Annotated in this window: 48 protein-coding genes and 1 tRNA gene (2 of these 49 running past the window's edge); 38 read left to right on the top strand and 11 right to left on the bottom strand. The window is 72.5% G+C overall.

The window, feature by feature from the left end; translation table 11 throughout:
- On the top strand, window positions 1-313 hold the 3' portion of the coding sequence (locus DEI82_RS04855) for a siderophore-interacting protein (protein WP_111035934.1). The gene continues 608 nt to the left of window position 1, outside the view; 313 of the gene's 921 nt are visible here — the last part of the coding sequence; the start codon falls outside the window, past its left edge; the stop codon is at window positions 311-313.
- Window positions 310-1,221 carry an ABC transporter ATP-binding protein gene (locus DEI82_RS04850; RefSeq protein WP_375334611.1) on the top strand — a complete coding sequence of 304 codons (912 nt, stop codon included), beginning with the start codon at window positions 310-312 and terminating at the stop codon, window positions 1,219-1,221. Before DEI82_RS04855 ends, DEI82_RS04850 begins: the two co-directional genes overlap by 4 nt.
- 6 nt (window positions 1,222-1,227) lie before the next feature.
- On the opposite strand, the gene DEI82_RS04845 is transcribed toward DEI82_RS04850, so the two are convergent.
- The 5 genes from DEI82_RS04845 to DEI82_RS04825 all read right to left on the bottom strand — a co-directional run bounded on the left by DEI82_RS04845 (window position 1,228) and on the right by DEI82_RS04825 (window position 7,167).
- Entirely contained in the window at window positions 1,228-2,055 is an 828-nt protein-coding gene (locus DEI82_RS04845) for an SDR family NAD(P)-dependent oxidoreductase (RefSeq protein ID WP_111035932.1), read from the bottom strand.
- 19 nt (window positions 2,056-2,074) lie between these two features.
- Window positions 2,075-3,475 (bottom strand): NAD(P)/FAD-dependent oxidoreductase, encoded by a 1,401-nt coding sequence (locus DEI82_RS04840; RefSeq protein WP_111035931.1) that lies wholly within the window; start codon window positions 3,473-3,475, stop codon window positions 2,075-2,077.
- A gap of 64 nt (window positions 3,476-3,539) precedes the next feature.
- Window positions 3,540-4,361 carry an arginase family protein gene (locus DEI82_RS04835; protein WP_111035930.1) on the bottom strand — a complete coding sequence of 274 codons (822 nt, stop codon included), beginning with the start codon at window positions 4,359-4,361 and terminating at the stop codon, window positions 3,540-3,542.
- Between the two features lie 53 nt (window positions 4,362-4,414).
- Window positions 4,415-5,128 (bottom strand): PspA/IM30 family protein, encoded by a 714-nt coding sequence (locus tag DEI82_RS04830; protein ID WP_111013768.1) that lies wholly within the window; start codon window positions 5,126-5,128, stop codon window positions 4,415-4,417.
- A 65-nt stretch (window positions 5,129-5,193) separates the two neighbouring features.
- Window positions 5,194-7,167, bottom strand: a complete 1,974-nt coding sequence (locus DEI82_RS04825; RefSeq protein ID WP_111035929.1) for a YgcG family protein — start codon at window positions 7,165-7,167, stop codon at window positions 5,194-5,196.
- Between the two features lie 245 nt (window positions 7,168-7,412).
- Here DEI82_RS04825 and DEI82_RS04820 point away from each other — a divergent pair, with 245 nt between their 5' ends.
- Window positions 7,413-7,616: a hypothetical protein gene (locus tag DEI82_RS04820; protein ID WP_111013770.1), complete on the top strand. Its 204-nt coding sequence runs from the start codon at window positions 7,413-7,415 to the stop codon at window positions 7,614-7,616.
- A gap of 292 nt (window positions 7,617-7,908) precedes the next feature.
- On the opposite strand, the gene DEI82_RS04815 is transcribed toward DEI82_RS04820, so the two are convergent.
- Together DEI82_RS04815 and DEI82_RS04810 are read right to left on the bottom strand one after the other, a co-directional pair.
- Complete coding sequence (locus tag DEI82_RS04815) at window positions 7,909-8,931, bottom strand: Gfo/Idh/MocA family protein (RefSeq protein ID WP_111035928.1); 1,023 nt, start codon at window positions 8,929-8,931, stop codon at window positions 7,909-7,911.
- Window positions 8,932-8,940: 9 nt separating this feature from the next.
- Window positions 8,941-9,411, bottom strand: a complete 471-nt coding sequence (locus tag DEI82_RS04810; RefSeq protein ID WP_111035927.1) for a MarR family winged helix-turn-helix transcriptional regulator — start codon at window positions 9,409-9,411, stop codon at window positions 8,941-8,943.
- An 86-nt stretch (window positions 9,412-9,497) separates the two neighbouring features.
- Between DEI82_RS04810 and DEI82_RS04805 the strand changes: the two genes are divergently transcribed.
- Complete coding sequence (locus tag DEI82_RS04805; RefSeq protein WP_220037232.1) at window positions 9,498-10,460, top strand: zinc-binding alcohol dehydrogenase family protein; 963 nt, start codon at window positions 9,498-9,500, stop codon at window positions 10,458-10,460.
- A gap of 57 nt (window positions 10,461-10,517) precedes the next feature.
- On the opposite strand, the gene DEI82_RS04800 is transcribed toward DEI82_RS04805, so the two are convergent.
- Together DEI82_RS04800 and DEI82_RS04795 are read right to left on the bottom strand one after the other, a co-directional pair.
- A tRNA-Arg gene (locus tag DEI82_RS04800) sits at window positions 10,518-10,592 on the bottom strand.
- A 219-nt stretch (window positions 10,593-10,811) separates the two neighbouring features.
- A complete protein-coding gene (locus tag DEI82_RS04795; protein WP_111035926.1) occupies window positions 10,812-11,414 on the bottom strand; it encodes a hypothetical protein in 603 nt (200 codons plus the stop codon).
- Between the two features lie 115 nt (window positions 11,415-11,529).
- On the opposite strand from DEI82_RS04795, the gene argS reads away from it, so the two are divergent.
- From argS to prmC, 9 genes are all read left to right on the top strand, one after another.
- Window positions 11,530-13,194, top strand: a complete 1,665-nt coding sequence (gene argS / locus DEI82_RS04790) for an arginine--tRNA ligase (protein WP_111035925.1) — start codon at window positions 11,530-11,532, stop codon at window positions 13,192-13,194.
- A 3-nt stretch (window positions 13,195-13,197) separates the two neighbouring features.
- Window positions 13,198-13,965 (top strand): LmeA family phospholipid-binding protein, encoded by a 768-nt coding sequence (locus DEI82_RS04785; RefSeq protein WP_111035924.1) that lies wholly within the window; start codon window positions 13,198-13,200, stop codon window positions 13,963-13,965.
- A gap of 117 nt (window positions 13,966-14,082) precedes the next feature.
- Complete coding sequence (locus DEI82_RS04780; protein WP_111035923.1) at window positions 14,083-15,633, top strand: alanine racemase; 1,551 nt, start codon at window positions 14,083-14,085, stop codon at window positions 15,631-15,633.
- A 41-nt stretch (window positions 15,634-15,674) separates the two neighbouring features.
- A complete protein-coding gene (locus DEI82_RS04775) occupies window positions 15,675-17,006 on the top strand; it encodes a homoserine dehydrogenase (RefSeq protein WP_111009205.1) in 1,332 nt (443 codons plus the stop codon).
- Entirely contained in the window at window positions 17,006-18,088 is a 1,083-nt protein-coding gene (thrC, locus tag DEI82_RS04770) for a threonine synthase (protein ID WP_111035922.1), read from the top strand. Before DEI82_RS04775 ends, thrC begins: the two co-directional genes overlap by 1 nt.
- On the top strand, window positions 18,085-19,113 hold the full coding sequence (gene thrB, locus DEI82_RS04765) for a homoserine kinase (RefSeq protein WP_111035921.1): 1,029 nt from the start codon (window positions 18,085-18,087) through the stop codon (window positions 19,111-19,113). The genes thrC and thrB overlap by 4 nt, the downstream gene beginning before the upstream one ends.
- Window positions 19,114-19,289: 176 nt before the next feature.
- The gene (gene rho / locus DEI82_RS04760; RefSeq protein WP_111035920.1) at window positions 19,290-21,614 is read left to right on the top strand and encodes a transcription termination factor Rho; all 2,325 of its coding nucleotides are present in this window, start codon (window positions 19,290-19,292) and stop codon (window positions 21,612-21,614) included.
- Between the two features lie 3 nt (window positions 21,615-21,617).
- A complete protein-coding gene (prfA, locus tag DEI82_RS04755) occupies window positions 21,618-22,700 on the top strand; it encodes a peptide chain release factor 1 (RefSeq protein WP_111009201.1) in 1,083 nt (360 codons plus the stop codon).
- A 77-nt stretch (window positions 22,701-22,777) separates the two neighbouring features.
- Window positions 22,778-23,611, top strand: a complete 834-nt coding sequence (gene prmC / locus DEI82_RS04750; RefSeq protein ID WP_181435107.1) for a peptide chain release factor N(5)-glutamine methyltransferase — start codon at window positions 22,778-22,780, stop codon at window positions 23,609-23,611.
- Here the strand turns inward: prmC and DEI82_RS04745 are convergent.
- Complete coding sequence (locus tag DEI82_RS04745) at window positions 23,608-24,303, bottom strand: HAD family phosphatase (RefSeq protein ID WP_258370144.1); 696 nt, start codon at window positions 24,301-24,303, stop codon at window positions 23,608-23,610. The two genes, prmC and DEI82_RS04745, sit on opposite strands and share 4 nt — an antisense overlap.
- Before the next feature lie 36 nt (window positions 24,304-24,339).
- Between DEI82_RS04745 and DEI82_RS04740 the strand changes: the two genes are divergently transcribed.
- From DEI82_RS04740 to DEI82_RS16445, 20 genes are all read left to right on the top strand, one after another.
- Window positions 24,340-25,014, top strand: a complete 675-nt coding sequence (locus DEI82_RS04740; protein ID WP_111009198.1) for an L-threonylcarbamoyladenylate synthase — start codon at window positions 24,340-24,342, stop codon at window positions 25,012-25,014.
- Window positions 25,011-26,282 (top strand): MraY family glycosyltransferase, encoded by a 1,272-nt coding sequence (locus DEI82_RS04735; protein WP_111013227.1) that lies wholly within the window; start codon window positions 25,011-25,013, stop codon window positions 26,280-26,282. Before DEI82_RS04740 ends, DEI82_RS04735 begins: the two co-directional genes overlap by 4 nt.
- Window positions 26,282-26,761, top strand: coding sequence for a hypothetical protein (locus DEI82_RS04730; protein WP_111013228.1), 480 nt, complete (start codon window positions 26,282-26,284; stop codon window positions 26,759-26,761). The genes DEI82_RS04735 and DEI82_RS04730 overlap by 1 nt, the downstream gene beginning before the upstream one ends.
- A gap of 104 nt (window positions 26,762-26,865) precedes the next feature.
- Window positions 26,866-27,726 carry a F0F1 ATP synthase subunit A gene (gene atpB, locus DEI82_RS04725; protein WP_111013381.1) on the top strand — a complete coding sequence of 287 codons (861 nt, stop codon included), beginning with the start codon at window positions 26,866-26,868 and terminating at the stop codon, window positions 27,724-27,726.
- Window positions 27,727-27,782: 56 nt separating this feature from the next.
- Window positions 27,783-28,016 (top strand): ATP synthase F0 subunit C, encoded by a 234-nt coding sequence (gene atpE / locus DEI82_RS04720; RefSeq protein WP_092096151.1) that lies wholly within the window; start codon window positions 27,783-27,785, stop codon window positions 28,014-28,016.
- 8 nt (window positions 28,017-28,024) lie between these two features.
- On the top strand, window positions 28,025-28,585 hold the full coding sequence (locus tag DEI82_RS04715) for a F0F1 ATP synthase subunit B (protein ID WP_111009195.1): 561 nt from the start codon (window positions 28,025-28,027) through the stop codon (window positions 28,583-28,585).
- 2 nt (window positions 28,586-28,587) lie between these two features.
- Window positions 28,588-29,382 (top strand): F0F1 ATP synthase subunit delta, encoded by a 795-nt coding sequence (locus tag DEI82_RS04710; protein ID WP_111013229.1) that lies wholly within the window; start codon window positions 28,588-28,590, stop codon window positions 29,380-29,382.
- A 151-nt stretch (window positions 29,383-29,533) separates the two neighbouring features.
- Window positions 29,534-31,171, top strand: a complete 1,638-nt coding sequence (gene atpA, locus DEI82_RS04705; RefSeq protein ID WP_111009193.1) for a F0F1 ATP synthase subunit alpha — start codon at window positions 29,534-29,536, stop codon at window positions 31,169-31,171.
- A 55-nt stretch (window positions 31,172-31,226) separates the two neighbouring features.
- Window positions 31,227-32,129: a F0F1 ATP synthase subunit gamma gene (locus DEI82_RS04700; RefSeq protein WP_111013230.1), complete on the top strand. Its 903-nt coding sequence runs from the start codon at window positions 31,227-31,229 to the stop codon at window positions 32,127-32,129.
- Window positions 32,130-32,170: 41 nt separating this feature from the next.
- Window positions 32,171-33,631: a F0F1 ATP synthase subunit beta gene (atpD, locus tag DEI82_RS04695; RefSeq protein ID WP_111009191.1), complete on the top strand. Its 1,461-nt coding sequence runs from the start codon at window positions 32,171-32,173 to the stop codon at window positions 33,629-33,631.
- A gap of 2 nt (window positions 33,632-33,633) precedes the next feature.
- Window positions 33,634-33,912, top strand: coding sequence for a F0F1 ATP synthase subunit epsilon (locus DEI82_RS04690; protein WP_111009190.1), 279 nt, complete (start codon window positions 33,634-33,636; stop codon window positions 33,910-33,912).
- On the top strand, window positions 33,909-34,682 hold the full coding sequence (locus DEI82_RS04685) for a YaaA family protein (protein WP_111013382.1): 774 nt from the start codon (window positions 33,909-33,911) through the stop codon (window positions 34,680-34,682). The genes DEI82_RS04690 and DEI82_RS04685 overlap by 4 nt, the downstream gene beginning before the upstream one ends.
- Before the next feature lie 70 nt (window positions 34,683-34,752).
- Complete coding sequence (locus tag DEI82_RS04680) at window positions 34,753-35,334, top strand: FHA domain-containing protein (protein WP_111025662.1); 582 nt, start codon at window positions 34,753-34,755, stop codon at window positions 35,332-35,334.
- A gap of 13 nt (window positions 35,335-35,347) precedes the next feature.
- Window positions 35,348-36,175, top strand: coding sequence for a PP2C family serine/threonine-protein phosphatase (locus tag DEI82_RS04675; RefSeq protein WP_111009188.1), 828 nt, complete (start codon window positions 35,348-35,350; stop codon window positions 36,173-36,175).
- A 145-nt stretch (window positions 36,176-36,320) separates the two neighbouring features.
- The gene (locus DEI82_RS04670; protein WP_111013231.1) at window positions 36,321-37,727 is read left to right on the top strand and encodes a serine/threonine-protein kinase; all 1,407 of its coding nucleotides are present in this window, start codon (window positions 36,321-36,323) and stop codon (window positions 37,725-37,727) included.
- Window positions 37,728-43,571 carry an Ig-like domain-containing protein gene (locus DEI82_RS04665; RefSeq protein ID WP_111035918.1) on the top strand — a complete coding sequence of 1,948 codons (5,844 nt, stop codon included), beginning with the start codon at window positions 37,728-37,730 and terminating at the stop codon, window positions 43,569-43,571.
- Window positions 43,572-43,618: 47 nt separating this feature from the next.
- A complete protein-coding gene (locus tag DEI82_RS04660) occupies window positions 43,619-44,590 on the top strand; it encodes a MoxR family ATPase (RefSeq protein WP_111013233.1) in 972 nt (323 codons plus the stop codon).
- The gene (locus DEI82_RS04655; RefSeq protein WP_111013234.1) at window positions 44,587-46,005 is read left to right on the top strand and encodes a DUF58 domain-containing protein; all 1,419 of its coding nucleotides are present in this window, start codon (window positions 44,587-44,589) and stop codon (window positions 46,003-46,005) included. Before DEI82_RS04660 ends, DEI82_RS04655 begins: the two co-directional genes overlap by 4 nt.
- Window positions 46,002-48,386 carry a transglutaminase domain-containing protein gene (locus tag DEI82_RS04650; protein WP_111013235.1) on the top strand — a complete coding sequence of 795 codons (2,385 nt, stop codon included), beginning with the start codon at window positions 46,002-46,004 and terminating at the stop codon, window positions 48,384-48,386. The genes DEI82_RS04655 and DEI82_RS04650 overlap by 4 nt, the downstream gene beginning before the upstream one ends.
- Window positions 48,387-48,493: 107 nt before the next feature.
- Window positions 48,494-50,482 (top strand): FHA domain-containing protein, encoded by a 1,989-nt coding sequence (locus DEI82_RS16445; protein WP_220037482.1) that lies wholly within the window; start codon window positions 48,494-48,496, stop codon window positions 50,480-50,482.
- A 1,374-nt stretch (window positions 50,483-51,856) separates the two neighbouring features.
- Here DEI82_RS16445 and DEI82_RS04640 read toward each other — a convergent pair.
- The gene (locus DEI82_RS04640; protein WP_111035917.1) at window positions 51,857-52,852 is read right to left on the bottom strand and encodes an asparaginase; all 996 of its coding nucleotides are present in this window, start codon (window positions 52,850-52,852) and stop codon (window positions 51,857-51,859) included.
- Between the two features lie 47 nt (window positions 52,853-52,899).
- Between DEI82_RS04640 and DEI82_RS04635 the strand changes: the two genes are divergently transcribed.
- From DEI82_RS04635 to ispG, 5 genes are all read left to right on the top strand, one after another.
- Entirely contained in the window at window positions 52,900-53,367 is a 468-nt protein-coding gene (locus DEI82_RS04635; protein WP_111009180.1) for an OsmC family protein, read from the top strand.
- Window positions 53,368-53,455: 88 nt separating this feature from the next.
- Entirely contained in the window at window positions 53,456-54,412 is a 957-nt protein-coding gene (locus DEI82_RS04630; RefSeq protein WP_146242826.1) for an FKBP-type peptidyl-prolyl cis-trans isomerase, read from the top strand.
- Window positions 54,413-54,414: 2 nt separating this feature from the next.
- Entirely contained in the window at window positions 54,415-55,527 is a 1,113-nt protein-coding gene (locus DEI82_RS04625) for a 1-deoxy-D-xylulose-5-phosphate reductoisomerase (RefSeq protein ID WP_111035916.1), read from the top strand.
- A gap of 140 nt (window positions 55,528-55,667) precedes the next feature.
- Window positions 55,668-56,996, top strand: coding sequence for an RIP metalloprotease (locus DEI82_RS04620; protein WP_258371956.1), 1,329 nt, complete (start codon window positions 55,668-55,670; stop codon window positions 56,994-56,996).
- Window positions 56,997-57,116: 120 nt separating this feature from the next.
- Window positions 57,117-57,671 carry the 5' end (the start) of a flavodoxin-dependent (E)-4-hydroxy-3-methylbut-2-enyl-diphosphate synthase gene (ispG, locus tag DEI82_RS04615; RefSeq protein ID WP_181434785.1) on the top strand. The gene runs 594 nt beyond the window's last position, so the window shows 555 of its 1,149 coding nt (coding positions 1-555); the start codon lies at window positions 57,117-57,119; its stop codon lies off the right edge, out of view.

Raw genomic sequence — 57,671 nt, 5'->3', positions numbered from 1 at the left:
CACCTGGCTCCCGCGGAACGGCGCGGACCACGGCCTCCACATGACGGAGCAGGTGCGGTCGTGGGCGCTCGCACACCGGGCCTCTCGGGCTGCCGCGACCGCGGCACCGGTCCTGGCGGACGTCGACGTCGACAACGGGATCCTCTGGGAGGTCCCGGACGACGACCGTGCCGACGACAGCGTCTACGCGTGGATCGCGGGCGAGGCCGGATGTGTCAAGGAGATCCGCCGCCACCTCGTCCGTGGTGCCGGCATGGACCGGCGCTCCGTGGCCTTCATGGGGTACTGGCGCCGCGGGCGCGCCGAGTGCTGAGCGGGACCACGACCGGCACACCGAGCCCGGTGCTCGCGGCGCGGGGGCTCACCCTCGCGTACGACGACCGCGTCGTCGTCGAGTCGCTCGACATCGACGTCCCGGACCGGGAGCTCACCGTCATCGTCGGGCCGAACGCCTGCGGCAAGTCGACGCTGCTCAAGGCGCTCGCGCGCACGCTCACCCCGACCGCGGGCACGGTGTCCCTCGACGGCCGGCCGATCCGCTCGTACCGGTCGAAGGCCGTGGCCCGACGCGTGGCGATGCTCCCGCAGACCCCCGTCGCGCCGGCCGGCATCACGGTGCGCGACCTCGTCTCGCGCGGTCGTTACCCGCACCAGGACCTCTGGCACCCGATGTCCGCGGACGACCGCGCGGCCGTGGACGCGGCGCTCGAGCAGACGAGCACCGCGGCGCTCGCCGACCGGAGCGTGGACGAGCTCTCGGGTGGCCAGCGCCAGCGGGTGTGGATCGCGATGGTCCTCGCCCAGCAGACCGACGTCGTGCTCCTCGACGAACCGACGACGTTCCTCGACATCGCACACCAGTACGACGTCCTCGAGCTCGCGGCCTCGCTGCACGCGGCGGGGCGCACCGTCGTCGCCGTGCTGCACGACCTCAACCAGGCCGCCCGGTACGCGACGCACCTCGTGGCCATGGACCGCGGGCGGATCGTCGCGCAGGGGCCGCCCGCCGAGGTGCTCACGGCCGACCTCGTCGAACGGGTCTTCGGTCTGCCGTGCGTCGTCGTCCCGGACCCGGAGACCGGCACGCCGCTCGTCGTCCCGCGCGCGGGCGCCGCCGCGGCCGCGCGCTCGGCCGCACGGGGCACTGACGGCACCGGCGGGCGCGCCGCCTCGACCGTCCGTGGGGACGCCGAGTCGGCGACGGTCCGCGAGGCGGACTGACCCGCCTCAGTTCCAGCCCGGTACCACGGCCGCGAGTCGCTCCCAGAGCGCGGCACCCACGCGGTCGTCCCGGGCCTCGCGGGACAGCGTCCCGGCGTTGAGCCCGTCGAGGTACGTGCCGGGCCGCTCCTCGACCACGTCGTCGCCAGCGAGCCGGACGAGTCCGACCGCACCCGCCTCCGGCGAGAGACCGTAGTTCCCACCCGTCGCGAACGACATGAGCCGCATCGAGGGGGAGTCGGCCCCGAAGCCCGTCGCGACGAGCCCCGGGTGGTACGAGTACGCCGGGACGCCGGTGCGCTGGGTCCACTGCCGGGTCAGGAGGACGGCTGCGAGCTTGGCGGTGCCGTACGCGCGCCAGCCGCCGAACCAGGGTCGCCGCGCGCCGTCGAGGTCGTCGAGCACCACGTGCCCGAAGCGGTGCGCGAGGCTCGCGGTGACCACCATCCGACCGTCCTGTGCCGCGGTGAGCACGTCCGCGAGTGCGTTCGCGAGCACGAACGGCGCGATCAGGTTGCGCTGCAGCGTCGTCTCGAACCCGTCGACGGTCCGCGAGCGGTGGGACACGAGGCCACCGGCGTTGTTGACGAGGGTGTCGAGGTCCGGGACCTCCCGCCGCAGGTCCGCCGCGAGGCCGTGCACGGCCTCCAGGCGGTCGAGGTCCGCGACGAACCGCGGCATCCCGAGTTCGTCCGCGATCCGGGCCGTGCGATCCGGGTCGCGCCCGATGACGACGACGCGATGGCCGTCGGCGACGAGGGCGCGCGCCGCGGCGGCACCGATGCCGGAGCTGGCGCCGGTGAGGGCGATGGTACGGGGGTGGTCGGTCCGCATGGCGTCGTCTCCGTTCCGACTACGGTCGGCCGAGGGTCTCGAGCAGTCGGAGCCAGATCTCGCTCATCGTCGGGTACGCCGGGACCGCGTGCCAGAGCCGGTCGATCGGGACCTCCCCGACCACGGCGACCGTCGCCGCCTGCAGCATCTCGGCGACGTCCTGCCCCACGAACGTGACGCCGACGAGCACATGGCGGTCCTCGTCGACGACGGCCTTCGCCCGTCCGGTGTAGCCGTCCGCCTGCAGCGCCGAGCCGGCGACGGCACCGAGGTCGTACTCGACCGCGCGGACGTTCAGGCCCTGCTGCCGGGCGGCCGCCTCGGTCAGTCCGACGCTCGCGACCTCCGGGTCGGTGAACGTGACCTGGGGGACCGCGGCGTGGTCGGCGGTCGCGACGTGCGCGCCCCACGGAGCGGTCTGGAGGGTCGTCCCCTGGAATCGGGCGGCGATCGCCTCGCCCGCGGCCCGGGCCTGGTACTTGCCCTGGTGCGTGAGGAGCGCGCGGTGGTTGACGTCACCGACGCCGTACAGCCAGTCGGTCCCGTGCACGAGCATCGTGTCGTCGACGTCGAGCCACGCGCCGGGGGTCAGGCCCACCGTCTCGAGGCCGAGCTCCGCGGTGTGCGCGGTCCGTCCGGTCGCCACGAGGACCTCGCTCGTGACGAGCGTCGAGCCGTCCTCGAACGTGGCGGTGACCAGTCCGTGCTCGTCGCGATCCACCCGGATGGGCGTCGCGCCGATGCGGACGTCGACTCCGAGCTCGCGGAGTGCGTCGGTGACCATCTCGCCCGCGAAGGGCTCCATCGCACCGAGGAGGCCGCCGCGGGCCACGAGGGTCACGGTGGTGCCGAACGACGCGTACGCGGTGGCGAGTTCGCAGCCGGCGACCCCGCCGCCGATGACGAGCAAGCTGTCCGGCGCTGACTGGGCGCTCGTGGCCTCGCGGGTGCCCCACGGCGCCGCGTCGGCGAGCCCCGGGATGTCGGGGAGCTGCGGGAGGGAGCCCGTGGCGACGGCGACGGCGGCACGTGCCCGGTGCTCGACGCCGTCGACCTCGATGGTGCGCGGTCCGGTGATGCGGGCGTGGCCGCGGATGAGGGCGATGTCGGCCGAGTCGAGCCACGACACCTGGCTGTCGTCCTGCCAGTTGCTCGTGAACCCGTTGCGGCGCGCGAACGTGGCCGCGGGGTCGACCGTCCCGGTGACGGCCTCCGCCGCGCCGCCGAGCCGCTGGGCGGCGCGGACCGCGTGCCCGCTGCGGAGGAGTGCCTTGGACGGCATGCAGGCCCAGTACGAGCACTCACCCCCGACGAGTTCCGCTTCGACGATGGCGGTGGACAGGCCACGCTTGTGGGCGTAGTCCGCCACGTTCTCGCCGACCGCTCCGGCACCGATCACGATGAGGTCGTAGTCCGTCATGCCGCTGAGCGTACGCGAGACGGGGCGCTCCGCTCCGGGCGGGCTCCCGGCTGGTGCGGACGGGTCAGGAGATGCGTGCGGCGGCGGACAACGCCCCGACGACCCGGAGGATCACACCGAGGTCGTCGACGGCCCGGTCGGGATCCACCGGCGCGAAGCCGGTCAGCGCGGCGCCCACGAGGCGTCGGCCGTCCGTCGCGGCGGCGATGAGGTCGACGAGCGTCCCCCCGCCCAGACCGAACGGCACGGGTTCGAGCAGGCCGTCCACCTCGGACGGGTCGAGGACGTCGAGGTCGACGTGCACGAAGACGCTGTCGGCCCCGGTGGCCGCGACAGCCGCGCGGAGGGAGGCTGTGTCGGTGTCGTCCGCGTCGAGGGCGCGCACGTCGGCACGAGCGAGCGCCGCACGTTCGACGTCGTCGAGGCCGCGGGTGCCCGCGATGACGACCATCGGCGCGGCGAACGTCACCGCCTCCGGGAACAGGTCGTCGGGGCGGTCGACCAGCAGGCGGACCGCGGCGGTCTCGGCGGCGACGGGCTGCGCGCGGTTCAGGGGCCGGAACCCGCTCGACCCGGACAGGCGGACCAGGGCGGTGGTCGGCGTGCACACGGCGGTCGCGCCGAGCACCACGGCACCGTCCCCACCGATCGCGAGGACCGGCTCGGTGGCCACCCGGACCTCTTCGCTCACCGCCTCGGCGACGGAGCGGACCGCGGTGTAGCGGGCGACGGCCGTCTCGAGCCGGTCGCCGGCGCCCGCCGGGATCGGAACGGTCGTGGTGGCCGACCGTGGGAGGTCCGCGGCGATCGCGCTCGCGCCGTCGGCGAGTCGCATCGCGCGGGACGACGCCGAACCCTGCCACTGACCGACCACGAGGAACTGCACGTCCCCATCCTGTCAGTTCGGTCCGGCGTCGTCGCCGAGCGGGGCGGTGCGGCTCAGTGTCCGTTCTTCAGGGCCGCCAGTCGCGCCTCGACCTCGGCGTCCTTGCCGAGGTCGTCGAGGCTCTGGAACTGCGCGTCGAGGCTCGAGGCCTGGAGTTCCTGCTGCCCGAGCACCCGGGCCTCCTCGCGGCGGATCTTGTCCTCGAACCGGGCGAGATCGCTCGTCGGGTCCATGACGTCGATGCTGCCGATGGCCTCGTTGACGCGCGACTGCGCCTCGGCGGTCTTCTGCCGCGCGACGAGCTGGTCGCGCTTCGCCTTGAGGTCGACCAGCTTCTGCTTGAGCTGCTCGAGTCCGGACTTGAGCCGATCGACGACCTCCGTCTGCGCGGCGATCTGCGGTTCGGCGTCCTTCGCCTCCTGCTCGCTCCTGATCTGCCGACCGAGCGCGATCTTGGCCAGGTCGTCGAACTTGTCGGCGTCCGCGGTCTTGCCCTCGGCGCGGTAGCGGTCCGCTGCGGCACTCGCGCTCGCTGCCTTCTGGCCCCAGTCGGCGGCGGCGGCGACGTCCTCCGCGTGGTCCTGCTCGAGGAGACGGAGGTTCCCGATCGTCTGGGCGATCGCACTCTCGGCGTCGGCGATGTTGTTCGTGAAGTCGCGGACGAGCTGGTCGAGCGCCAGCTTGGGGTCCTCCGCGTTGTCGATGATCGCGTTGATGTTCGCCTTCGCGAGCTGCGCGATCCGTCCGAAGATGGTCTGCTTCGCCATGGTCGTGTCCTTTCTGGTGGTGGTGTCGTCACTGGTCCCGGAACGCCCGTGCGTCCGGTTGGTCATCAGAACCGGCCGCCGCCGGAGAAGCCGCCGCCGAAGCCGCCGCCGCCGAAGCCGCCGTCTCCGAAGCCGCCGCCGCCGAAGCCGCCGCCGCCGTACCCGCCGCCGAAGCCCCCGCCGCGTCCGCCGAACATGCCGCCGAGCACGAGACCGGTCACGAGCCCGCCGAGCTGCGCGCCGTTCGAGCCGCCGCCGCCCGGCCAACCGCCCATGTCCTGGTCGGCCTCGTCCATCGCCGCGGCGGCGTACTGCTCGGCGGCGCGCGCTGCGCGGATCGCCGTGTCGGGGTCGGAGGTGGCGCCGCGCACGGCGTCGTCGAAGGCGCGCTCGGCCTCGGACAGGCGGGTCCGGGCGCGGGGACCGATGCCGCCACGCCGCACCGAGATGAAGTCCCGTGCCTGGTCGATCCGGGTCCGGGCGTCACGGAGTGCGGCGTCGAGCGCGGCCGCGGCCCGCTGGCGGCGTTCCTCGCGCGACCGGGCGGCAGCGAGTGCGGTGTCGATGGCGGCGTTGACCTGCGTGAGGCGGTCGAGCGCACTGATCGGATCGCGGGGGTCGAGGTCTTGGCGGAGCACGGTCGCGGCGCGCGCGACGGCGGTCGTGACGTCCGGACCGGGGTCGCGGAGCGATCGACCGGCTGCGACGTCGGCCTCGACATCGGCACGGAGAGCCTCGACACGACCGGCGGTCTCGTCGAAGGTCCGAGGTGCGCTCGCGACGGCCCCGGCGAGCTGGGCGACCTGGGCGAGGGCGTGCTGCGCGTCGCGGACGGCGATCACCGCCTGACCACGGTCGCCGCTCGCGATGGCGTCCGTCGCGGCGCGTGCACGCTCGTCGGCGTACGCGAGGACGTCGCGTGCTTGGTCGACGTTGCCGTCGACCGTCGCGATGGTGCGTCCGGTCCACCGGCCGCGCAGCGTGGTGAGCGTCGCGTCCGCGTCGGCGACCTGCCGTCTCGCCGCGGGCAGCGCCGCGGTCACCTGGGCCGCGTTCGCCTCGACGCCGTCCTCCAGTGCGCGCAGCGCGTCGAACGCCGCCGTCTGCTCGGCGAGCTCCCCGTGCACGCGGGAGCAGATCTCGACGATGCGCCGCGACCACGCGGCACGGTCGGTGGGGGAGTCCGGGACCTCGTCGTCGAGCTGCTGGCGGAGCGTGAAGGCCTCGCGCACCGCGCGTCGGGCGCGGTCGAGTGCTGCGGTGAACGGTGCGGCGGCGTCGGTGCCGAACTGTGCGACGGCGAACCCGACCTCTTGGTCGGCGCTGCGGATCTCGTCGTCGATGGTGACGAGGGCCACACCGGCACGACGCTCGAGGGCGGCGAGGTCCGCGGCCTCGGCAGCGGCGGCACGGGCAGCGCGGCGGTGGTTCCGGGCCCGGATGACGAGCACGAGGACGACGAGACCGACCACGACCACCGCGAGCACGACCCAGAGCCACGTCAGGTCGGGCGGTGCCTGGGTGGCCGCCAGTCCCTGCGCGAACGCGGTCGCGGCGCCGTCCCAGTCGTCGGCGCGCAGTCTCGGGACGAGGTCGTCGTCGGTGGCCGTCCGGACGTCGTCCTTCGAGAGGGTCGTGGACGTGTCCGACTGCGTGACGTTGTACACGCGATCGTCGACCGCGACGGAGAGCAGCACGCTGTCGGTGTCGAGCTGGTTCCGTTCGAGCGTCGCGCGTCCCCACGCCGCCTGGTCGGACGGGTCCGTGAACCGCGGCACGTAGACCACGAACAGCCGGGTGTGGGTCTGGTCGTAGAGGTCGTCGAGCGCTTTCCGGACCCGGTGCTCCTGGGCGGTGCTCAGGGCGTTCGCGTCGTCGACGACGTAGGCGCCGTCGAGGTCGACCGGTGCGGTGGCCGATGCGCCGGCGGCCGGCCCGAGGACGGTGAGCGCCGCGAGCAGCACGGTGACGAGCCCGGCGGCCCGACGAGCGTACGGGTGTCGTCCTCGTCGTGTGCTGCCGTCGCGGGTTCCGCGCATCCGTCCTCCTCGTGCCGCGGGCGGTGGGCCGCAGGACCCTGGGACCCCGGAGTCTAGCGAGCCGCACCGCGGGGTGGCCGTGTCGCCGGGCGGTCGGTGGACCGCGTCCGCGCGGGGTGGCGTTCGTACCCCGTCGGGGCGCGTCGCTCCTCCCGCGGGTCCCGGGCATGACCTCCGGGTCCGGCGTCCATGTCCCCCGAGTTGGGAGTAGCATGGATCGGCATCGGCGACGAAGGGAGCGGGCAATGGAGCGAGCGACCAGGACAGAAGTCGTCCCCCTCGAGGACGGGTTCCACCGGGTGTCGACACCGGCGAGCGGTGTCATCGGGTTCGTGCGCGAGCGCGACGGGCGGTACGAGGTCCTCCGAGGACGGGTGCGTCAGGCGACGCGGTCCGAGGGGATGTACTCCACCATGAACGTCGCGCTCATCGCCCTGACGCACGCCTGATCGGGCTGACGCACGCCTGATCGGGCTGACGCACGCCTGATCGGGCTGACCCACGCCTGATCGGGCTGGCCCACGCCTGATCGGGCTGGCCCACGCCTGATCGGGCTGACCCACGCCTGATCGGGCTGACCCACGCCTGATCGGGCTGACCCACGCCTGATCGGGCTGACCCACGCCTGATCAGCGGCCCCGTCGTCGTCGGCCCGCCCCGCTTCGTGCGGTGGTGGGCCGACGCCGTCCGGGCCCGTCGTCAGGGGCATCGGCGCGGGCGACGGTGTGGCGCGCGGCGGGATCACGTGCGCGCGAGCGCGACCTGTCGTCGGACCTCGTCGAGTGTGCGCATGAGCGTGATCGAGTCGTCGAGTGAGTGGACGGGGGAGTCCGTGCGGCCCTCGGTGGCCCACGCCGCCAGGGCGACGGCCTGCCAGACGAGTCCCTGCCGGCCGCGGAGGCCCGAGCGGTCGCGCCAGGCGTGCACGGTGTCCCCGAGGCGAAGCGTGAACGCGGCCGGGAACACGAAGTGCTCGGTGAACCGGACCGTGCCCTCGGTGCCCGCGATGGTCGGGAGCCCGTCGGTCGAGGCGAGCATGGTGGTCGTCACCGACGCTTGAGCGCCGGTCGCGCCGGTCAGCACGGCGACGGACTGGAGGTCCACCCCGCTTTGGCTGGTCCGTCCCGTCGCGTCGATGCGCACCGGTGCCCCCGTCGCGAACTGTGCGAACCACAGGCCGTACACGCCCGCGTCGAGCAGCGCGCCGCCGCCGAGCGCCGGGTCCGTGATGCGGTCGAGGCCGCCGAGGTCGTGCGGCCAGCCGACGTCGACGAGCGCGAGGTGGACCTCGCCGAGGTCGCCACGGTCGATGCAGGCCCGGAGGACGGCCGACTGCGGCAGGTACCGCGTCCACATCGCCTCCATCGCGAGCACCCCTGCCGCTCGTGCGGCGTCCGCGACCCGGACGGCGTCGGCGGCGGAGGTCGTGAACGGCTTCTCGACGAGCACGTGCTTGCCGGCGCGGATCGCGAGGAGTGCCTGTTCGGCGTGGTGCACGTGCGGGGTCGCCACGTAGACGACGTCGACCTCGGGGTCGCCGACGAGGTCCTCGTACGAGGTGTGGGCCCGGGGCACGCCGTGCCGGTCGGCGAAGGCCGCAGCCCGGTCACGCGATCGTGATCCGACGGCGACGACGCGCTGGTCGGTGGCCGCGTGCAGGGCGGCGGTGAAGTCGTTCGCGATCTCCCCGGGCCCGATCACGCCCCACCGGAGGGCGGGGCCACCGCGGAGCGGAGGGACGTCGGGCTCGGGGAACGTGAACACGTGCCGAGCCTAGGGACGCGGTGCGGTCGGCACCAGCTCGACGCCGGTCGTCTCGGCCCGAGCGGCGAGCACCCGGGTGGCGAGCGTTCGGAGTGCGTCGCGGTCGTCCCGTCCGAGCGGAGCGACGATGTCCTCGACCTCCCGACCGAAGGCGGCCGTGACGCGGTCGACGACGTCGCGTCCGGCGGTGGTGAGTCGCACGTGGGCCATGCGTCGGTCCTCCCGGGACGGCACGCGCTGGACCAGGCCGCGCCGCTCCGCTCGGTCGACGAGTCCGGTCACGCTCGACTTGTCGAGGTCGAGCAGGGTCGCGAGTTCTCGCATGCCCGGTTCCCGGTCGCGGAGCACGCCGAGCAGGCGGGTCTGCACGAGGGACAGGTCGTCGGCGTCCGCGGTGCGGGCGAGCGTGTTCTGGACGAGGAACGAGAGCTGCGCGAGTGCGTCGACGATCCCGAGGTCGGGGTCCGGAGCAGTGGTCACACGGACATCGTACTTGTGGTGGTACGTGGCACCAACTAAGGTGGTTGGGGCCACGTACTAAATCGGCGTGGCGCGAGGAGGAACCGATGCCCACCATGCACGCAGCCGTCGTCACCGCGTTCGGCGAGCCACCCCGGAGCGGTGCGGTCCCGGTCCCTGAACCGCGCTCCGGCCACGAGGAACTCGTCGACGTGGTCGCCGTCGGCCTCCATCCGCGCACCCGCTCGGGTGCGGCGGGTGCCCACTACACGAGCACCGGCGTCCTGCCGATGGTCCCCGGCGTCGACGCCGTCGGACGGCGCGCGGACGGGGCGCTCGTGTACTTCGTCGCGGACGACGACGTCATCGGGACGATGGCCGAGCGAGCCGTCGTCGACCGTCGTCGCTCCGTCGTCCTGCCGGACGGCATCGACCCGCTCCGCGTCGCCGCCACCATGAACCCCGCGATGTCGTCGTGGGTCGCGCTCCGCCGCCGCGTCCCCGTCCGCCCGGGACAGTCCGTCCTCGTGCTCGGCGCCACCGGCAGCGCGGGCTCCATGGCGGTCCGCATCGCGAAGCACCTCGGCGCGGGGCGGGTCGTCGCGGCGGGTCGGGACCGGCGTCGCCTCGACGCCCTCGCCGAGGTCGGCGCCGACAGCCTCGTGCAGCTCGGGGTACCGGCCGCCGACAGCGCGCTCGGTGCGGCGGCTGCCGACGTCGACATCGTGCTCGACTACCTCTGGGGCGCGCCAACCGAACAGGCGATCCACGCCGTCCTCACCGCCAGGAGGGACCGGAGCGTCGCGCTCCACTGGATCCAGATCGGGTCCGTGGCCGGTCCCGACATCACGCTGCCGTCGGCCGTGCTCCGCGGCGCAGACCTCCGGCTGCTCGGCAACGGGCAGGGTGCCGTCTCGCCGGCGGGCTACCTGGCCGAGCTGCCGTCCCTCGTCGCGGAGATCGACGCGGGCGGCATCGTGGTCGAGCCCGTTCCCGTCGCGCTCGGCGAGATCGAGCAGGCGTGGGGTCGGGACGAGGAGCCGGGGCAGCGGATCGTGGTCGTGCCGTGAACGACGGACGGCCCTGAGCGACGGACGGCCTAGCGACGGACGGCCCTGAGCGACCGATGGTGCCCCCAGGAGGATTCGAACCTCCGCCCCTGCCTCCGGAGGGCAGTGCTCTATCCCCTGAGCTATGGGGGCCCGGGGTGCTCCCACCGTAGCAGGTCCCACGACCGCTCCCGGACACCGGTGACGGTGCCCGGGCAGCGGATGGACGACCCGCTCCGATCCGTCGCCCGCTGCTCGCCGTCGTCGACGTCAGCGCCGGGGCCGGGCCACCGCTGCGTGCCACGAGGCGGTCGACGGACTGTCCCCTGCCCGGCCCCGGAGGGCACGTGTCACATCGGCCTCTGAACCGCGCTACCCGGCCTGCGGCGTCGCGGACGCGCTCGCCGTGGCGGACGAGAGGACCGCGCGGACCGCGTCGACGACCGGCTGCGCGTCGCCCGGCTCACCGAACACCGTCGACTCCACGTGGATCCAGTACGGATCCGTGAACGCATCGGCCCGCCCGATGCCCTTCCGCGCCTCGAAGTAGCCCTCGACGGTGTACGTCGGCACGCTGTTGCTGTCCTCGTACAGGGTGTCCTTGAGCTTCGTCAGGGTCGACTCCGGCAGCGAGGCGACCGCCAGCGTCAGACGAGCGCCGCCGCTGGCGTCCCGCCAGGTGCAGACGTCCCCGCGCTCGGCCGCGATGCCGGCCGCCGTGCTGCCGTGCGCCGGTGTCGCGTCCGTGTCCAGCGTGAAGGTCCGGCCGTACGTGGCGAGCACCTGCTCGGGCACCAGGGCCGCGCAGGGGACGTCGACGCGGGTGCCGATCGGCGCCGGGGGTGTCGAGGAGGACGTCGTCCCGCTCCGTCCGGCGGAGGACGCGTGGCCACCGGTGCACCCGCTGACGGCGAGCACGCTCGCAGCGGCGATCGCGACCGTGGTGATCGCCCGGACGAGGGTGCGGGAGGTCATCGGACCATGATGACGCACCCCGTCCCCGACGCGCGAACCCCGCTCGCAGCGCGGCGCGCACGAGCCGTCGCCGCGGCGCGGACCGTGCGACGACGCCCCGGTAGACTCGACCGCCGTGACCCCAGCCGAACTCTCCGCCGCGTACCTGTCGATCCTCGCCGGGATCGTCGAGCGACGGGGCGCCGCCGACACCGTCGTGGTGGGGGAGTCCCACGCGGCCCTCGAACGCCCCCGCAACCGGGCACACGGGGACTGGTCCTCGAACGCAGCCATGCAGCTCGCCAAGCGCCTCGGGACGAACCCGCGTGAGCTGGCCACCGAGATCGCCGGGGAGCTCACCGAGCTCGACGGCGTCGACGCGGTGGACGTCGCCGGCCCCGGCTTCATCAACATCACGCTCGAGGCCGCCGCCGCCGGAGCGATCGCGCGGACCATCGTCGAGGAGGGCGGTGCGTTCGGGCGCGGCGACCTCTACGACGGCGTCCGGATCGACCTCGAGTTCGTCTCCGCGAACCCGACCGGCCCGATCCACATGGGCGGCGTCCGCTGGGCCGCGGTCGGCGACAGCCTCGCGCGCGTGTTCACGGCGCAGGGCGGGCTCGTCACCCGTGAGTACTACTTCAACGACCACGGCGGCCAGATCGACCGCTTCGCCCGCAGCCTGCTCGCGAGCGCCCTCGGCGAGCCCACCCCCGAGGACGGCTACGGCGGTGCCTACATCACCGAGATCGCCGCCCGGGTCCTCGCCACCTTCGACGGCGACGTCGCCGACCTCCCGCGGGACGAGGCGCAGGAGCTCTTCCGGCGCGAGGGCGTCGAGTTCATGTTCGCCGACATCAAGGCGTCCCTGCACGACTTCGGCGTCGACTTCGACGTCTACTTCCACGAGAACTCGCTGCACGAGTCGAAGGCCGTCGAGCGCGCCATCGCCCGCCTCCGCGAGCTCGGGCACATGTACGAGGCAGACGGCGCCCTGTGGCTCCGCACGACCACGTTCGGTGACGACCGCGACCGCGTCGTGATCAAGTCCGACGGCGAGCCCGCGTACATCGCGGGCGACATCGCGTACTACCTCGACAAGCGCGAACGCGGGTTCGAGCGGAACCTCATCATGCTCGGCGCCGACCACCACGGCTACATCGGCCGGATGATGGCGATGTGCGCCGCCTTCGGCGACGAACCCGGCGTCAACCTCGAGATCCTCATCGGCCAGCTCGTCAACCTGCTCAAGGACGGCGAGCCCGTGCGCATGTCGAAGCGGGCCGGCAACGTCGTCACGATGGAGGACCTCGTCGACGCGGTCGGCGTCGACGCCGCCCGGTACGCCCTCGTCCGCTTCGCATCCGACACGGCGATCGACATCGACCTCGACCTCCTCGTCAAGCGCACGAACGACAACCCGGTGTTCTACGTCCAGTACGCCCACGCCCGGACGTGCGCCGTGGACCGCAACGCCGCGGCGAGCGGCGTGGACCGGTCGGTCTTCGACGGCTCGCTGCTCACCCACGAGACCGAGAGCGCACTGCTCGGCGCGCTCGCCGAGTTCCCGCGCGTCGTGCGCCAGGCGGCGGAACTCCGGGAGCCGCACCGCGTCACCCGGTACGTCGAGCAGCTGGCCGGTCTGTACCACCGCTGGTACGACGCCTGCCGCGTGACGCCGCTCGGCGACGAACCCGTGACGGACCTGCACCGGACGCGCCTCTGGCTCAACGACGCCACGGGGCAGGTCGTCCGCAACGGCCTGACGATGCTCGGGGTCACCGCACCCGAGCGGATGTAGCGCGTGTCGGCAGCGACGGCGACCGCCGGCGGCGCTCGGGGCCGGCGCCGCGGCGTCGTCGTCCTGGTCGTCCTCGTCCTGGTCCTCGCCGTCCTGGCGGTCGTCGCCGAGCTCGTCCTGCGGCACGTCGTCGACCGGACGATCGCCGACCGGATCGAGTCGTCCCTCCCGTCCGGCACGGCCGGCCACGTCGTCGCCGACGCGCACGGCGTGGTCATCCCGCAGCTCGTCGCCGGGCGACTCGACGACGTCGACATCACGACGCACGACCTGACCGTGCGCGGCGTCCCGCTCGCGGTCGACGCCACGGTGCACGACGTGCCCGTGCGGGGGACGGGACGGACGGGTCGCGCCGACGGCACGGTGCGTCTCACCGCGTCCGCGGTGCGGCAGGCCGGCGTGCTCGACCAGGTGGCGGGGGACGTCCGTCTCCGCGACGGCGGCGTCGCGTACGCCGGGCGCACCCGCTTCCTGGGCACCGACATCCGGTACCAGGTCACGGCCGCGGTCGCCGCAGCGGCGAGCGGACGGGGCGTGACGATCACCCCACACCAGGTGCGCGTCACGAACAGCGCGCTCGGCATCGACGTCGGCGGCCGCATCCCCGGCGTCTCCGGGACGCCGGTCGACGTGTGCACGGCCCGGTACCTCCCGGCCGCGCTGCGTCTGCGGTCGATCGCGATCACGGCCTCGGCCGCCACGATCCGCATCGACGCCGCGCACGTGCCGCTGTCGGACGACGCGCTCCGCACGACCGGGTCGTGCTCCTGATCCCACGGATCGGCCCGTCGTGACGCCCCGCGTCCACCCGGCCGGGAGGCCCGCCGTGGCTCGGTAGGCTGGACCGGCCCGGTGGTCCCGGGCCCCGTACCACCCCGGAAGGCCCCCGTGACCGGCAACCCCCTCGCCCCCGCACGTCTGTCCGTCCCCGACGACCCGAACGCCCTGGTCGCCCGCATCTGGCCGGCCTCGGCGACACGGACGGACGACGGTGACCTCGTCGTCGGCGGGGTCACCGCGTCCGATCTCGTGGCGCGCCACGGTTCCCCCCTGTACGTCGTCGACGCCTCCGACGTCCGCGCCCGTGCGGCGCGCGTGCGCGACGCGTTCGAGGACGCCTTCGCCCGCGTGGGTTCGACGGCGCACGTCTACTACGCCGGGAAGGCCTTCCTGACGACCCAGGTCGCCGCGTGGATGGCCGAAGCCGGCCTCCGCGTGGACGTCTGCACAGGCGGTGAGCTCGCCGTGGCGCTCGCGGGCGGCGTCGATCCCGGACGGCTCGGGTTCCACGGCAACGACAAGTCCGACGCCGAGATCGAGCGTGCCGTCGAGGTCGGACTCGGCACGATCGTGCTCGACAGCGTCGAGGAGATCGGCCGCGTCGCGCGGATCGCCGAGCGCGCAGGAGCGGTCCAGCGCGTCCGCATCCGGATCAACAGCGGCGTGCACGCCTCGACGCACGAGTACCTCGCCACCGCTCGCGAGGACCAGAAGTTCGGCATCCCCCTGACCGAGGCGGTCGCCGCGGGCCGGGCGGTCCGGGCGGAGCCGGCGTTGGCGTTCGTCGGGCTCCACTCGCACATCGGGTCGCAGATCTTCGACGAGGGCGGGTTCCGCGAGGCCGCCCGTCGCCTCGTCGAGGTCCACGCCGCCCTCGCCGCCGAGGGGCCCGTGCCGGAGCTCAACCTCGGTGGTGGCTGGGGCATCGACTACACCGAGTCGGACCGGGCGTTCGAGCCGGAGGACATCGCCGAGGCCCTCGCACGGATCATCGCGGACGCCTGCGCGGCACGGGACGTCCCCGTGCCGGTCGTCGCCGTCGAACCCGGGCGGTACATCGTCGGGCCGCCCGGCATCACGCTCTACCGCGTCGGTACCGTCAAGCCCGTCGAACTCGCACTCGACGCCTCGACCGCTGCACCGGGCGACGGGTCCGGAGCGGAGGACCCGCTGCGTGCCGAGGAGGCGCCGCACGGGCCGGTTGAGACCGCCGAGCACCGTCCCCTCGGACTGACCGCCGTCCGGACGTACGTGAGCGTCGACGGGGGCATGAGCGACAACGCGCGGCCCGCGCTCTACGACGCGGACTACACGGCCCGGCTCGCCCGCACCTCCGACGCCGCCCCGGTCCTCGTGCGCGTCGTCGGCAAGCACTGCGAGAGCGGCGACGTCGTGGTGCGGGACGACTACCTGCCGGGTGACGTCCACCGGGGTGACCTGCTCGCGGTGGCGGCGACCGGCGCCTACTGCTGGAGCCTCTCGAGCAACTACAACCACGTGGCGCGCCCGGCGGTGGTGGCGGTGACCGACGGCGTCGCCCGTATCCTCGTGCGGGGCGAAACGGTCGACGACCTGCTCGCCCGCGACGCCGGCCTCGTCCCGAGCGGCGGCGCCTTCGGCGGCCCGACCGCCCACGGCGTCCGCGGCGACGCATCCTGACCACCGTCCGCGCCCGACCCGCACGAGGTACACGAACCCCCATGATCGAATACCGCAACGTCCGCGTCGCGCTCCTCGGGGCCGGCTCCGTCGGCGCCCAGGTGGCGCGACTCCTGCTCGAGCACGGCGACGAGCTCGCGTCACGGGCGGGAGCGGGGCTCGAACTCGTCGGGATCGCGGTCCGCGACGTGGACGCGCCCCGTGACGTCGACCTGCCGCGGTCGCTGTACACGACGGACGCCGAGTCGCTCATCCTCGGCGCGGACATCGTCGTCGAGCTCATCGGCGGCATCGAACCGGCCCGGACCCTCGTGCTGCAGGCACTCGGTTCCGGCGCCGACGTCGTCACCGGCAACAAGGCGTTGCTCGCGACCCACGGGCCCGAGCTCTTCACGGCCGCCGAGCAGGTGGGCGCACAGCTCTACTACGAAGCGGCGGTCGCGGGGGCCATCCCGATCATCCGGCCGCTGCACGACTCGCTCGCCGGGGACCGCATCGACCGCATCATGGGCATCGTCAACGGCACGACGAACTTCATCCTCGACCGGATGGACCGCGAGGGCGAGAGCTTCGAGGACGCCCTCGCCACGGCCACCCGGCTCGGCTACGCGGAGGCCGACCCCACGGCGGACGTCGAGGGCTACGACGCGGCCCAGAAGGCCGCGATCCTGGCGTCCCTGGCCTTCCACACCACCGTGCCGCTGGCCGCCGTGCACCGCGAGGGCATCACCAGCGTCACGATCGAGCAGGTCCGCGCGGCCCGCAAGGCCGGCTACGTGGTCAAGATCCTCGCGCTGTGCGAGCGCCTGACCGACGCGGACGGCCGCGAGGGCGTGAGCGCACGCGTGTACCCGGCGCTCGTGCCCGAGGGGCACCCCCTGGCAGCCGTGCACGGCCCGAAGAACGCCGTCTTCGTCGAGGCCGAGGCCGCCGGCGACCTCATGTTCTACGGGGCCGGCGCGGGCGGCGTCGAGACCGCGTCGGCCGTGCTCGGCGACCTCGTGTCGGCGGCACGGCGGCACGTGATCGGCGGACCCGGTGTGGCGGAGTCGACGCAGTCGAACCTGCCGGTGTTCCCGATCGGCGTCGTCTCGACCCGGTACCAGATCACGATGCGCGTCACGGACGCCCCTGGCGTGTTGTCCACCGTGGCGGGGGTCCTCGCGCGGCACTCGGTCAGCGTCGAGACCGTCGAGCAGACCGTGGCCGGGGCTGCCCCGGCGTCGGACGCGGGCACCCCCGGGGCCACCGCTACATTGGTGATCGGCACGCACCGGGCCCGCGAGCACGACCTCGCGGCGACCGTGGTGGCACTCCGAGCCGAACCCGTCGTGGCCGCGGTCACGAGTGTCCTGAGAGTAGAGGGAGCCTGATGGCCCACCAGTGGCAGGGTGTCCTGCGCGAGTACGCCGACCGTCTCGACGTCACGGACGCGACCCCCATCGTGAGCCTCGGCGAGGGCGGCACCCCGCTCATCCGGGCCCGCGCGCTGTCGGAGCGAACGGGCGCCGACGTGTACGTCAAGTTCGAGGGGATGAACCCGACCGGGTCCTTCAAGGACCGCGGGATGACCATGGCCATCTCGAAGGCCGTCGAGCACGGCGCCGAGGCCGTCATCTGCGCCTCGACGGGCAACACGAGCGCCTCGGCCGCCGCGTACGCCGCACATGCCGGCATCACCGCCGCCGTGCTCGTGCCCGAGGGCAAGATCGCGATGGGCAAGTTGAGCCAGGCCGTCGCGCACGACGCGCAGTTGCTGCAGGTGCAGGGGAACTTCGACGACTGCCTCGACATCGCCCGGGACCTCGCGGCGAACTACCCCGTGCACCTCGTCAACTCGGTCAACAACGACCGCATCGAGGGACAGAAGACCGCCGCGTTCGAGGTCGTCGACGTCCTCGGGGACGCGCCCGACTTCCACTTCCTGCCGGTGGGCAACGCGGGCAACTACACCGCCTACGCGCGCGGCTACCGCGAGGACCTGGCCGCCGGACGGACGACCCGGCTGCCGCGCATGTTCGGTTTCCAGGCGGCAGGCGCCGCGCCGATCGTCCGCGGCGAGGTCGTCAAGCACCCGGAGACCGTCGCGAGCGCGATCCGGATCGGGAACCCGGCCTCCTGGCAGTTCGCGCTGGAGGCCCGCGAGGAGACCGACGGACACTTCGGCGCGATCGAGGACGACGCGATCCTCGCCGCGCAGCGGATCCTGTCCGCCGAGGTCGGCGTGTTCGTGGAGCCGGCGTCCGCCATCAGCGTCGCCGGACTGCTCCAGCAGGCCGAGGCCGGCGCGGTCCCGCGTGACGCGCGGGTCGTCCTCACCGTGACCGGCCACGGTCTCAAGGACCCGCAGTGGGCGTTGCGCGGCCCCGAGGGCACCGACGTCACGCCGACGACCGTGCCCGTGGACACCGCGGCCGTGGCGGACGTGCTCGGCCTGGTCGGGGCGCCTCGGTGAGCGCGGACCGCCCCGGACACGATCGGAAGGAGACGCCGTCCGGGTCCGGCGGCGGTCTCCGAACTGCACCGGCCGGACGGACCGTCGTCGTCCGTGTCCCCGCCACCACGGCGAACCTCGGGCCCGGGTTCGACTCGCTCGGGCTCGCCCTGTCGTTGTACGACGAGGTCACGGTCCGGGTGCTGCCCGAGCCGGGGCTCGTCGTGTCGGTGTCGGGCGTCGGCGCGGGCGAGGTACCGGAGGACGAGACGAACCTGGTCGTGCGAGCGGTCCGTCACGGGTTCGCGGCAGCCGGCGTCGAGCAGCCCGGACTCGAACTCCGCGCCACGAACGCTATCCCGCACGGTCGCGGGCTCGGTTCGTCGGCGGCCGCGATCGTCGCCGGGCTCATGGCGGCGCGGGGCCTGCTCGACGGCGTCACCGAGCTCTCCGCGTCCACGATGCTCGCCGTCGCGACCGAGATGGAGGGACACCCGGACAACGTCGCCCCGGCGCTCTTCGGTGGTCTCACGATCGCGTGGATGACGCCCGACGGGCCGGCGTACAAGCGCCTCCTCGTGCACCGCGGGGTGTCACCGGTGGTGTTCGTCCCCACGTCGACGCTCTCGACCAAGCTGGCGAGGAGCCTCCAGCCCGCATCCGTGCCCCACGCCGACGCTGCCTTCAACGTGTCGCGGTCGGCGTTGCTCGTCGCCGCCCTCATCCAGAGCCCGGAGCTGCTGCTCGCGGCGACGGAGGACCGCCTCCACCAGAGCTACCGCGCGAGCGCCATGCCCGAGACCGACGGGCTGATCCGGATGCTCCGCGAGCACGAGCTCGCGGCGGTCGTCAGCGGGGCCGGACCGAGCCTCCTCGTGCTCGGGAGCGACCCGGCGCAGCGCCTCCGGGCGGCCGATCTCGTGGCGCGACACGCGCACACGTCCTGGACGCCGCTCATGCTCGCCGTCGACCTCGGAGGTGCTACAGTGGTGCCGCACCCGGCCCCAGGGGCGAATGTGCCGCTCGTCGTACCCGTCTCGAAGTGATCGCGAACAACCCGATCGCCCGCGTCTGACGTCCTGCGGATCCCCAGGGCCCGGTGCATCGGGAACCATCTCTTTCAGAAGCCGTCTCCCGATCGTCGTCTGAACGGCGGTCGTGGCGTACCCGCGCGGGGGACGGCGAATTTCTCCGCGTTCTGCGGTCCGAAAGGAAATCCATCTTGACCGACGTCACCACCGCTGCGGGCTCCGCGGCGGACACCACAGCCGACCTGCGGGCACTCCGCCTCCCGGAGCTCCAGCGCATCGCCGCCGGCCTCGGCATCGCCGGCCTCTCCAAGCTCCGCAAGGGCGACCTCATCGCCGCGATCGAGGACAAGCGCGCCGAGTCGGCACCGACCGAGGTGCACCCGACGGGCGAGCCCGAGTCGGCCACCGGCAGCGAGGCCGCCGCCGTCTCCGAGACCGCCGCGCCGGCCCGCCACGAGCACCACGACGCGGGCGCCGAGGTCACGGACAGCGCCGACCTCGCCCCGGCCGGTGCCGTCGCCACCGGTCGCGGGCGGTCGCGTCGAGCCACGAGCGGCGGCACGGTCTCGACCGAGCCCACGCCCGCCGGCACCCACGCCAACGCCGGCCACACCGGCACCGAGGACCTCCTCGCCGGACTCGACGCCGTCCGCGCCGAGCGCGACGCCCAGCAGGAGGGCACGCCGCGGCGTCGCCGCCGTGCCACCAGCCAGGACCCGGCCGCTGTGACCGAGGCCCCGACGACGACCGCCCCGGCCGACGCCGGATCCGCGGTGGAGGCCGACACCGCCGACATCGTCGAGCAGGGCGGCACCGGCTCGCCGGCCGAGCCGCAGGGCACCGACCGCCAGCCGTCCGAGCAGGCCGGCGCCGACGCTCAGGCCGACGGCCAGGGTGACGGGCAGGGCGAACGCCGCGGTCGCCGCAGCCGTGGTCGTGGGCGCAACCGTGACCGCAACGGCGCAGAGGGCCAGAACGGTGGCGGCCAGAACGCCGACGCGCAGAACGGCGCCGCGACGGCGGGCCAGAACGGCGCCGGCCAGAACGCGCCTGGCCAGAACGCGGCCGGCCAGAACGCGGCCGGCCAGAACGGTGGCGGCCAGAACGGTGGCGGCCCGAACGGTGCCGGCCGGGGTGCCGAGCAGCAGCAGGGCCGGGGCCAGCAGGAGCAGGCCCGTTCCCAGGGTGACCAGGGGCAGCAGAACGGCCAGCGCGACCAGGCCAAGGGCCAGGGCGGCAACGGTCGCGGCAGCCAGCAGGAGCAGCAGCAGGAGGAGTCCCGCTCCCGACGCCAGCGCGACCGCAAGCGCGGGCGCGGCGGTCAGGGCGACGACTTCGAGCCGGAGATCACCGAGGACGACGTCCTCATCCCGATCGCGGGCATCCTCGACGTCCTCGACAACTACGCGTTCGTGCGGACCACGGGGTACCTCGCCGGGCCGAGCGACGTGTACGTGTCCCTCGGACAGGTGAAGAAGTACCACCTGCGCAAGGGCGACGCCGTCGTGGGCGCGATCAAGCAGCCGCGCGAGAACGACCACCAGGGCCGCCAGAAGTACAACGCGCTCGTCAAGGTCGACTCCGTGAACGGCCAGACGGTCGACGAGGCCGCCGCGCGGGTCGAGTTCGGGGACCTCACCCCGCTCTACCCGCAGGAGCGCCTGCGCCTCGAGACCGAGCCGGGCAAGCTCTCGACCCGGATCATCGACCTCGTATCGCCGATCGGCAAGGGCCAGCGCGGCCTCATCGTCTCGCCGCCGAAGGCCGGTAAGACGGTCGCGCTGCAGGCCATCGCGAACGCCATCTCGAAGAACAACCCCGAGGTCCACCTCATGGTCGTGCTCGTCGACGAGCGTCCCGAAGAGGTCACCGACATGCAGCGCACGGTCAAGGGCGAGGTCATCGCCTCGACGTTCGACCGTCCCGCCGAGGACCACACGACCGTCGCCGAGCTCGCCATCGAGCGGGCGAAGCGGCTCGTGGAGCTCGGTCACGACGTCGTCGTGCTGCTCGACTCGATCACCCGCCTCGGCCGCGCGTACAACCTCGCGACCCCGGCGTCGGGCCGGATCCTCTCCGGCGGTGTCGACTCGTCGGCGCTGTACCCGCCCAAGCGGTTCTTCGGCGCGGCACGGAACATCGAGAACGGCGGCTCGCTCACCATCCTCGCCACCGCGCTCGTCGAGACGGGGTCGAAGATGGACGAGGTGATCTTCGAGGAGTTCAAGGGCACCGGCAACATGGAGCTCCGGCTGAACCGCCACCTGGCGGACAAGCGGATCTTCCCTGCGGTCGACGTGAACGCGTCGGGCACGCGTCGCGAGGAGATGCTGCTCTCGAACGACGAGGTCAAGATCACCTGGCGGCTCCGTCGGGCGCTGGCCGGTCTCGATCCGCAGCAGGCGCTCGAGATCGTGCTGCGGAACCTGCGTGAGACGCAGTCGAACGTCGAGTTCCTCGTCCAGGTCCAGAAGTCGGTGCCCGCGACGAGCGGCCACAACGGCCACCAGGAGTAACGGGTGTTCGAGTCGGTGGCGGTGCTGCTGGCCGAACACGAGGACCTGACGCGTCAGCTGTCGGATCCCGCCGTCCACGCGGACGCGGCCAGGGCCAAGAAGATCAACCGTCGATACGCGGAGCTCAGCCAGATCACGTCGGCGTACGAGGCGTGGGAGGCGGCGGGGGAGGACCTCGCCGCCGCCCGCGAGCTCGCGCGCGAGGACGACGCGTTCGCCGAGGAGGTCCCCGCGCTCGAGGAGCACCTGCAGGCGACCCAGGAGCGTCTGCGGCGGCTCCTCATCCCGCGCGACCCGGACGACGGCCGTGACGTCATCATGGAGATCAAGGGCGGCGAGGGCGGCGCCGAGAGCGCGCTGTTCGCGGCCGACCTCCTGCGCATGTACACCCATTACGCCGAGTCCAAGGGCTGGAAGACGGAGCTCCTCGAACGCACCGAGTCCGACCTCGGTGGGTTCAAGGACGTCCAGGTGGCGATCAAGTCGAACGCGACGGACCCGTCCCAGGGCGTCTGGGCGCACCTCAAGTACGAGGGCGGCGTGCACCGCGTGCAGCGCGTGCCGGCGACCGAGTCGCAGGGCCGCATCCACACGTCGACGACCGGGGTGCTCGTGTTCCCCGAGGTCGACGAGCCCGAAGAGGTCGAGATCAACCAGAACGACCTCAAGATCGACGTGTACCGGTCCTCCGGCCCCGGCGGTCAGTCCGTGAACACGACGGACTCCGCGGTCCGCATCACGCACCTGCCGACGGGCATCGTCGTGTCGATGCAGAACGAGAAGTCGCAGCTGCAGAACCGCGAGGCCGCCATGCGCGTCCTCCGCGCGCGGATCCTCGCGCGGCAGCAGGAGGAACTCGACGCCGCGGCCTCCGACGCCCGTCGGTCGCAGATCCGCGGCATGGACCGCTCCGAGCGCATCCGGACGTACAACTTCCCCGAGAACCGGATCGCGGACCACCGCACCGGGTACAAGTCGTACGACCTCGACCGGGTCATGGACGGCGCCCTCGAGCCCGTGATCGAGTCCTGCATCCGCATGGACGAGGAGGCGCGCCTGGCCGACATCGGGGACCAGACGGCGTGAGCACCCCGGGCGGGCGCTCCGACGGGGAGGCCCGGCAGTCGACCGAGGCCGACGGCGCGTTCGCGGCGGATCGCCTCCTGCGGGAAGCGGCGGCCGCGCTGGCCGCGGCCGGTGTGCCGTCCCCGGACGTCGACGCCGAGCTGCTGCTCGCGTGGGCGACCACGACGTCGCGCGGGGCGGTGCTCGCCCGCGCGGTCACCGGCGGTCTCGTCCAGCCGGCGCACGTCGCGGCCTTCCGGCTGGCCGTGGCGCGCCGACGGATCCGCGAACCGCTGCAGCACATCACGGGCGAGGCCCACTTCCGTGCGCTGACGCTCGCGGTCGGCCCGGGGGTGTTCGTGCCCCGTCCGGAGACCGAGTCCGTCGCGCAGTTCGCGATCGACGCGGCGCGGGCCACGGCCGTCGCGGAGCCCGTCGTGGTCGACCTCGGGTCGGGGAGCGGCGCCATCGCCCTCGCGGTCGCCACCGAGGTCCCGACCGCCCGGGTCGTCGCCGTCGAGCGGTCACCCGAGGCGCTGCCCTGGACGCGCCGGAACATCGACGCCCACGGCGGGGCGGTCCGGCTCGTCGAGGGCGACCTCGCCGACGCGGTGCCCGACCTCGACGGGACCGTGCACGTCGTCGTGTCGAACCCGCCCTACGTGCCGGACGACGCCGTGCCTCGTGATCCCGAGGTCCGGGACCACGACCCGGCGGTCGCGCTCTACGGAGGCCCGGACGGTCTCGACGCCGTCCGTGCGCTCGCCCGGACGGCCCGCCGGTTGCTCGTGCCCGGCGGCGCACTCGTCGTCGAACACGCGGAGCACCAGGGGGCGGCGGTGCGCGACGTGCTCGCTGCCGAGGGGTTCCGGCGTCCGGAGACCCACCAGGACCTCACCGGGCGGGACCGCACGACCACCGCGACCCGTTAGTCCTGCTGCTCCGGGCCTCCCGACCGGCCGTGCCCGGCGACGAACGCGGCGACGGCGGCGACGAGGTCCGTCTCGGGCGTGACGTGGACGGCCGTGATGCCGACGTGCCGCGCGCCCTCGACGTTCTCGACCCGGTCGTCGGCGAAGAACGTGCGGACGGCGGGCACGCCGTGGTGACGGAGGGCGCTGCGGAAGACCTCGGGGTCGGGCTTGCGGGCACCGAAGTCGCTCGAGGTGTTCAGGTGCTCGCCGAACAGCGCGGGGAGTTCGGGTGCCCAACGCGCGATGTGCCGGGCCGCGAGGGGGCCGTTGTTCGTGAGCAGCGCGACGCGCCCGGCCCGGGCGGCGGTGCGGACGGCGTCGAGGGCGCGGGGGATCGGGGTCATCGCCGAGCCGCGGATCCGTGACCACTCCTGCTCGGGGACGCGGCACCCGAGCGCGGTCTCGAGCGCCGCGAGGTACGAGTCGCCGTCCGGCCAGTGTCCTGCCTCGGCCCGCCACTCACCCTCGTCGTTCCACCACCGTCGGCGCAGCTCGTCGAGGTCGTGCCCGGTGAGCGCCGTCATGCCCGCCATGCGGGTGCGCCAGTCGTACCGGTAGAGGACGTCGTCCATGTCGAACAGGAACAGGAGCGACGGTGCCGGGGCGGTCGCGTGCGAGGACGCGCCGGAGACAGGGTGTTGGTGGTCCACGATGCCTCCATCCTCCCGCACTATCATGGGCGGGCCATGGCCTCCCGACACGACTGCTCCGATGCTGACGGACTCCTGACCGGCATGCGGCTCGCACGGGCCGCGCTCGGTCGCGGGGAGCTCGTCGTCGTCCCCACCGACACCGTCTACGGTCTCGCGGCCGACGCCTTCTCGGCGAAGGCCGTGCAGCGACTGCTCGACGCCAAGGGCCGCACGCGGCAGTCGCCGCCACCCGTCCTCATCCCCGGGATCGCCACGCTCGACGCCCTCGCCGCCGAGGTCCCGGAGGTCGTGCGTGATCTCGTCGCGGAGTTCTGGCCGGGCGGCCTCACGGTCATCCTCCCGGCGCAGCCGTCGCTCGACTGGGACCTCGGCGAGACCCGGGGCACCGTCGCGCTGCGCATGCCGGACCAGCGCATCGCGCTCGAACTCCTGCACGAGGTCGGTCCGCTCGCGGTGTCGAGCGCCAACGCCACGGGCGTGCCCGCCGCGATGGACGTCGACGAGGCCGAGGCCATGCTCGGGGACAGCGTCGCGGTGTACCTCGACGGTGGCCGGCTCGCCCCGCACGAGGGCGTCGCGGCCTCGACCGGCTCGACCATCGTCGACGCGACCGGTCTCGCGACCGGGGGCGGGCTCCGCATCGTCCGGCACGGGGTGATCCCCGACGCCGAGATCGAGCGCGTCGCCGGTGGCGACCTCGTCACATGAGGTACTACCTGCTCGCCGGGGCCATCGCGGCCGCCGTGAGCTTCGGGCTGAGCTGGGTCGTGTGGAAGCTCGGGATGCGGTACCGGTGGTACCCGAAGGTCCGCGAGCGTGACGTCCACCGGACGCCGACCCCGCGCCTCGGCGGGATCGCGATGTTCCTCGGGATCATCGTGTCGCTGCTGTGCGCGTGGTTCGTGTTCCCGCACATCGCGGGCGTCGACTACTTCCGGCTCGTGTTCGCCGAGCCCGGTCGTGTCCTGGCGGTCCTGGCGGGCGCCACGATCATCGTCGTGCTCGGGGTCGCCGACGACATCTGGGACCTCGACTGGATGACGAAGCTCGCCGGGCAGATCATCGCGGCGGGCATCCTCGCCTGGCAGGGCGTCGCGATCGTGTCGCTCCCGATCGGCAACTCGCTCACGGTCGGCTCGAGCTACATGTCGCTCATCTTCACGGTGCTCGCGGTGGTCCTCGTCATGAACGCCGTCAACTTCATCGACGGTCTCGACGGGCTGGTCGCGGGCGTCGCGATCATCGGCGGCGGCGTGTTCTTCCTGTACAGCTTCTTCGTGAACCGCATCGTCGTGCAGACCGAGTTCTTCTTCAACCTGCCGTCCCTCCTGACCGCGGTCCTCGTCGGTGCCTGCTTCGGCTTCCTGCTGCTCAACTGGCATCCCGCCAAGCTGTTCATGGGTGACGCCGGAGCGCTGCTCGTCGGGTTCCTCATGGCGACGAGCGCGGTGTCGCTCACGGGCAACATCGACCCCGCGGCGGTGCACACGCGGACGCAGCTGCTCCCGGTGTTCATCCCGATCCTGCTGCCGTTCGCGATCCTCGTCGTGCCCATGCTCGACTTCGGACTCGCGGTGTTCCGCCGGGTGAGCGCGGGGAAGTCCCCGTTCTCGGCCGACCGCAAGCACCTCCACCACCGGCTGCTGGACATGGGACACTCGCACTTCCACGCGGTGCTCATCTTCTACGGCTGGACCGCCGTCGTGGCCGTCGGAGGCCTGCTGTTCCTGTTCCTGCCCTGGTACTGGGTGCTCGCGTTCGTGACGGTCGGTTTCCTCGTGTGCGCCGTCGTCACGTTCGCGCCCCTCGGCAGGAAACGCGCCGAGATCGTCGCCCAGAGCGCGGCGGGTGGCGAGGTCCCGGTCGACCCGGCCCTCGATCCCCTCGACCGCGCCGCGTCCCGCCGCGACGGCGCCCGCACCATCCCGGACGCGGCGCCATCGCCGCGCCGACCGACCACCGGAGAGTCCCGCTGATGAGCACCCCCGCGCCGAACGCGCTCGACCACGTCCGCCCCGTCTTCCGCCGGATCCTCGTCCAGGGAGCCGTGCTCGCGGTCGTCCTCGCCGTCGTCGGCGGCGTCGTCGGGCTCCTCGTCGCGGGTGGTCCCGGCCTGGCCGGTGGTCTCGTCGGCGCCGTGATGAGCGTGGTGTTCCTGGGCCTGACGGCCGCGAGCGTGCTCGTCGCGCTCCGGGTCTCCCGCGGGCAGATGATCAGCGGTGCCTTCTTCGGCATCGTGATGGGTACCTGGCTCGTCAAGTTCATCCTGTTCGTGGTGATCCTCGCCGTCCTGCGGGACCAGGACTGGGTGGACCGCGTCGTCATGGCGATCGCGATCATCGTCGGCATCGTCGGGAGCCTCGTCATCGACGTCTCGGCGGTCGCGCGGGCTCGTGTGCCCATCGACGTGCCGCTGCCGGGAGACCGCGACGGCCGGTCGGACCCTCGCGCCTGAGAGACCGAGAAGGCTCCCACACCTGATAGGCTTCTGGAAGTCCGTGTCGCCGAGCCCCGTTGCTCCGATCGGATCGCCTCCACTCAGTCCACCTCCGCGTGCTCATTGCGCGCTCGACACAGGAGACAGCGCTGCTATCCCACGCTCTTCCCCTGTCCCTCACCGCTGCGGGTTCGACCGTCGCGGCGGGGAGCAGTGACGCCGCGACGTTCCAGGGTCCCTCGATCAACGAGTTCTTCCCCGACCCGATCTTCTTCGCGGGGACCCCGATCGAGATCGACCGGCTCGTCATCATCCGGTTCATCGCGGTCGCTGTGCTGCTCGTGTTCGCCTTCGCCGGGACCCGGGCGCTCAAGCTCGTCCCGAACCGTGGGCAGGCGATGATCGAGTACGGCTTCGACGTCGTGCGGCGCAACGCGTTCGACAACCTGGGCGAGCGCGAGGGTCGGCGTTACCTGCCGCTGCTCGCCTCGATCTTCTTCGGCGTGCTGTTCATGAACCTCAGCGGACTCATCCCGGGTCTCAACCTGCAGGGCACCAGCCGCATCGCGATGCCGGCATTGCTCGCGGTGATCGCCTACATCGCGTTCATCTACGCCGGACTCCGGAAGCACGCCGGGACGTTCCTCCGGAACGCGCTGTTCCCGCCCGGTGTGCCCTGGTACCTGTACGTCATCGTGACGCCGATCGAGTTCGTCTCGACGTTCGTGCTCCGGCCGATCACGCTCACGCTGCGACTCCTCATGAACATGGTCGTCGGGCACCTCCTGCTCGTCCTGTTCTTCTCGGCGACCTGGTTCTTCTTCACGGAGTCGCACGGCCTGTTCAAGGTCTTCGGGATCGGGACGCTCGCGTTCGGGATCGCGTTCAGCTTCTTCGAGATCCTGGTGGCGCTCCTCCAGGCCTACGTCTTCATGCTCCTCACCGCTGTGTACATCCAGCTCGCGCTGGCTGACGAGCACTAACGAACCTCACTCCGGTCCCGGCGTCCGCCGGGACCGACCCCCAGGAAGGAAAACACGTGGACGCAACGACCGTTCTCGCGGCAATCAACGGCAACATCGCGACGGTTGGCTACGGCCTCGCGGCGATCGGCCCGGCCATCGGCGTCGGCATCGTGGTGGGCAAGACGATCGAGTCGGTCGCCCGCCAGCCCGAGCTCCAGGGCCGCCTGACGACCCTGATGTACATCGGTATCGCCTTCACCGAGGCGCTCGCCTTCATCGGCATCGCCACGTACTACATCTTCGCGTAAGGCTCCCGATGCAGAACGCACTGATCACCGCGGCCGGGGAGACGCACAACCCGCTCCTCCCCGAGACGTATGACATCCTCTGGTCGCTCGTCGCGTTCATCATCATCTTCATCGTGTTCTGGCGTGTCGTCACGCCGCGCATCACGAAGATGCTCGACGAGCGCACGGAGGCCATCGAGGGCGGCATCAAGAAGGCCGAGGCAGCCCAGCAGCAGGCCGTCGCCGCGCTCGACGAGTACAACAAGCAGCTCGCCGACGCCCGTGCCGAGGCCGCGCGCATCCGTGAGCAGGCCCGTGCCGACGCGACCGCGATCGGCAACGAGGTCCGCGAGCAGGCCGCGGCCGACGCCGCTCGTATCACCGCGAACGCGCAGGCCCAGATCGAGGCCGAGCGTGCGAGCGCCGTGCAGTCGCTGCGCTCCGAGGTCGGATCGCTCGCGATCGACCTCGCGTCCGGTGTCATCGGCGAGTCCCTCAAGGACGACGCGAAGGCCGCCGCGGTGGTCGATCGGTTCCTCGCCGACCTCGAGGCGTCGTCCGCGCGGTCCGAGGCCGGAACGGAGCACTGAGGATGCGCAGCGCCACCAGGACCGCACTCGAGGCCGTCCGCGAGACCCTCGCGGAGCTCGGAGACGCCGCGGACCTGTCCGCCGGTGTCGAGATCCTCTCGGCGGGCCGGACCATCGCCGGCGCTCCCCAGCTCCTCGGTGTGTTCGGCGACGCCACGGCGGACGCCGACGGCAAGCGTGCGCTCGTCCAGCGGGTGTTCGCCTCGCGCTCGGACGCGGTCCGCGCGGTGCTCTCGGCGGTCGTCGCGGAGCGGTGGTCGTCGCACCGGGACCTCCTCGCGGGCATCGAGGACGCGGGCATCCGCGCTCTCGCGCGCAGTGCCGGACCCGAGACGTCGATCGAGCGCGAGCTCTTCACGTTCGAGACCGCCGTCCGTTCCGATGCCGACCTCGAGCTCGCACTCGGCACGAAGCTCGGGAGCCCCGAGCAGAAGGCGGCACTGGTGGAGCGACTGCTCGACGGCAAGGCCTCGGCGCAGACCATCGCGATCCTGTCGGCCCTCGTGCAGCAGCCGCGCGGTCGCCGGATCGGTGAGATCGTGCGGGCCGCGTCCGAGATCGTCGCCGCGGAGGCGGACCAGGTCGTCGCCGTGGTGATCAGCGCCGCACCGCTCGAGCACGAGCAGCGGGATCGCCTCGGCCGGACGCTCGCCAACCGGTACGGGCGCACGATCAACTTGAACGAGGTCGTGGACCCCACCGTCGTCGGCGGCATCCGGGTCCAGGTCGGCGGCGACGTCATCGACGGCACCGTCAACACGCGGCTCCAGCAGTTGCGCCTCGAGTTCGCCGGTTGAGCACGAGGTCGGGGGCAGGACGTACCCTCGACACCACACGGTCAGCAGCAACGCGTCCGAGATGAACCAGGGTGGGGCCGTCGAGGTCCGACTCGAACGGGCACACACACCTCGGGGCCATCGGTCTCGAAAACCAACAAGGAATATCCCCATGGCAGACATCACCATCAGCCCCGATGAGATCCGTGATGCCCTGAAGGACTTCGTCTCGAACTACGAGCCGACGAAGGCCTCCACGGCCGAGGTCGGTCACGTGATCGACGCAGCCGACGGCATCGCCCACGTCGAGGGCCTCCCCGGCGTCATGGCCAACGAGCTGATCCGCTTCGCGGACGGCACGCTCGGCCTCGCGCAGAACCTCGACGAGGACGAGATCGGCGTCATCGTGCTCGGCGAGTTCGCCGGCGTCGAAGAGGGCCAGGAAGTCACCCGCACCGGCGAGGTGCTCTCCGTCCCCGTCGGCGACGGGTACCTCGGGCGCGTCGTGGACCCGCTCGGCACCCCGCTCGACGGCCTCGGCGAGATCGCGTCGGAGGGCCGCCGCGCCCTCGAGCTCCAGGCTCCGGGCGTCATGGCCCGCAAGTCGGTGCACGAGCCGATGCAGACCGGCATCAAGGCCATCGACGCCATGATCCCGATCGGCCGCGGTCAGCGTCAGCTCATCATCGGCGACCGCCAGACCGGCAAGACGGCCATCGCGATCGACACGATCATCAACCAGAAGGCCAACTGGGAGTCCGGCGACGTCGACAAGCAGGTGCGCTGCATCTACGTCGCGATCGGCCAGAAGGGTTCGACGATCGCCTCCGTCAAGGGTGCGCTCGAGGACGCCGGCGCGATGGAGTACACCACCATCGTCGCCGCCCCCGCCTCCGACCCCGCGGGCTTCAAGTACCTCGCCCCGTACACCGGCTCGGCCATCGGTCAGCACTGGATGTACGGCGGCAAGCACGTCCTCATCATCTTCGACGACCTGTCGAAGCAGGCCGAGGCCTACCGCGCGGTGTCCCTCCTCCTCCGTCGTCCGCCGGGGCGCGAGGCCTACCCGGGTGACGTCTTCTACCTGCACTCCCGGCTCCTCGAGCGTTGCGCGAAGCTGTCCGACGAGCTCGGTGCCGGTTCGATGACGGGCCTGCCGATCATCGAGACCCGTGCCAACGACGTCTCGGCCTACATCCCGACGAACGTGATCTCGATCACGGACGGCCAGATCTTCCTGCAGTCGGACCTGTTCAACGCGAACCAGCGTCCGGCGGTCGACGTGGGCATCTCGGTGTCGCGCGTCGGGGGCGACGCCCAGGTCAAGTCGATCAAGAAGGTCTCCGGGACGCTCAAGCTCGAACTCGCCCAGTACCGGGCGCTCGAGGCCTTCGCGATGTTCGCTTCGGACCTCGACCAGGCCTCGCGTCGTCAGCTCGACCGCGGAGCCCGGCTCACCGAGCTCCTCAAGCAGCCGCAGTACTCGCCGTACCCCGTCGAGGACCAGGTCGTCTCGATCTGGGCCGGCACCAACGGCAAGCTCGACGAGGTCCCGGTGTCGGACGTCCTCCGGTTCGAGGCCGAGTTGCTCGACCACCTGAAGCGCAACACGTCGATCCTCGACACGCTGCGCGAGACGAACGTCCTCGACGACGACACGATCTCGGCGCTCGGTGCGGCGATCGACGACTTCAAGAAGGGGTTCCAGACGGGCGAGGGCAAGACGCTCGCCTCGGTCGGGAACGAGCAGTTCGCCGCAGCGGACGCCGACGACGTCGATCAGGAGCAGATCGTCCGCGGACGCCGCTGACCTCCGGGTCCGCGCGTCCTGACGATCTCCACCTCCCGAACAAGAACGGACAGCAATGGGAGCACAACTCCGGGTCTACCGGCAGCGCATCCGCTCGGCGCAGACGACCAAGAAGGTCACGCGCGCCATGGAGCTGATCTCCGCGTCGCGGATCCAGAAGGCGCAGGCCCGCATGGCCGCGTCCGGCCCGTACTCGCGGGCCGTGACGCGTGCCGTGTCCGCCGTGGCCACCTTCTCGAACGTCGAGCACGTGCTGACGACCGAACCGGCCAGCTCGACGCGTGCCGCGATCGTCGTGTTCACGTCGGACCGCGGGCTGAACGGTGCGTTCAGCTCGAACGTGCTGAAGCAGACCGAGGAGCTCGCGTCGCTGCTGCGCAGCGAGGGCAAGGACGTCGTCTACTACCTCGTGGGCCGGAAGTCGGTCGGGTACTTCTCGTTCCGCCAGCGTGACTCGGAGCGGCAGTGGATCGGCGGCACGGACCAGCCGTCCTTCTCGACGGCCAAGGAGATCGGCGACGCGGTCGTCGGCAAGTTCCTGCAGGAGACGTCCGAGGGCGGTGTGGACGAGATCCACATCGTGTTCAACCGGTTCGTGAGCCTCGTGACCCAGGAGCCGCAGGTCGTGCGACTGCTGCCGCTCGAGGTGGTCGAGGGAGTCGACGCTCCGGCGGACGACGCTCCGCTCCCGCTGTACGAGTTCGAGCCGGACGCGGACGCCGTCCTCGACGCCCTGTTGCCCGTCTACATCGAAAGCCGCATCTTCAACGCGATGCTGCAGTCCGCCGCCTCGGAGCACGCTGCTCGCCAGCGCGCGATGAAGTCCGCCAGTGACAACGCGGACTCGCTGATCCGCGACTTCACGCGGCTCGCGAACAACGCGCGTCAGGCCGAGATCACCCAGCAGATCTCCGAGATCGTCGGCGGTGCCGACGCGCTCTCCGGCACCAAGAAGTAACCCCACCAGGGTCAGAAACCACCCCCAGGAAGGCACCAGCCATGACCGACACCGCCACCATCGCGGTCGAGTCGTCGTCGGCACCCGGCGTCGGCCGGATCGCCCGCGTCACGGGCCCCGTCGTCGACATCGAGTTCCCGCACGACGCGATCCCCGACATCTACAACGCGCTCCACACGACGATCACGCTCGGCGAGAACCAGCAGGAGATCACGCTCGAGGTCGCCCAGCACCTCGGCGACGACCTGGTGCGCGCGATCGCCCTCAAGCCGACGGACGGCCTCGTCCGCGGCCAGGAGGTCCGCGACACCGGTGCGCCGATCTCGGTGCCGGTCGGTGACGTCACCAAGGGCAAGGTGTTCGACGTCACGGGGAACATCCTCAACGCCCAGCCCGGTGAGCACATCGAGATCACCGAGCGCTGGCCCATCCACCGCAAGGCCCCGGCGTTCGACCAGCTCGAGTCGAAGACCACGATGTTCGAGACGGGCATCAAGGTCATCGACCTCCTCACCCCGTACGTGCAGGGTGGCAAGATCGGCCTGTTCGGTGGTGCGGGTGTCGGCAAGACCGTCCTCATCCAGGAGATGATCCAGCGCGTTGCCCAGGACCACGGCGGTGTGTCGGTGTTCGCGGGCGTCGGTGAGCGCACCCGTGAGGGCAACGACCTCATCGGCGAGATGGACGAGGCCGGGGTCTTCGACAAGACCGCCCTGGTGTTCGGCCAGATGGACGAGCCGCCGGGAACGCGCCTCCGCGTGGCGCTGTCGGCCCTGACCATGGCCGAGTACTTCCGCGACGTCCAGCGGCAGGACGTGCTGCTGTTCATCGACAACATCTTCCGCTTCACGCAGGCGGGCTCCGAGGTCTCGACGCTGCTCGGTCGCATGCCGTCCGCGGTGGGCTACCAGCCGAACCTCGCCGACGAGATGGGTGTGCTCCAGGAGCGCATCACCTCGACGCGGGGCCACTCGATCACCTCGCTCCAGGCGATCTACGTGCCGGCCGACGACTACACCGACCCGGCGCCGGCCACGACGTTCGCACACCTCGACGCGACGACGGAGCTCTCGCGTGAGATCGCGTCGCAGGGCCTGTACCCGGCGGTCGACCCGCTCGCGTCGACCTCGCGCATCCTCGACCCGCGCTACCTGGGCCAGGACCACTACGAGACCGCGACCCGCGTCAAGCAGATCCTCCAGAAGAACAAGGAGCTGCAGGAGATCATCGCGATCCTCGGTGTGGACGAGCTCTCCGAAGAGGACAAGATCACCGTCGAGCGTGCTCGTCGGATCCAGCAGTTCCTCTCGCAGAACACCTACATGGCGAAGAAGTTCACGGGCGTCGAGGGCTCCACCGTCCCGCTCAAGGACACGATCGAGTCGTTCCGCGCCATCGCGGACGGCGAGTTCGACCACGTCGCCGTGCAGGCGTTCTTCAACGTCGGTGCGATCTCCGACGTCGAGGAGAAGTGGGCGCAGATCCAGAAGGAGAACCGCTGATCATGGCCGGTCTCACCGTGAGCGTCGTGTCGGCCGACCAAGAGGTCTGGACGGGCGACGCCACCATGGTCGTGGCCCGGACGACCGAGGGGCAGATCGGTGTCCTCGCGGGGCACGAGCCCATGCTCGCCATCCTCGCGCAGGGGCAGGTGCGGATCTCGCGCGCCGACGGGAGCACCGTCCACGCGGACGCCGAAGACGGCTTCCTGTCGGTCGAACACGACACCGTCACGATCGTGGCGCGCCAGGCCGCCCTCGCGTCCACCGGAGGACGGGCCTGAGCGGACTGACGATCCTCCTCCCGCCGTCGGAGACCAAGCGGGAGGGCGGTGACGACACGCGCCCCTTCGACCTCGGTGCGCTGTCGTTCCCAGAACTGACCAGTGAGCGGGTCGCGGTGATCGCCGCGGCCCGCTCCGTCAGTTCTGACGACGAGTCGGCGCGGTACGCGCTGCGACTCGGTCCGCGATCCGTGGGGGAGCGTCTCCGCAACCTCTCCCTGGAGGGTGCGCCGACCCTCCCGGCCGTGGAGCGGTACACGGGTGTCCTGTACGACCCACTCGACGCGTCCTCCGCGCCGCCGGCGGTCCGCGAGTGGTGGCAGCGACACGTGATCGTGCAGTCCGCGATGTTCGGTCCCATCGCGGCTGGTGATCCGATCCCGGCCTACCGCCTGTCCCACGACGCGCGGCTGGGGAACCTCCGCCTGGGGAGCGTGTGGCCGGGGTCGACCGCGCGGGCGCTCGGATCGCGCGGAGTCGACGGCGTCGTGCTCGACCTCCGTTCCGAGGGGTACCGTGCGCTCGGGCCGGTGTCCGGATCGGTCCGGCTCCGCGTCGTGTCGGAGGGAACGGACGGCCGTCGCCGCGCGCTGAACCACTGGAACAAGACCGCGAAGGGCCGGCTCGTCTCCGCACTCGGTCGGGCTCAGATCGAGCCGGGGTCCATGTCGGACCTCGCCGACTGGGCTCGGACGGTCGGGATCGGGCTCGATCGGACGTCCGACGGATGGGACCTCGTGGCGGAGACCCTCGAACCCGCGACAGTGTGACGAGTGCCGCCCCTCGCGGGCAGGGGAGCACGGTCGACTACGGTGGAACGACCGATCCGGGGAGGTGGACATGGGCGAGGACGACGACACCATCCTCGGACGTCCGGTGACGCGGCCGTCCCCGCCGCATCCCCACGTGCGGCACGCCCGTGACGACGGCGGTCCGGCGCGGCCCACGGCAGGGTCGACCACGACCGGGTCGCCGCATCCGGGCACCGACGGCGTCGAGTCCGGGCGCGTCCCGGCGATCCGGGTCGGCGAACAGGTCGTCCGGCTCGACCGGCCGGTGGTCATCGGTCGTCGTCCCGCACCACCGCGGGTGCCGCTCACCGCACGGCCGCTGCTCGTCACCGTGCCCTCCCGGCACGGTGAGGTCTCGGGCTCGCACCTCGCCGTCCGCGCTGAGGGAACCGCCGTCGTCGTGGAGGACCTCGCGTCCACGAACGGCACGGTCGTGCGTGCGCCCGGTGCCCGTCCGTTCCGCATGCCCTCCGGTGCCGCGATCGTCGTGCTCACCGGTACGGTGGTGGACATCGGGGACGGCAACACCGTCGAGATCCTGTCCCGTCACCTCCGCATCCCGGAAGCGACCCGCGGCGGTCTGGCCGGTGACCCCCTCGACCTCCCACCGATCCCACGACACCACGACTGAGAGCGACCCACCCGTGACGGAACTCGGCCGACCGACGTCGGCGCACTCCCTGGCCCTGCCCGGTGCGGACGGCGGTGCCCTCACGCTCTCGTGGGGGGCCGCGACCGACGTCGGTCGGCGTCGCGACCACAACGAGGACAGCTACCTCGTCGAGTCGCCGTTCTTCGTCGTGGCGGACGGCATGGGCGGCCACCTCGCGGGGGACCGGGCGAGCGACGCGGTGGTCCGTCGTCTCGGGGCGCTCCGCGACGTCTTCGCCTCGGAGGACGCGATCCAGGCCGCGCTCGTGCGCGCGACGTCGGACATCGAGCGCGCGGCCGGGGGCAACGCGATCGGTGCCGGCACCACCGTGACGGGCGTCGCGATCATCGCGGCAGGGGGCGTCCCCGCGGCGCTCGTGTTCAATGTCGGGGACTCGCGGACCTACCGTGTCGAGAACGGCGCGATGCGACGGGTGACCGTCGACCACTCTGTGGTCCAGGAGATGGTGGATGCCGGGCTGCTCCGCGCCGAGGACGCCGAGTCTCACCCGGACAGCAACGTCATCACGCGCGCGGTCGGGTTCGGCGAGACGCCGGAGCCCGACTTCTGGACGCTGCCGCTGCACGCGGGTGACCGCTACATCATCTGCTCCGACGGTCTCACGAAGGAGATCGGCGACGTGGGGATCTCCCGGATCGCGGCGAAGGTGGACGACCCGCAGCAGCTCGCCGAGCGCCTGGTGGGTGACGCGATCGTCGCCGGTGGCCGCGACAACGTGACGGTCGTGGTCCTGCAGGTCGACGCCGCGCCGCACGCCGACGACGTCGAGGACACGCTGCCCCGCCACCGGTCCGCCTGAGGTCCGTCACCACCCCCGAACTGGGGTGCCGACGCCGTGCAGTTGTCCACAGACCGACCGACGACGCCGGGACCGCTCCGTAGAATCGAGGGGTTGCGGGCCGGATCGCGGTCGCGCTCGGAGCACGTGGTCGTAAGGAGAGGTCATGGCCCGCCGCCTGCCGTCCACGCCACCCGTGCTCCCCGGCTTCACGTACGTGCACGTCCTGGGATCGGGCGGGTTCGCCGACGTGTTCCTGTACGAGCAGAACATGCCGCGTCGCCAGGTCGCGGTCAAGGTCCTCCTCGACGAGGTCGTCGACGACCGGGTGCGGCAGTCGTTCCAGTCCGAGGCGAACCTCATGGCGCGGCTCAGCACCCACCCGTCGATCCTGACGGTGCTCCAGGCCAGCGTGGCGGCCGACGGTCGGCCGTACCTCGTGATGGAGCTCTGCTCGGCGTCGTTGAGCGAGCGCTACCGTCGGGACCCGGTCCCGGTGTCCGAGGTCCTCGCGATCGGTGTCCGCGTCGGGTCCGCCCTCGAGACCGCGCACCGCGAGGGCGTCCTGCACCGGGACGTCAAGCCCTCCAACATCCTCCGCACCGCGTACGGCAGCCCGGTGTTGTCGGACTTCGGTATCGCCGCTTCCATCGGCGAGGCCGACCCGGACGAACCGATCGGGATGTCGATCCCGTGGTCCGCGCCCGAGGTGCTCATGGACGAGTCCCGCGGTTCGGTGCAGTCCGAGGTCTACTCGCTCGCCGCGACGGTGTACTCGTTGCTCGCCGGCCGGAGCCCCTTCGAGGTACCTGGTGGCGCGAACGGTGCGGACGACCTCATGGGCCGCATCGACAAGGGCACGCCGAAGCCGACCGGGCGGCCCGACGTCCCCCCGTCGCTCGAGCGGCTCCTCGCGGCGGCGATGTCCCGACGCCCGGAACAGCGGCCCGCGACGGCGATCGAGTTCGTCCGCGGACTCCAACAGGTGGAGGCAGAACTCGGTCTACCGCAGACCCCGGCCGAGGTCGAGGTCGAGAACTGGGCGATGGCGTCGGTCGGTGACGCCACGGACCGCACCATGCTCCGCAACGTCGCCGCGCCGGTCGCCGGTGGCCGTCGGCGCCGTGCGCGGCAGTCCCCGCGCGGCGGGCTCACGACCACGGCGTCCCGGAGCGTCGGCACGGTGCACCGCAGCGCGTCGACGGCCCGGGTCGGCCGGCGGTCGCGGTCGACCCTGCTGTGGGCCGCCCTGGCCGCCGTCGTGGTCGCCGTGGTCGCCGTGTCGGCGACGCTGGTGCTGACCCGGACCGGCTCGGGATCGATCCCGACCGTGTCGGACATCCGGGCGACGACCGTCGGCACGACCGTCACGTTCCGCTGGGGTGACCCGGGCACACGCGCCGGTGACACGTACGTCATCAGTTCGAACGGCGGCACGAGTCAGCAGACCGGGCGGAGCTTCGTCGTCTCGGGCAAGCGGGGCGACGAGGAATGCGTCGCCGTCGCGGTCAACCGGGACGGCAAGAACGGCGACCAGAGCGCCCAGAAGTGCGTCACCATCGGGGACGACTAGGTGCTGCGCGTCGTACTGCGACGGCACCGCTCGGTGCTCATCACCACGATCGTCGCGTTCGTGGTGATGGTCGTCGTCGCCACCACCGCGATCGTTTCGAGCGGCTACCACACGCAGCGGGTGGACCTCGGCGACGGGACCGTGTGGGTCCCGAGCGGACAGTACGGAGCGGTCGGCCGCGCGAACACCGGCGTGCTCCAGCTCAACACGGCGGTCGCGGCCGCCTCGGACACCCTCGCGGTGGTGCAGCGAGGCCACCGGGTGTGGAGTGTCGACGAGACGAAGGGCACGCTCACGCGGGTGGACGTCGCCGACGCAACCCTCGGGGATCCGGTCACGTTGCCCTCGGGGTCCCCGCAGGTGTTCCTGGCCGGCGGCACGGGGGTGATCGGCAACGGTGACACCGGGCAGTTGTGGGCGACCCCTGCCGACGCGATCGGTGCGTTCGACACCGCCACGAAGGCCGACCTCACCCTCGGTGCCGACGCCGTGTTCGATGCCGATGACTCGGACGTGGCCGTCTACTCGCCCCGCACCGGCACCGCGTCGCTCGTCGCGGTGGGGACGTCCCTGAGCGTCCGACGGACGTTCGACGTCGCGATGTCCCGGAAGCACGACCTCCAGACCGCGGTGGTCGGCGACCACCTGGCCGTGTTGGACCGCACGAGTTCCGTGCTCGCGATCGACGGCCGGCGCGTCGCCCTCGGCGACCGGGTGAGCGGTCGGGCGACCCTCCAACGGTCCTCGTCGTCCGGAACCGCGGTGACCGTGGCGAGTGCTGCCGGGCTCCTGCGGGTCTCACCCTCGGGCGGGGTGACGGCGGTGCGCCTCGGCGTCTCCGGCACGCCCGCGCGCCCCTACGTCGACGGCTCGTGCACGTTCGGCGCGTGGAGCGGGGGCCAGGCCGTGGACACGTGCGACGGTCGAGCCGTGCAACGACTCGACGCGGTGCCGTCGGGGGCGGCACTCACCGTGCAGCACAACGGCGACACGGTCGTGGCCAACGACCCGGAGTCCGGGCGCACCTGGGCGATCGACCGGAGCGGGCAGCTCATCGACAACTGGGGCGACCTGATCCAGAAGCAGGACGACCGGCAGCAACGACAGGCCTCGTCCGACGACGCGACCGCGGACACCGAGCAGAAGCCGCCTGTCGCCACCGACGACGTCCTCGGTGCGCGGCCGGGCCGGACGACGGTCCTGCCGGTGCTCCTCAACGACTACGACCCCAACGGGGACCCGATCGTCATCGAGGACGTCGGCAGCATCGATCGTACGACGGGGACGGTCGCCCGCATCGACGAGCGGCAACAGCTCCAGATCACCCTCTCGCCGCGAGCGACGGGCACGGTCCGCTTCCGCTACGAGATCAGCGACGGCAACGGCGGCACCGCCTCGGCGACCGTGAGCGTCACCGTGAAGACCCCCGCGCAGAACGGCGCTCCCGTGCAGGTCCGCGACACCCACGCCGTCGTCGTCCGTGCCGGCACGGTCTCGACGAACGTGCTGTCGGACTGGGTCGACCCCGACGGCGACCCCGTCTACCTGGCCTCTGCCTCCGCTCCGGACGGCGACACCGTGACCACGACGCCCGACGGGGTCGTGGACGTGACCGACCACTCCGGTCGCACCGGCGAGCGCACCGTGCAGCTGGTCGTGAGCGACGGGCGCCTGCAGGGACGGGGGACCCTCACGGTCGACGTGGACGCACAGGGCAAGGCGCCCCTGTCCGCGGATTCGTTCGCGGTGCAGGCGTACGCGGGTGAGCCCTTGACGGTGCACCCGCTCGACCACGTGCGCGGCGGCAACGGCACGGTGAACCTGACCAGCGTCCCGGCGGTGGCCAGGACCACGCTGACGCCGAGCTACGACGCGGGCACCTTCGTCGTGTCGAGCGCCGTACCGGGCGACCACCTGCTCGCCTACACCGTGACCGACGGCACCAAGACCGCCACCGGAGTCGTCCGCGTCACCGTCGAGGCGGCGCCGGACGCCTCGACCGCGCCCATCACGACGCCGAAGACGGTCTTCGTGGACACGCTCTCCACGAAGGACACGGACGTCACGGCCACCGACATCGACCCGGCAGGGGGCGTCCTGCTCGTCACGGGACTCAGCGGGGTCGACGGCGGCAGCGGCGTGCAGGCCACCGTGCTCGACCAGCACACCGTCCGGGTGACGCTGATCGCTCCGCTCTCCGGGCCCGTGACCTTCACCTACACCGAGACCAACGGGCTCGCGTCGAGCACCGGCACGGTGACCGTCATCGAGGTCCCCGAACCGGACCACGTCCAACCACCCGTCGCCCAGCCCGACAGCGCGACCGTCCGCGTCGGCGACGTGGCGACGATCGACGTGCTCGCGAACGACACGCAGCCGGACGGAGAGCCGTTGACGCTCGAGCCGGACCTGGTGCAGAACCTGCCGGCCGGTGCCGGTCTGCTGTTCGTGTCGGGAGACACCCTCCGGTACCTCGCCCCCGACACCCCTGGCAACTACACGGCGGTGTACCGCGTGGACGGACCGGACGGCCAACACGCGGACGCCGTCGTCTCGATCGCCGTGCGCGAGCGGGACGCCGCCACGAACGCCGCACCGGTCCCGGACACGATCACTGCGCGGGCGGTGGCGGGGCAGACGGTGCGGGTGACCGTGCCGCTGTCGGGGATCGACCCGGACGGCGACTCCGTCCAGCTCGTCGGAGTCGCGTCGAACCCGGACAAGGGCTCCGTCAGCGACGTCACCGCGTCCACGCTCGACTACGCGGCGGGGGACTACTCCGCAGGGACGGACCAGTTCACCTACACGGTGGTCGACGCCCTGGGCGCTCGTGCGACCGGAACCATCCGCGTCGGCATCGCGCCGCGGGCGGACCAGGCGTCGAACCCGGTCGCCCAGGCGGACCACGTCACCATCCGGCCGGGCGGCAGCGTGACCGTCCGGGTCCTCGAGAACGACTCCGATCCGGACGGCGGTGACCTGCGGGTCACGCGAGCCGAGCCGAACGGTCCCGGTCTCGAGGCCCGTGTGTTGCGGCACCAGGAGGTCAAGGTCACGCCCCCGCCGGCGGCCCGACGCGGCGACTTCGCGGTCCTCTACACCGTCGCGAACGACGACGGCGGTGCGAGCACGGCCTTCCTCACCGTCACCGTCGACCGGGACGCCGCACCGCTCCGGCCGGAGGTCTCGGACTCCACCCTCGACCTCGTCGACATCCTGCATCGCAAGGCGGTCTCCGTCGACGTCCTCGCGAACACGTTCTTCGCCGAGGGCTCGACCGCGGACCTCCGCGTCGGGCTCGTCCGCGGCTACGCGGACGGCGCGCGGGTCACGCGGTCGGGCCGGATCGTGGTCCCGGTGACGGCCCGGTCCCGGATCATCCCGTTCTCCGTCGCGCGTCGCGACCACCCTGACGTCGTCTCGTACGCGTTCGTGCACGTGCCCGGACTCGACGACGCGCTGCCGCAGATCGACCGCACCGCCCCGGCGATCACGGTGCGGAGCGAGTCGACGGTCCAGATCCCGCTGTCGAAGTACGTGGTGACGGCCAACGGCGCCGTCGCGCACGTGACCGACCCGAGCACCGTCAAGGCGACCCATGCGAACGGGGCCGACCTCGTCGTCGACCCGACCACCCTGTCGTTCACCTCCGCCAAGCTCTACTACGGGAACGCCTCGATCTCGTTCGAGGTCACCGACGGTTCCGACGCGAACGGAGGCAAGGGCCGCGTGGCGACGCTCGTCCTGCCGATCAAGGTGACCCCGCGCACCAACCAGCCGCCGTCGTTCACCGGGAGCACGATCGAGCTGCAGCCGGGTGACCGCCGGACGGTGGACCTCACGAGGCTGACGGACTACCCCTACCCGAAGGACCTCGGCGAGCTGCGCTACGACGTCGTGAGCCGCCCCGCCAGCGGCGTCACGGCGACGATCAGCGGGCAGCGGATGACGCTCGCGGTCGACGACGACGCGACCAAGGGCTCGACGGCGTCCGTCGGCGTCGGCGTCGCCGACCGGAGTGCGGCGGGTCGCAGCGGCACGATCGCGGTGGAGGTCGTGGCGTCGACCCGTCCGCTCGTGCAGCCGGCCGCGGACCGCGCCGTCGTCAAGCGTGGACAGACCGCCGACGTCGACGTCCTGGCGAACGACGCCGCGACCAACCCGTTCCCCGGTCGGCCCCTGCGGGTGGTCGCGATCCGCGGACTGTCCGGCGGCGTCCCGGCGGGCGTGTCGATCACCCCGAGCGCCGACCGTGCGCGCCTGACGGTCCGGGTGGCCGCGTCCGCTCGCCCCGTCGACACCCACCTGCAGTACGAGGTCGCGGACGCGACGAACGACCGCGACCGGTACGTCTGGGGCGACGTCACCGTGTCGGTCCAGGACGTCCCGGAGCAGCCCTCCGTGCCCACCAGGACGGGGACGTACCAGGGTGGGTCGTTGTCGCTCACCTGGAACGCACCGGCGGCCAACAACGCCGCCATCTCGGACTACCGCGTGACCAGCCGGACCTCGGGTGGCCGCACCGCGACGCACGACTGCGGTGCGAGCACCGTCTGCACGCTCAACGACCTCGATCCGCAGGAGCGGTACACGTTCACCGTCACCGCGGTGAACGCGGCCGGCAGCTCGAAGCCGTCCGGGGCGAGCGCCGTGATGAGCGACGACTTCATCCCGGCGGCCCCGGCCTCGGTGACGGTCACGCCGGCCAAGGAGACGCCACGTCGGCTCGTCGTGCAGTGGGCGGCCGTCCCACGACCGGGCACGGGGTCCACGGTCTCGAACTACGTCGTCACCCTCGAGGGGCCGTCCGGCACGCAGGCGCAGACGGTCGGCGCGGCGACCACGTCCACCTCGTTCGACGGCCTGCAGCCGGGCGGCCAGTACACCGCCACCGTGTCGGCGCGGAACGCGGCCCTCGTCCTCTCGACCGCGGACTGGAACGAGCGGACGTCCGCCGCCGCGACGGCCGTCGGTCAGCCGGCAACCCCGTCGCTCTCGGCCACGGGCAGCCCCGACGGCCAAGGACGGACCACGGTGCGGCTGTCCTCCGCGGAGGCCGACTGGGCCGGAGGCACGGCCACGCGCCTGACGATCGCCCGGTTCGATCCGGGCGCCGCGATCCCGTCCGGTTGCCCGCCGACGGGAGCCGGTGCGACGTTCGGAGCGACCGACACCGACACGATCAGCGGCGACGGCGACTACCAGTACGTCGCGTACGCCGACAACGGCCGTTTCTGCAGCGCCAGCGCCCCGACGAGCGTCACGAGCTACGCGCCGCCGGCGACGCCGACGGGCAGCGTCGACGTCGAGCAGGTGGACCCGACCTCGCCGAACTGGCAGATCCGGATCAGCGGGGTGTCCTCGGCCAGCAGTCGCGTGGACCACTACGCCTACACCGTGAACGGTGGCTCGGAGGTGCCGCTGACCGGGGACACGTGGTCGACCGGCACCGGGTACGGTGACCAGGCGGCCATCCGATTGGTGGCCTGCGCGACGGCGTCGGACGACTACTGCAGCACGAGCGACCCCGTGTCCGTCCAGCCCTTCACCACGCGTGCGACCATCGCGAGCGCTGTGCAGGGCCAGGCGCCCGTCGTGAACGCTCCGGACAACGACGGTCGGCTCGCGCCCAGCGGCTACGACGTCAGCTACTGCATCGGTGGCGCCTCGGGGTTGTGCACCGACACGGACCCGGTGACGGGCGAAGCGTTCACCACCACGGACCCGGTGCCCGTGGGGTACGACACGATCCGCGTGCAGGCGACGGTGAACGGACAGCAGGACCCGACGGGCGCGTCGGCGCCGATCACCACGCCGGCCGTTCCACAATCGACCGACGGCTGAACGGCGCGTGACCGACGTCACCACGACCGCAGAGGAACGACATCCGCATGAGCATGACCCCCGAGCAGGCGACCTGGTTCGCCGACGTCGCCGGCCGCATCGTCACGAACGTCGAGCAGGTGCTGCTCGGCAAGACCTTCGTGATCCGACTCGCGGTGACGGCGATGCTGAGCGAGGGGCACCTGCTGCTCGAGGACGTCCCGGGCACGGGCAAGACGAGCATGGCCCGAGCGCTCGCGCAGAGCGTGCAGGGTTCGACTGCCCGGATCCAGTTCACGCCCGACCTGCTGCCGGGCGACATCACGGGCATCAGCGTGTACGACCAGCGCACGAGCGAGTTCGAGTTCCACCGCGGTCCGGTGTTCGCCAACGTCGTGCTCGCCGACGAGATCAACCGAGCGAGCCCGAAGACGCAGTCCGCGCTCCTCGAGGCGATGGAGGAGTCCGCCGTGACCGTGGACGGCGTGACGCATCGTCTCGCCGCACCGTTCATGGTCATCGCCACGCAGAACCCGATCGAACAGGCGGGAACGTACCGTCTGCCCGAGGCGCAGCTCGACCGCTTCCTCATGAAGACGTCGATCGGGTACCCGGATCACGCGGCGACCGTGCGGATCCTCGAGACCCCGTCCGCACCCTCCGCGTCGGTGCCGCTCGCGAGCGTCGTGCCCGCCGCCACGATCACCGAGATGGCCGCGCTCGCCCGCACCGTCCACGTCGACCCCGTCATCGCGGACTACGTCGCGCGACTCGTCGACGGCACCCGAGCGTCGAGTGAGGTGCGTCTCGGCGTCAGCGTGCGGGGCGCGATGGGGCTCATGCGAGCAGCCCGCGTCTTCGCCGCGCTCAGCGGACGGCACTACGTGACCCCCGACGACGTCAAGGCGCTGGCCGAGCCGGTCCTGGCACACCGGATCGTGCTCGACGCCGAGGCGGAGTTCGACGGCGTCAGCACGACGAGCGTCGTCGCGCAGCTCGTGGTCGAGACACCGCCGCCCGTCGACCGGGTGGCTCCGTGACCGACCGCGCCACCCGCGACCGGGCCCCGACCGGGACGGCGTCCCGTCGGCCGGGAGGGACCCGGTCGCGTCGCCCGGGCGTCGAACGGACCGCGACGCTCGGCGCGACGAACGCGCGCACCCACCTGGTCGGCGGCTCCCGAGGCGGGGCGGCGGACGCCGTGGCGGGCGCAGCCCGTCTCGCGCGAGCGGTCGGGAGGCTCGGCGCGCGGGTCGGGGGGCAGGTCGCGTCGGTCGTCACCGGACTCGGCTGGACCGTGGCGGTGCTCACGGCGGTCGCGCTCGTCCTCGGGTACCGGTACGGGCTGCGCGAGGTCGTCGCCGTCGGCTGGACCGGTGTCGTGCTCGCGGTCGTGGCGCTCGTCGCGTTGGTCGGGCGGTCGCGCCTGGCCGTCCGGATGCACCTGCCCACCCGCAGGGTCGCGGTGGGGGGCACGGCCACGGTCCGGATCACGGCGGAGAACCCGGGCCGCGTGCCCACGGTCGCCACGAGCGTCGAGGTCCCCGTCGGACCCGGACTCGTCGACGTCGCGTTGCCGGGCATCGCCCCGCAGGACACGGTCGAGCGGGAGGTCCCGGTCCCGACCCTCCGCCGCGGTGTCCTCGACGTCGGGCCCGTCCGCGGCGTCCGCGCCGACCCGGTCGGCCTCGTCCGACGCGAGGTCGTCTGGACGCAGCGGGAGCAGGTGATCGTGCACCCGCGCACGATCGCGATCCCGTCCACCAGCACCGGTCTCGTCCGCGACCTCGAAGGGCAGGTCACGCGCGACCTGTCGCCCGCGGACATCGCGTTCCACGCCATCCGCGAGTACCAGCCGGGCGACGACCCGCGCACGGTGCACTGGAAGTCGACGGCCAAGACCGGCGCGCTCATGGTCCGTCAGTTCGAGGAGACACGCCGATCGCACCTCGTGGTCGCGCTCGGGACGGCCCGGAGCGAGTTCGGCGACGACGACGAGTTCGAGCTCGCCGTGAGCGCTGCGGCGTCCCTCGGCGACCGCGCCATCCGTGACGGTCGCGAGGTCACCGTGGTCGTGTCAGCGCGGACACCGGAGTTCGCGCGGCGTCGGGTGTACGCGGTGCACCCGCTGACGACACGATCGCCGTCGCTGCTGCTCGACGACTTCGCGCGCGTCGCGGCCTCCGATGCTTCCCTGCCCACCAGCGAGGTGGCCCGGATCGTCGGTGACGACAGCGTCGGGACGTCCGTCGCCTTCCTCGTCGTGGGCTCCGCCGTCGGACTCGGTGCGCTGCGGCTCGCCGCGACCCGGTTCCCCGTCGGCGTCGAGGTCGTCGCGGTGATCTGCGAGACCGAGTCGCCGCCGCGTGTCGTCCGGGTGCCCGGACTCACCGTCATCACGATCGGGTACCTCGAAGACCTCCGGCACGCCCTGCGACGATCGGCAGCGGCGTGAGCGCCCAGCCGGTCGCGGCCGCCGCCGACGTCTCCTCGCGTCGGGCGGAGCGCGAGCGCCGGCAGCGGCGTCCCGCGGTCCTGCGCGTCGTCGGCGGCACGCTCGTGGTCGTGCTGCTCGTGGGCCTCGCGAGTGTCGCGTGGTGGCCGCTCTACCGGTCGTCCGCCATGGTGGGGGCCGGCGTCGCGGCGGTGGTCGCCGGGGCGCTGATCGCGCTGGCGGGCTCGTGGTGGCGCCTCCCCGGCCCGGTGCTCCTGGCACTGACGGTGGCGGCGTTCACCCTCGTCGGCGTGCCCGCCGCGGTCCCGACCGAGGCAGCCGGGGTCCTGCCGACTCCGGCCGGTCTCGTGGACCTGTTCTCGTCGGTCGCCCTCGGGTGGAAGCGCCTGCTCACCATCGGGCCGCCGGTGGGCGACTACGAGGCGCTCCTCGTGCCCTACTTCGCGTCCGCGCTCGTCGTCGTCGTCGTCGGCGTGACCACCGCCGTCCGGACACCCCGTCCGGAGATCGCGGCGCTTCCACCGCTCGCGTTCTTCGCGGTCGGCGTCCTCGTCGGCCCCACGCGGCTCGCCTACCCCGTGGTGTCCGGCGTCGTGCTCGTGGGGGCGGCCCTGGCGTGGGCGCTCGTGTCCCGGCGGGTGCGTCGCGCGGTCGCGGTCGCGGGGACCGCCGGGAGCCGGGTCCACGTCGGTCGGTCGATCGTGCGCCCGTCGCTCGTGGGACTCGCGACCATCGTCGCCGCCGGGGTCCTCGCGAGTGGGCTCGGGGTGGTCGCGACCCCGCACGCCGACCGCCGCGTCGCACGGAGCAGCGTCGTCGCGCCGTTCGACCCCCGCGACTACGTCAGCCCGTTGAGCGGGTTCCGCGCGTACGAGGAGGCGGGAACGGCGGACGCCCCGCAGCTCACCGTCACCGGGCTCCCGGCCGACGGTTTCGTCCGGATCGCGACGCTCGACACCTACGACGGCGTTGTGTACTCCGTCGGCGGGCCGTCGGGTGCCTCCGCGTCCGGCACGTTCAGTCGGGTCCCGACGTCCGTCGACACGAGCGGTGTCCGAGGCCGCCGGGTGCACGTCGACGTGCAGGTACGCGGGTACGGCGGGGTCTGGGTGCCCACGGTCGGTGACCTCGAACAGATCCGGTTCACCGGCTCCCACGCCGATGCCGAACGGAACGCGTTCTACTACGACCGGAGCACCGGCACCGCGGCCGTCGTCGGCGGAGTGGGCCGCGGGACCGCCTACTCGCTGACCGCGGTGGTCCCCGCCCGACCGTCCGCAGCGGAGCTCGCCGGCGCGCGCCCCGGTGCTGCCCGGGTCCCGACCCCGACACAGGTCCCCCAGGCCGTGTCGGACACCGTCGCCGCGACGACGAAGGGCGTCACCGGCACGGGTCGCAAGCTCGCGGCCGTGATCGCGGCGCTGCGCACGCACGGGTACGTCAGCCACGGTGTGGGCGACGACCGACCGAGCCGTTCGGGCCACGGTGCCGACCGCATCACCGAGCTCCTCACCGCGCCGCTCATGATCGGGGACGGCGAACAGTACGCCGTCGCCGCGTCCCTCATGGCGCAGGACCTCGGGTTCCCGGCACGGGTGGTCCTCGGGTTCGCGTCGGGCGGTTCCGGGGCAGACCGCGTCGACACCGGTCGGACGACCTTCCGTGGTGCGGACGTCACTGCTCGGATCGAGGTCGACACCGCCCAGTACGGCTGGGTCATGATCGACCCGAACCCGCCCGTCCGGGCGATCCCCGAGGACCAGGACCAGACCCCGCAGCCCGTCACACGACCCGAGACGGTCGTCCCGCCACCGCCCGCGGCACAGGAGGACCAGGACACCCAGACCCCGCCACAGAGCGACCGCGGTACCCCGCCGGAGGCGCCGCTGTGGCTCCGGATCCTGCTGGCGGCGCTGCCCTGGGTCATCGGGGCGCTGGCCGTCGCGGCGCTCGTCGCACTGCCGTTCGCCGTGGTCGTCGCCCGCAAACGCCTGCGTCGACGTCGCCGCCGTCGTGCTCCCACGGGCCGCGCACGGGTCGTCGGCGCCTGGGACGAGTACCGCGACGCCCTGACCGACCGAGGCGTCCCGATCGGACGTGCGGCCACACGGCGGGACGTCGCGGGCATGGCACCGGACCCGGCGGCAGCGGGATTGGCCGCGCTCGCCGACCGGGTCGTGTTCGGCCCCGCCGACGCGGACGGTGCCACGGCGGACCGCATGTGGTCCGCGACCGACACCGCGGTGCGGGCGCTGCAGGACGGCCGGACGCGGTGGCAGCGGTTCCGGGCCGCCACGTCGCTCCGTTCCCTGCGTCGGCCACGGTCGCCGCGCGCGTCCGCTCCGGCTCGGTCGTCCTCGACGCCGGGTTCCGCTGGGTAGCATGGCGGGAGTTCGAACGAGGACAGAGGTCACGAGTGATCAGATGTGAGCACTGCGGATCGCCGCTCCCGGACGGGGCCATCATCTGCGGTGAGTGTGGTCGGTCGGTGTCGGTGGCGACGGCACGTCGCTCCGTCGAACCGGAGCCCGGACGCGCCCCGCAACCACCGCCGCTCCGCCCGCCGGCCCCCTCGGCCGGGCGACCGGACCCCGCGGCCGATGCCTGGCTGCCGGAGACCACGCTCGACCCCGCGACGCGTGCCTGGCTCACCGGCGCGTCCGACCGGCGCGACGAGTCCGGTCGCGGTGGGGACGAGATCCGGCGCCCGCACGACCCGGACGACGACGGCGACCGTCGGTTCGCGCCGCGGAGCGCACCGAGCCATGTGAACGGCTCGGACAGCGGTCTCGCGAGCTGGGCCGGCCGACGCACGGAACCCTCGCTCGACCCGGACCGCATCCGGCCCGTTCCGGTCGACGACCGCCCGGACGACCGAGCCGGTCGGGTCGACGACGGCGCTCCGGTGGACACACCCGGTGCGGCCACCCGGGCGGATCAGCTCGACGAGGACCCCGAGGTGACGCTCGTCGCGCCGCCCACGCCGCAGCGCCGCGTCCCCGATCCGGTCGTTCCCGAACCCGCCGCTCCCACGTGGTGGGTCGGGCGGAACCGGCCCACCGCAGCGGCTGATGCGGGCCACGATGCCGACACCGCAGCCGTTTCCGGCACGGAAGCCGACCCGGTGGACCGAGACGACGACGCGGTGCCGGGAGAGCGCTCGAACGCCGGAGACGCTCCCGCCGCCGTCGACGGCCGCGCGGACGACGCCGGGCGCGGTCATGACGCAGCCGCGAGCGGTCATGACGCAGCCGCGGGTCAGGACGGATCCGAGGGGCACGGCCATGCCGAGGGTCACGACGGACTCGAGGGCCGCGGGGACGCCCGTGGCCAGGACGATCGCACCCGGGACGACGACTCGCGATCCCGGGCAGCCGGCGTCACCACGGACGTCCCGGGACCGGGCGACACCGCGGTCATCATGCCCTTCCCGGAGCGGCGCGTCGCGCCACGCCCCGTGCCGCTCGTGGCGCCGGGAGCGCAGGGAGCGATGTGCCACGTGTGCGGGCACCCCCTCGAGCCGGACGACATCTTCTGCGAGGAGTGCGGCGCCGTCGTGCCGGCGGTGACCGCGGCGTACACGGGCCCCGTGGTGCCGCTCCCGATGGAGCGACCCGACTGGTCGATCGTGGACGACTCGGACCCCGTGTCCGGGAGCGCGGACGAGGCCAGTACCGACGCCGGCTCCGACGCTGTAGACGACCCCGACCCCGACCAGGACACCGACGCGTCCCAGGCCGACGCGCCCCAGGACAACGACGCGTCCCAGGCCAACGCGCCCCAGGACGCCGAGGCGGACCAGGACGCCGAGGCGGACCAGGGCGACCCGGACCAGGACGCCGACGCGGACCACGTGGCTGACGCGCAGCCGCTGCCGCAGGCCGACTCCGGAGACGCAGCACCCCTTGCCGTGCCGGATCCGGCGTCCCGGATGCGTGCCGGACACGCCGCCTCAGCGCCGTCGGACGACCTTCCGCCGATGCCGGGTCGCCTCGACGAGCCGCCCGCGGCCGCACCGCTGCGCCCGACGCTCCCACCCATCCCACCGTCGCCGATCGCCGAGGACACCCTCCGCACGTGGAGTCGACGGCGGCAGGACGATGACGGCGAGGACGTCGAGGCGACACGCATCGTCGCCCGTTCGCCCCAGCGCGCTCCCGTCGTCCTGCACTTCAGCACGGGCGAGCGGGTCGGGCTCGTCGGTTCCGGGCTGCTCGGACGCCTCCCGCGCCCCGAGCCGGGTGAGCGGATCGACGAGGTCATCACGATCGTCGACCCCGGCAAGTCGGTGTCGAAGACGCACCTCGAGTTGGGGCGGGAGGGCGACGACCTGTGGGTGTCCGACCGGTTCTCCGGCAACGGCACGGTGATCCGGCACATCGACGGCAGCATCCGCCGGTGTGAGCCCGGACGCCGCTACCGAGTCGAGCGCGGGGCGCGGGTCGACATCGGCGAGCAGTTCTTCCTGGTGCAGTAGGCGGAAGGCGCCGCGTCGGGCGGACCGGACGGGGCCTTCGGGGGCCGGGATGACGTGCTGGCGTCGTGGTGTCCCTCGACTCGGCCTTCGTCCCGGCGATCCGCGGTCGTTTCCACGAGCGGTCGATCCGCGCTTCCGCCATCGCGCGCTCGAGGGCTCCCGATCGCCGGGGCGCTCCTCGCGGGCGCATCAGCCGACCCTGTACAAGAGCTCGTCCGTCGAGGGGGTCGAGGGGGTCGAGGCCGCGATGGTCGCACACGAGCACGTCGGCGCGGCCTCGCACGCGATCGTCGAGCCCCGGTACCGGGGACCAGGAGCACGCGGCCTGAACCCTCCCGACGCGGCTCGGCGTCCACGTACGGGTCGCGGTGTCGACCCTGCCGACGACCGGATCCGAGAACACGCGAGGTCAGGACCCGCGACGCTCCTCCTCCACAGACGGCGGGGATCCGGAGGTCCCACACCGCGCGCCCCCTCGGTGCCGGGGTCGCGTCCGGTGTGCGTCACGCTCGTGCCATGCAGAACGGTCAGGAGGGCCGTGGCCGCGCCGTCCTGGCCCTCGCCACGGCGGTGGTCGCCCTGGGCAGCGCCGTGTCCGCGCTCTCGGGGACGGCTGATGCCGCCGTCTCCCGCATCGTCGGTGTCATCGCAACCACAGCCGCGCTCGTGGCCGTCCGCTGGGCGTCGCGTCGGCCGGGTGGTGGACCGTCTCCGACGGGGCGGGCGGGTCCGGCCCCGTCGACTCCCGATGGCGCACCCGGCCTCGACATCGACCGTGCCCAGCATGCTCAGGACCTCGGTCGGTTGCCCGTGCTCCTCGGTCACCGGCCGGAGCGAAGCGGGGCAGCGTCCCGGATCGGTGCGATGCGGGACCACGTCGACGGCGTGCCTGACGAGGTCATCGGCTGGTCCGCCGTCGTCGCCGACGTGGCCGGCGGCCTCGCGGTCGTCGGCCGGGGCGTCGCCGCACGCGCCGTGTTCCGTGCGGTCGTGACGGCGCTGGCCGACGGCGCCGGAGGCGAGCACGTCGAGATCCGGAGTGTGGGCGACGAGGTGGTGTCGGGCCTGCCGGCCGCCGGGCGGCCGCCCGCCGGCGCGCTCGGCTGGACGTCGGACGGGACCGCGGTGGCCGTCGTGCACCCCAGGCACGGTCCGCCCGGCGCGCTCGGCTGGGTCGTCCTCGCCCCGACGCGCGCCGACGTGCCGCCCGCCGTCCGGACCCGGCTGCTCGTGGACGCCGGGGGCTGCCGTCTGCTGCCCGGCGGGTCCGTCGAGCCGATCGACCTCGTGGCGGACGGTGCCGATGGCATCGTGCCGGTGTTGCCGCCGGTCCCAGGCCGACCGCCGGTCGAGCTCCGTCCGTCGCCCGCGACCTCAGGCCACGAGGCCGCGCCCGGGCCGCACGCCCCCGACGCGCTGCCCACCACCGAGGACCGACGGGACGGACGCCGCGATGACGGCACGCGCGTCGTCGGGGTCGACCATGCCGGAACGGGCGAGCAGCGTCAGCGCCGCGAGCGTGCCGGCGCGCTGTGATCCGTCGAGCACCTTCACGGCGACCGCACCGGAGCCGGGTACCCCCATGACCATGACGCCCTCGGCACCGAGCTTCGCCAACACCCCGAGACGCTCGATGGTGAGGGTGTTGGCGCGACCCGGCCCGTCGATCGCCCACGGCTCCGCGAGCACGGCCGTCGTCAACGCCCGACCGTCCGCGTCCGTCGGGCCGACGACGGTCGCGATGCCGCGGGCCAGGCCGTGCAGGGTCAACGGGACGACGGGCGCACCGCAGCCGTCCACGCCGACGACGTCGACCGACTCACGGGTCAGGTCCTCCACCGTGTCGACCACCACGCGCTGCAGCGGGTGGTCCACGGCGAGGTAGGTCGACCGGTCCCATCCGTTCAGTACGCAGGAGGCCAGCATCGCCGCGTGCTTGCCGGAGCAGTTCATCGCCAGACGACGGGGTGCGGTCATCCGTCGTGCGGTCGCGCCGTCGAAGGGGAAGTCCGGGGGGCATCCCAACGTGTCCTCGTCGTGACCCCATGCGGCGAGCATCGCCGCAGCGACCTCCTGGTGCGCGGGCGTACCGGCGTGGCTCGCGGTGCTGAGCACGAGCTGCGCTCCCTCGAACCGCGCTCCCGTCCGACGGACCGCGATCGCCTGGAACGGCTTCAGCGTGCTCCGCGTCCAGACGCTCGCGGCTGCGTCGCCCGCCACGTCCACCATCCGCCCGTCCGCGTCGACGACCACGCCGGCGCCGACGTGCCGGCTCTCGTCGAAGCCCGAGCGGGACACGACGGCCAGCTCGACCGACCCGTCCGCGGTGAGGGGGTGGCGGTCGGAGCGGACGTCGGCGGTTCCCGGCATGATGGGGAGTGTAACCGCGGTGTCACACCCCCTCGGCAGGAGGCTCCATGCTCGACCACGACCACACCGTCGAGGTCCGGTGGACCGGCGACCGGGGAACCGGCACGTCCGACCACCGTGCCTACGGCCGCGACCACGTGGTGTCCGCGGCGGGCAAACCGGACCTCCCCGGCTCGGCGGCGCAGCCCTTCCGCGGCGACGCGGACCGCTGGAACCCCGAGGACCTCCTCGTGGCGGCGCTCGCCCAGTGCCACATGCTGAGCTATCTCCACGTCGCCGCGCTCGCCGGGATCACCGTCGTCGAGTACGAGGACCGCGCCACCGGGCACCTCGACGTCCACCCCGACGGCTCCGGCGAGCTCACCGACGCGCTGCTCCGACCCGTGGTCACCATCCTCGAGCCGGACCGCGTGGCCGACGCGACCGCCGCGCACGCCCGGGCCTCGTCCCTGTGCTTCATCGCCCGGTCCGTTTCGTTCCCGGTCCGGCACGAGCCCGTGATCCGCGTGCGCTGACGAGCACACGGGAACGGTGCGGCAGACTGGTCCGGTCGAAGCGGCCGTCGTCCGCCCGAACGCACCTCAACCCCAACCGAAGGTCCTCGTGAAGCGTCTCCGTCTCGTCCCGTTCCTGATCGTCCCGGCGGTCGTCCTCGGCCTCGCCGCGTGTTCCTCGTCCGGGTCGGGTGGTGGTGCCTCCAGCTCGGCCAGCGCGAGCTCGTCGTCGGCGGCCTGCCCGTCGCCCGGCTCCGCGTCGCGCAGCATCCGGGTCTCGGGGGACTTCGGCGGGACGACCGCGCCGAAGGTCACCTTCGCCAAGGGTCTGTCGGCGAGCCCCACGCAGGCGTCGCGCGTCGTCAAGGGTGGCGGCAAGGCGCTCGCCGACGGCGACTTCATCAAGGTCTCGTACTCCGTGTACCAGGCGAAGACGGCGAAGAAGCTCGGCTCCGTCGGGTTCGATCAGGGTGACCCGCAGGTGCTCTCGGTCGGTGGCACCGGGTTCGGTCAGGTCCTCGGCTGCGCGAACGTGGGGTCGCGCCTGGCCATGGTCGGTTCGAGCAAGGCGCTCGGGTTCGGCACCACCGGCCAGATCGTCGTGGTGGCGGACGTCATCGGCACGACCGCCAAGAAGTCGACGGGGCACCCGCAGACGCAGGACCCCTCCCTCCCCACCGTCAAGGACGCCTCGAGCGGCGAGCCGACCATCACGATCCCGAAGACGGCTGCGCCCGCCAAGACGACGACCGAGGTGATCAAGCTCGGCTCGGGTGACACGGTCGCCAAGGGTGACACCGTGCTCGTGCAGTACAAGGGCGAGGTCTACGCGACCGGCAAGGTCTTCGACTCCACCTGGAAGCGCGGACAGCCGGCGAGCTTCACCGTGCAGGACGGCCAGCTCATCGCGGGGTTCGTGACCGGCCTCGTCGGCCAGAAGGTCGGCTCCCAGGTGATGATCGCCATCCCGGCCGCGGACGCGTACGGTGCGAACCCGCCCGAGGGATCGAACATCCCGAAGAACGCGCCCCTCGTGTTCGTCGTCGACATCCTCGCCAAGGGCTGAGCGTGACGAGCGCCGGATCGAGCGCGCACCCGGACGGCAAGCGTCGGATCGTCGTCCTCGGGAGCACGGGGTCGATCGGCACCCAGGCCCTCGACGTGGTCGCACGCAACCCGGATCGGTTCGAGGTCGTCGGCCTCGTGGCCGGCACCAACCGCGCACTGGCGTCCGAGCAGGCCGAGCGGTTCGGCGTCACCGAGGTCGCGTTCGGCGCGGCCGACGCCCAACGGCTGGTTCGTGCCGTCGAGGCGGACGTCGTGCTCAACGGCATCACCGGGTCGGTCGGGCTCGGCCCGACGCTCGCGGTCCTCGAGACGGGTGCCCTGCTCGCGCTCGCGAACAAGGAGAGCCTCATCGTCGGGGGTCCGCTCGTGCAGGCGGCGGCGGCACCCGGTCAGATCGTGCCGGTCGACAGCGAGCACTCCGCGATCGCGCAGGCACTCCGCGCGGGGTCCGCCACCGAGGTCCGCCGGCTCGTGCTGACCGCTTCGGGAGGCCCGTTCCGCGGACGCTCACGGGCGGAGCTCGCCGACGTGACCCCGGCCGCGGCACTCGCGCACCCGACGTGGGACATGGGTCTCGTCGTCACGACGAACTCGGCGACGCTCGTCAACAAGGGCCTCGAGGTGATCGAGGCGCACCTGCTGTTCGGGGTCCCGTACGACCGCATCGACGTGACGGTCCACGCGCAGTCGATCGTGCACTCGATGGTCGAGTTCGTCGACGGCTCGACGATCGCGCAGGCCTCCCCGCCCGACATGCGGTTGCCGATCGCGCTCGGTCTGGGGTGGCCCGACCGTGTCGCGGGCGTCGGCGTGCCACTCGACTGGACACGGTCGTCCGCCTGGACCTTCGAGCCGCTCGACCAGGACGCCTTCGGCGCCGTCCGGCTGGCGAAGCAGGTGGGGGAGCGCGGCGGGACCTATCCGGCGGTGTTCAACGCCGCGAACGAACAGGCGGTCGCGGCGTTCCACGCGGGCACGATCGGGTTCCTCGACATCGTCGACACCGTGGAGCGGGTCGTCGACGCGCACGACGCGGGGGAGTCCTCGCTCGAAGGCGTGCTCGCGGCGGAGCGGTGGGCGCGCGCCGAGGCGGATCGTCTGCTGCGTCGCTGACGCGCACCGCGCCTCCCGGCAGGACGCCCGTCTCCCGACCCGTCGTCGATGCCCGACACGGCACGGTGACTCCGCGATGAGCAGTCGCCGCTCAGCGGTCCCTCGGCTGCTGCTTGGCGAGGGTCCCGTACGCTACCCCGGTGACCCCCGGATCCGTGCTCCTGTTCGTCCTCGGCGTCGTCGTGTTCGTCGTCGGCCTGCTGGTCTCGATCGGCCTCCACGAGCTCGGACACCTGTTCTTCGCCAAGCTCTTCGGCGTGAAGGTGACGCAGTACATGCTCGGGTTCGGGCGGACGCTGTGGTCGTTCCGCCGCGGCGACACGGAGTACGGGGTCAAGCCGATCCTCCTGGGCGGCTACATCTCGATGGTCGGGATGCTCGCCCCGCGGGCGTCCGGCAGACCCGCACCGATCACGAACACCGGGTTCTACAGCGCGATGGTGCAGGACGCCCGAGACGCCAGCGCGGAGCAGATCGCCGAACAGGGGGACGAGCGAGCGTTCTACCGACTGACACCGTGGAAGCGGATCATCGTCATGATCGCGGGCCCGGCCATGAACCTCGTGATCGGCATCGTGCTGTTCGCGGTCCTGCTGTGCGGCTTCGGCGCGCCGACGACGAGCATCGCGGGCACGACCGCGTGCGTGCTGCCGACGTCGCAGTCGACCCGGTGCACGAGTGACGATCCGGTGTCCCCGGCGAAGCGGGCAGGACTGCGTGCCGGCGACGCGGTGCTCGCGGTCGACGGCCGGTCGGATGTCTCGACGACCGAGCTGACGACGATCCTGCAGCGGTCGGCCGGCTCGCCCGTGCGACTCACGGTCCTCCGCGACGGGCAGCGGCGCACGATCACCGTGACGCCCCGGCTGGCGACGCGCGACGTCTACCGCGCCGACGGCACGGTGGCGAAGGAGCAGGACGGCAGCACGAAGACGGAACGCGTCGGCGTCGTCGGCGTCTCGATCGGACAGACGCTGGTCCGGCAGTCGCCGGCGGCGGTCCTGCCCGCGGTCTGGGCACAGACCGAGGCGTCGGCGTCGCTCATCCTCGACCTGCCGCAGCGACTCGTCGCAGTGTGGAACGCCGCGTTCGGATCGCAACAGCGCGCGCAGGACAGCCCGGTGAGCGTCGTCGGCGTCGGCCGCGCCATCGGGACCGTGGCGTCGGCGAGCGGCGTCCCAGTCGTCGACAAGATCTACACGATCCTGTCGCTGCTCGGCGCGCTCAACATCGGTCTCTTCGTGCTCAACCTCGTGCCGCTGCTGCCGCTCGACGGCGGGCACGTCGCGGGCGCACTGTGGGAGGCCGTCAAGCGTCGAACGGCCAAGCTCCTCGGCCGCGGGGACCCGGGCCCGATCGACCTGGCCAAGACGATGCCGCTCACGTTCGCCGTCGTCGTCCTGCTCGGGGGCATGAGCCTGCTCCTCATCTACGCGGACATCGTGCGTCCGGTCCGAGTGTTCGGCTGAGGTCGACCGGGAGGCCCCGCCGTCGGCCCCGCCCGTCGCCCCGGCCCGGGAGGCACGCCGACAGCGGACTGTCGGCCGCCGGTCACCGGGCTGTCACCGGGAACGCGTAGGCTGCCGACCGTGCCAGCAGTCAATCTCGGTATGCCCAAGGCCCCCGTCACCCTCGCTCCGCGCCGCAAGTCGCGCCAGATCAAGGTGGGCAAGGTCCTCGTCGGCGGCGACGCGCCCGTGAGTGTGCAGTCGATGACCACGACGCCGACCACGAACATCAACGCCACCCTGCAGCAGATCGCGGAACTCACCGCGTCCGGCTGCGACATCGTGCGCGTGGCGGTCCCGAGCCAGGATGACGCCGACGCGCTCCCGATCATCGCGAAGAAGTCCCAGATCCCGGTGATCGCGGACATCCACTTCCAGCCGAAGTACGTGTTCCAGGCGATCGACGCGGGCTGCGCGGCCGTCCGGGTCAACCCGGGCAACATCCGCAAGTTCGACGACCAGGTCGGTGCGATCGCCAAGGCAGCCAAGGACGCCGGCGTCTCGCTGCGCATCGGTGTGAACGCCGGGTCGCTCGAGCCCAGCATCCTGCAGAAGTACGGCAAGGCCACGCCGGAGGCCCTCGTCGAGTCGGCGGTGTGGGAGGCCTCGCTGTTCGAGGAGCACGACTTCCACGAC

It is taken from the genome of Curtobacterium sp. MCBD17_019 (genome assembly GCF_003234555.1).
Classification (GTDB): Bacteria; Actinomycetota; Actinomycetes; order Actinomycetales; family Microbacteriaceae; genus Curtobacterium.
The sequence above is the reverse complement of the archived record's forward strand: the minus strand, read 5'-3'. Positions and strand labels throughout refer to the sequence as shown.

What these genes read in the sequence shown, in the direction of transcription:
- DEI82_RS04795 (WP_111035926.1), bottom strand. Translation starts at nt 11,414, where the DNA reads ATGACCTCCCGCACCCTCGTCCGGGCGATCACCACGGTCGCGATCGCC.
- thrC (WP_111035922.1), top strand. Translation starts at nt 17,006, where the DNA reads ATGGCCCACCAGTGGCAGGGTGTCCTGCGCGAGTACGCCGACCGTCTC.
- DEI82_RS04640 (WP_111035917.1), bottom strand. Translation starts at nt 52,852, where the DNA reads ATGCCGGGAACCGCCGACGTCCGCTCCGACCGCCACCCCCTCACCGCG.
- atpA (WP_111009193.1), top strand. Translation starts at nt 29,534, where the DNA reads ATGGCAGACATCACCATCAGCCCCGATGAGATCCGTGATGCCCTGAAG.
- DEI82_RS04740 (WP_111009198.1), top strand. Translation starts at nt 24,340, where the DNA reads ATGGCCTCCCGACACGACTGCTCCGATGCTGACGGACTCCTGACCGGC.
- DEI82_RS04830 (WP_111013768.1), bottom strand. Translation starts at nt 5,128, where the DNA reads ATGGCGAAGCAGACCATCTTCGGACGGATCGCGCAGCTCGCGAAGGCG.
- DEI82_RS04635 (WP_111009180.1), top strand. Translation starts at nt 52,900, where the DNA reads ATGCTCGACCACGACCACACCGTCGAGGTCCGGTGGACCGGCGACCGG.
- DEI82_RS04775 (WP_111009205.1), top strand. Translation starts at nt 15,675, where the DNA reads ATGATCGAATACCGCAACGTCCGCGTCGCGCTCCTCGGGGCCGGCTCC.
- DEI82_RS04680 (WP_111025662.1), top strand. Translation starts at nt 34,753, where the DNA reads ATGGGCGAGGACGACGACACCATCCTCGGACGTCCGGTGACGCGGCCG.
- DEI82_RS04845 (WP_111035932.1), bottom strand. Translation starts at nt 2,055, where the DNA reads ATGCGGACCGACCACCCCCGTACCATCGCCCTCACCGGCGCCAGCTCC.
- DEI82_RS04825 (WP_111035929.1), bottom strand. Translation starts at nt 7,167, where the DNA reads ATGCGCGGAACCCGCGACGGCAGCACACGACGAGGACGACACCCGTAC.
- DEI82_RS04715 (WP_111009195.1), top strand. Translation starts at nt 28,025, where the DNA reads ATGCAGAACGCACTGATCACCGCGGCCGGGGAGACGCACAACCCGCTC.
- DEI82_RS04840 (WP_111035931.1), bottom strand. Translation starts at nt 3,475, where the DNA reads ATGACGGACTACGACCTCATCGTGATCGGTGCCGGAGCGGTCGGCGAG.
- atpD (WP_111009191.1), top strand. Translation starts at nt 32,171, where the DNA reads ATGACCGACACCGCCACCATCGCGGTCGAGTCGTCGTCGGCACCCGGC.
- DEI82_RS04690 (WP_111009190.1), top strand. Translation starts at nt 33,634, where the DNA reads ATGGCCGGTCTCACCGTGAGCGTCGTGTCGGCCGACCAAGAGGTCTGG.
- DEI82_RS04670 (WP_111013231.1), top strand. Translation starts at nt 36,321, where the DNA reads ATGGCCCGCCGCCTGCCGTCCACGCCACCCGTGCTCCCCGGCTTCACG.
- DEI82_RS04700 (WP_111013230.1), top strand. Translation starts at nt 31,227, where the DNA reads ATGGGAGCACAACTCCGGGTCTACCGGCAGCGCATCCGCTCGGCGCAG.
- DEI82_RS04660 (WP_111013233.1), top strand. Translation starts at nt 43,619, where the DNA reads ATGAGCATGACCCCCGAGCAGGCGACCTGGTTCGCCGACGTCGCCGGC.
- DEI82_RS04805 (WP_220037232.1), top strand. Translation starts at nt 9,498, where the DNA reads ATGCCCACCATGCACGCAGCCGTCGTCACCGCGTTCGGCGAGCCACCC.
- DEI82_RS04820 (WP_111013770.1), top strand. Translation starts at nt 7,413, where the DNA reads ATGGAGCGAGCGACCAGGACAGAAGTCGTCCCCCTCGAGGACGGGTTC.
- DEI82_RS04710 (WP_111013229.1), top strand. Translation starts at nt 28,588, where the DNA reads ATGCGCAGCGCCACCAGGACCGCACTCGAGGCCGTCCGCGAGACCCTC.
- DEI82_RS04730 (WP_111013228.1), top strand. Translation starts at nt 26,282, where the DNA reads ATGAGCACCCCCGCGCCGAACGCGCTCGACCACGTCCGCCCCGTCTTC.
- DEI82_RS04735 (WP_111013227.1), top strand. Translation starts at nt 25,011, where the DNA reads ATGAGGTACTACCTGCTCGCCGGGGCCATCGCGGCCGCCGTGAGCTTC.